The organism is Streptomyces sp. NPDC058864 (genome assembly GCF_042742985.1).
Classification (GTDB): Bacteria; Actinomycetota; Actinomycetes; order Streptomycetales; family Streptomycetaceae; genus Actinacidiphila.
This window is the reverse complement of the sequence record NZ_JBHYMQ010000067.1, coordinates 1-48,017: the sequence shown is the minus strand read 5'-3', so window position 1 is coordinate 48,017 and position 48,017 is coordinate 1. Positions and strand designations below refer to the sequence as shown.

45 protein-coding genes and 1 tRNA gene are annotated in these 48,017 nt (G+C 71.4%); 29 read left to right on the top strand and 17 right to left on the bottom strand.

The genetic code is table 11. The annotated features are described in order from the left end of the window. Positions 1-111 precede the first annotated feature (111 nt). Positions 112-2,475, bottom strand: coding sequence for a glycosyl hydrolase family 95 catalytic domain-containing protein (locus ACFW3D_RS34085; RefSeq protein WP_500511017.1), 2,364 nt, complete (start codon positions 2,473-2,475; stop codon positions 112-114). A gap of 195 nt (positions 2,476-2,670) precedes the next feature. Between ACFW3D_RS34085 and ACFW3D_RS34080 the strand changes: the two genes are divergently transcribed. From ACFW3D_RS34080 to ACFW3D_RS34065, 4 genes are all read left to right on the top strand, one after another. Further along, complete coding sequence (locus tag ACFW3D_RS34080; RefSeq protein ID WP_500511015.1) at positions 2,671-2,805, top strand: hypothetical protein; 135 nt, start codon at positions 2,671-2,673, stop codon at positions 2,803-2,805. Between the two features lie 60 nt (positions 2,806-2,865). After that, positions 2,866-3,954 (top strand): hypothetical protein, encoded by a 1,089-nt coding sequence (locus ACFW3D_RS34075; protein ID WP_500511012.1) that lies wholly within the window; start codon positions 2,866-2,868, stop codon positions 3,952-3,954. 374 nt (positions 3,955-4,328) lie between these two features. Beyond that, the gene (gene fabV / locus ACFW3D_RS34070) at positions 4,329-5,543 is read left to right on the top strand and encodes an enoyl-[acyl-carrier-protein] reductase FabV (RefSeq protein WP_500511010.1); all 1,215 of its coding nucleotides are present in this window, start codon (positions 4,329-4,331) and stop codon (positions 5,541-5,543) included. A gap of 79 nt (positions 5,544-5,622) precedes the next feature. Then, on the top strand, positions 5,623-6,723 hold the full coding sequence (locus ACFW3D_RS34065; protein ID WP_500511009.1) for a hypothetical protein: 1,101 nt from the start codon (positions 5,623-5,625) through the stop codon (positions 6,721-6,723). A 91-nt stretch (positions 6,724-6,814) separates the two neighbouring features. Here ACFW3D_RS34065 and ACFW3D_RS34060 read toward each other — a convergent pair whose 3' ends face one another. After that, a complete protein-coding gene (locus ACFW3D_RS34060; protein ID WP_500511007.1) occupies positions 6,815-7,249 on the bottom strand; it encodes a nuclear transport factor 2 family protein in 435 nt (144 codons plus the stop codon). A gap of 145 nt (positions 7,250-7,394) precedes the next feature. Here ACFW3D_RS34060 and ACFW3D_RS34055 point away from each other — a divergent pair, with 145 nt between their 5' ends. Together ACFW3D_RS34055 and ACFW3D_RS34050 are read left to right on the top strand one after the other, a co-directional pair. After that, the gene (locus tag ACFW3D_RS34055; protein WP_500511004.1) at positions 7,395-8,282 is read left to right on the top strand and encodes a helix-turn-helix transcriptional regulator; all 888 of its coding nucleotides are present in this window, start codon (positions 7,395-7,397) and stop codon (positions 8,280-8,282) included. 275 nt (positions 8,283-8,557) lie between these two features. Beyond that, positions 8,558-9,256, top strand: coding sequence for an SDR family NAD(P)-dependent oxidoreductase (locus tag ACFW3D_RS34050; protein ID WP_500511002.1), 699 nt, complete (start codon positions 8,558-8,560; stop codon positions 9,254-9,256). 103 nt (positions 9,257-9,359) lie between these two features. Here ACFW3D_RS34050 and ACFW3D_RS34045 read toward each other — a convergent pair whose 3' ends face one another. Then, a complete protein-coding gene (locus ACFW3D_RS34045) occupies positions 9,360-9,959 on the bottom strand; it encodes a hypothetical protein (protein WP_500510999.1) in 600 nt (199 codons plus the stop codon). A 507-nt stretch (positions 9,960-10,466) separates the two neighbouring features. Between ACFW3D_RS34045 and ACFW3D_RS34040 the strand changes: the two genes are divergently transcribed. The 3 genes from ACFW3D_RS34040 (at position 10,467) to ACFW3D_RS34030 (ending at position 12,391) form a co-directional block, all read left to right on the top strand. Next, a complete protein-coding gene (locus tag ACFW3D_RS34040) occupies positions 10,467-10,718 on the top strand; it encodes a hypothetical protein (protein ID WP_500510997.1) in 252 nt (83 codons plus the stop codon). Positions 10,719-10,721: 3 nt separating this feature from the next. Continuing rightward, complete coding sequence (locus ACFW3D_RS34035) at positions 10,722-11,099, top strand: toxin Doc (protein WP_500510995.1); 378 nt, start codon at positions 10,722-10,724, stop codon at positions 11,097-11,099. A gap of 260 nt (positions 11,100-11,359) precedes the next feature. Beyond that, on the top strand, positions 11,360-12,391 hold the full coding sequence (locus ACFW3D_RS34030) for a methyltransferase (RefSeq protein ID WP_500510994.1): 1,032 nt from the start codon (positions 11,360-11,362) through the stop codon (positions 12,389-12,391). A 54-nt stretch (positions 12,392-12,445) separates the two neighbouring features. Here the strand turns inward: ACFW3D_RS34030 and ACFW3D_RS34025 are convergent, their stop codons facing one another. Continuing rightward, positions 12,446-13,147: an isochorismatase family protein gene (locus ACFW3D_RS34025; protein WP_500510992.1), complete on the bottom strand. Its 702-nt coding sequence runs from the start codon at positions 13,145-13,147 to the stop codon at positions 12,446-12,448. Between the two features lie 241 nt (positions 13,148-13,388). On the opposite strand from ACFW3D_RS34025, the gene ACFW3D_RS34020 reads away from it, so the two are divergent. Continuing rightward, positions 13,389-13,847, top strand: coding sequence for a MarR family winged helix-turn-helix transcriptional regulator (locus tag ACFW3D_RS34020; RefSeq protein ID WP_500511019.1), 459 nt, complete (start codon positions 13,389-13,391; stop codon positions 13,845-13,847). A 30-nt stretch (positions 13,848-13,877) separates the two neighbouring features. On the opposite strand, the gene ACFW3D_RS34015 is transcribed toward ACFW3D_RS34020, so the two are convergent. Further along, entirely contained in the window at positions 13,878-14,492 is a 615-nt protein-coding gene (locus ACFW3D_RS34015) for a hypothetical protein (protein ID WP_500510989.1), read from the bottom strand. Positions 14,493-15,098: 606 nt separating this feature from the next. Between ACFW3D_RS34015 and ACFW3D_RS34010 the strand changes: the two genes are divergently transcribed. Continuing rightward, positions 15,099-19,199, top strand: coding sequence for a Kelch repeat-containing protein (locus tag ACFW3D_RS34010; protein WP_500510987.1), 4,101 nt, complete (start codon positions 15,099-15,101; stop codon positions 19,197-19,199). 316 nt (positions 19,200-19,515) lie between these two features. Here ACFW3D_RS34010 and ACFW3D_RS34005 read toward each other — a convergent pair whose 3' ends face one another. After that, a complete protein-coding gene (locus tag ACFW3D_RS34005; RefSeq protein ID WP_500510984.1) occupies positions 19,516-20,865 on the bottom strand; it encodes a tetratricopeptide repeat protein in 1,350 nt (449 codons plus the stop codon). Positions 20,866-21,091: 226 nt separating this feature from the next. Between ACFW3D_RS34005 and ACFW3D_RS34000 the strand changes: the two genes are divergently transcribed. Both ACFW3D_RS34000 and ACFW3D_RS33995 read left to right on the top strand, forming a co-directional pair. Continuing rightward, a complete protein-coding gene (locus tag ACFW3D_RS34000; RefSeq protein ID WP_500510981.1) occupies positions 21,092-22,738 on the top strand; it encodes an alkaline phosphatase D family protein in 1,647 nt (548 codons plus the stop codon). Between the two features lie 151 nt (positions 22,739-22,889). After that, complete coding sequence (locus ACFW3D_RS33995) at positions 22,890-23,600, top strand: class I SAM-dependent methyltransferase (protein ID WP_500510979.1); 711 nt, start codon at positions 22,890-22,892, stop codon at positions 23,598-23,600. A gap of 118 nt (positions 23,601-23,718) precedes the next feature. Here the strand turns inward: ACFW3D_RS33995 and ACFW3D_RS33990 are convergent. Together ACFW3D_RS33990 and ACFW3D_RS33985 are read right to left on the bottom strand one after the other, a co-directional pair. Next, positions 23,719-23,793 (bottom strand) — tRNA-Met (locus ACFW3D_RS33990). 130 nt (positions 23,794-23,923) lie between these two features. Next, positions 23,924-24,292 carry a DoxX family protein gene (locus tag ACFW3D_RS33985; protein WP_500510976.1) on the bottom strand — a complete coding sequence of 123 codons (369 nt, stop codon included), beginning with the start codon at positions 24,290-24,292 and terminating at the stop codon, positions 23,924-23,926. Between the two features lie 385 nt (positions 24,293-24,677). Between ACFW3D_RS33985 and ACFW3D_RS33980 the strand changes: the two genes are divergently transcribed. The 6 genes from ACFW3D_RS33980 to ACFW3D_RS33955 all read left to right on the top strand — a co-directional run bounded on the left by ACFW3D_RS33980 (position 24,678) and on the right by ACFW3D_RS33955 (position 30,525). After that, entirely contained in the window at positions 24,678-25,742 is a 1,065-nt protein-coding gene (locus tag ACFW3D_RS33980) for a hypothetical protein (protein WP_500510975.1), read from the top strand. Positions 25,743-25,903: 161 nt separating this feature from the next. Next, positions 25,904-26,323: a CoA-binding protein gene (locus ACFW3D_RS33975; RefSeq protein ID WP_500510973.1), complete on the top strand. Its 420-nt coding sequence runs from the start codon at positions 25,904-25,906 to the stop codon at positions 26,321-26,323. A gap of 317 nt (positions 26,324-26,640) precedes the next feature. Then, on the top strand, positions 26,641-27,945 hold the full coding sequence (locus ACFW3D_RS33970; protein WP_500510970.1) for a glycoside hydrolase family 47 protein: 1,305 nt from the start codon (positions 26,641-26,643) through the stop codon (positions 27,943-27,945). Between the two features lie 284 nt (positions 27,946-28,229). After that, the gene (locus ACFW3D_RS33965; protein ID WP_500510969.1) at positions 28,230-28,871 is read left to right on the top strand and encodes a DUF4142 domain-containing protein; all 642 of its coding nucleotides are present in this window, start codon (positions 28,230-28,232) and stop codon (positions 28,869-28,871) included. Beyond that, a complete protein-coding gene (locus ACFW3D_RS33960) occupies positions 28,868-29,506 on the top strand; it encodes a class F sortase (protein WP_500510967.1) in 639 nt (212 codons plus the stop codon). Before ACFW3D_RS33965 ends, ACFW3D_RS33960 begins: the two co-directional genes overlap by 4 nt. Before the next feature lie 224 nt (positions 29,507-29,730). Beyond that, positions 29,731-30,525, top strand: coding sequence for an SDR family NAD(P)-dependent oxidoreductase (locus ACFW3D_RS33955; protein ID WP_500510965.1), 795 nt, complete (start codon positions 29,731-29,733; stop codon positions 30,523-30,525). A gap of 292 nt (positions 30,526-30,817) precedes the next feature. Here the strand turns inward: ACFW3D_RS33955 and ACFW3D_RS33950 are convergent, their stop codons facing one another. After that, positions 30,818-31,018: a hypothetical protein gene (locus ACFW3D_RS33950; RefSeq protein ID WP_500510963.1), complete on the bottom strand. Its 201-nt coding sequence runs from the start codon at positions 31,016-31,018 to the stop codon at positions 30,818-30,820. Positions 31,019-31,451: 433 nt separating this feature from the next. Between ACFW3D_RS33950 and ACFW3D_RS33945 the strand changes: the two genes are divergently transcribed. Genes ACFW3D_RS33945 through ACFW3D_RS33935 form a run of 3 tightly spaced genes read left to right on the top strand, consistent with a single transcriptional unit; the run spans position 31,452 to position 34,889 of the window. Beyond that, positions 31,452-32,891 (top strand): family 2B encapsulin nanocompartment shell protein, encoded by a 1,440-nt coding sequence (locus ACFW3D_RS33945; RefSeq protein WP_500510960.1) that lies wholly within the window; start codon positions 31,452-31,454, stop codon positions 32,889-32,891. Positions 32,892-32,907: 16 nt separating this feature from the next. Then, entirely contained in the window at positions 32,908-33,957 is a 1,050-nt protein-coding gene (locus ACFW3D_RS33940) for a family 2 encapsulin nanocompartment cargo protein terpene cyclase (protein WP_500510958.1), read from the top strand. Between the two features lie 53 nt (positions 33,958-34,010). Then, positions 34,011-34,889, top strand: a complete 879-nt coding sequence (locus ACFW3D_RS33935; protein WP_500510956.1) for a geranyl diphosphate 2-C-methyltransferase — start codon at positions 34,011-34,013, stop codon at positions 34,887-34,889. Between the two features lie 100 nt (positions 34,890-34,989). On the opposite strand, the gene ACFW3D_RS33930 is transcribed toward ACFW3D_RS33935, so the two are convergent. The 4 genes from ACFW3D_RS33930 to ACFW3D_RS33915 all read right to left on the bottom strand — a co-directional run bounded on the left by ACFW3D_RS33930 (position 34,990) and on the right by ACFW3D_RS33915 (position 40,453). Beyond that, positions 34,990-35,778: a hypothetical protein gene (locus ACFW3D_RS33930; protein WP_500510953.1), complete on the bottom strand. Its 789-nt coding sequence runs from the start codon at positions 35,776-35,778 to the stop codon at positions 34,990-34,992. Positions 35,779-35,975: 197 nt separating this feature from the next. Then, entirely contained in the window at positions 35,976-38,057 is a 2,082-nt protein-coding gene (locus ACFW3D_RS33925; RefSeq protein WP_500510950.1) for an NPCBM/NEW2 domain-containing protein, read from the bottom strand. Between the two features lie 519 nt (positions 38,058-38,576). After that, positions 38,577-38,987 (bottom strand): HEAT repeat domain-containing protein, encoded by a 411-nt coding sequence (locus tag ACFW3D_RS33920; RefSeq protein ID WP_500510947.1) that lies wholly within the window; start codon positions 38,985-38,987, stop codon positions 38,577-38,579. Continuing rightward, on the bottom strand, positions 38,984-40,453 hold the full coding sequence (locus tag ACFW3D_RS33915) for a DEAD/DEAH box helicase (RefSeq protein ID WP_500510944.1): 1,470 nt from the start codon (positions 40,451-40,453) through the stop codon (positions 38,984-38,986). The genes ACFW3D_RS33920 and ACFW3D_RS33915 overlap by 4 nt, the downstream gene beginning before the upstream one ends. Positions 40,454-40,883: 430 nt before the next feature. Between ACFW3D_RS33915 and ACFW3D_RS33910 the strand changes: the two genes are divergently transcribed. After that, positions 40,884-41,063, top strand: coding sequence for a hypothetical protein (locus tag ACFW3D_RS33910; RefSeq protein WP_500510941.1), 180 nt, complete (start codon positions 40,884-40,886; stop codon positions 41,061-41,063). 185 nt (positions 41,064-41,248) lie between these two features. Here ACFW3D_RS33910 and ACFW3D_RS33905 read toward each other — a convergent pair whose 3' ends face one another. Next, positions 41,249-41,824 (bottom strand): hypothetical protein, encoded by a 576-nt coding sequence (locus ACFW3D_RS33905; protein WP_500510939.1) that lies wholly within the window; start codon positions 41,822-41,824, stop codon positions 41,249-41,251. Positions 41,825-42,135: 311 nt separating this feature from the next. On the opposite strand from ACFW3D_RS33905, the gene ACFW3D_RS33900 reads away from it, so the two are divergent. The 4 genes from ACFW3D_RS33900 (at position 42,136) to ACFW3D_RS33885 (ending at position 44,272) form a co-directional block, all read left to right on the top strand. Continuing rightward, the gene (locus tag ACFW3D_RS33900) at positions 42,136-42,588 is read left to right on the top strand and encodes a hypothetical protein (protein ID WP_500510936.1); all 453 of its coding nucleotides are present in this window, start codon (positions 42,136-42,138) and stop codon (positions 42,586-42,588) included. A 33-nt stretch (positions 42,589-42,621) separates the two neighbouring features. After that, on the top strand, positions 42,622-43,185 hold the full coding sequence (locus ACFW3D_RS33895; protein ID WP_500510933.1) for a hypothetical protein: 564 nt from the start codon (positions 42,622-42,624) through the stop codon (positions 43,183-43,185). A 251-nt stretch (positions 43,186-43,436) separates the two neighbouring features. Beyond that, positions 43,437-43,709, top strand: a complete 273-nt coding sequence (locus ACFW3D_RS33890) for a DUF3253 domain-containing protein (protein ID WP_500510931.1) — start codon at positions 43,437-43,439, stop codon at positions 43,707-43,709. A 92-nt stretch (positions 43,710-43,801) separates the two neighbouring features. Continuing rightward, complete coding sequence (locus ACFW3D_RS33885) at positions 43,802-44,272, top strand: hypothetical protein (RefSeq protein ID WP_500510929.1); 471 nt, start codon at positions 43,802-43,804, stop codon at positions 44,270-44,272. Positions 44,273-44,439: 167 nt separating this feature from the next. Here the strand turns inward: ACFW3D_RS33885 and ACFW3D_RS33880 are convergent, their stop codons facing one another. Next, on the bottom strand, positions 44,440-44,736 hold the full coding sequence (locus ACFW3D_RS33880; protein ID WP_500510926.1) for a hypothetical protein: 297 nt from the start codon (positions 44,734-44,736) through the stop codon (positions 44,440-44,442). 396 nt (positions 44,737-45,132) lie between these two features. Between ACFW3D_RS33880 and ACFW3D_RS33875 the strand changes: the two genes are divergently transcribed. After that, positions 45,133-46,140 carry a serine protein kinase RIO gene (locus tag ACFW3D_RS33875; protein ID WP_500510923.1) on the top strand — a complete coding sequence of 336 codons (1,008 nt, stop codon included), beginning with the start codon at positions 45,133-45,135 and terminating at the stop codon, positions 46,138-46,140. A gap of 238 nt (positions 46,141-46,378) precedes the next feature. Further along, on the top strand, positions 46,379-47,044 hold the full coding sequence (locus ACFW3D_RS33870; protein WP_500510921.1) for a nitroreductase: 666 nt from the start codon (positions 46,379-46,381) through the stop codon (positions 47,042-47,044). An 18-nt stretch (positions 47,045-47,062) separates the two neighbouring features. Here the strand turns inward: ACFW3D_RS33870 and ACFW3D_RS33865 are convergent, their stop codons facing one another. After that, on the bottom strand, positions 47,063-47,188 hold the full coding sequence (locus ACFW3D_RS33865) for a hypothetical protein (RefSeq protein WP_500510918.1): 126 nt from the start codon (positions 47,186-47,188) through the stop codon (positions 47,063-47,065). Between the two features lie 19 nt (positions 47,189-47,207). Further along, positions 47,208-47,747 carry a GNAT family N-acetyltransferase gene (locus tag ACFW3D_RS33860; RefSeq protein ID WP_500510915.1) on the bottom strand — a complete coding sequence of 180 codons (540 nt, stop codon included), beginning with the start codon at positions 47,745-47,747 and terminating at the stop codon, positions 47,208-47,210. Positions 47,748-48,017 lie beyond the last annotated feature (270 nt).

The window sequence follows — 48,017 nt, the reverse complement described above, 5'->3', positions numbered from 1 at the left end:
GTTCCACCCCCACCCAAACCCCCCCGGGGGCCGGGGTGGGGGGGTGCCACCCGGCCCCCGGAGCGCACCCCCTCGCGGGGGGACGTGCCAACCGATGGCGGCAGGGCCCGGCTAGGAGATCCGCACCGTCACGGACTTGCCCGGCTTGAGCGAGAGCTGCTTGCGGAAGCCGCCGGCGCGCAGCTCGGTCGTGGTCCCGCCGGTGCTGCGCACGGTCGCCTCGGTCACCTTGCCGTTGCGCCAGGACAGGTCCACCTCGAAGCCGCCGCGGGCTCCGAGGCCGGTCACCGATCCCTTGGCCGCCCAGGCCGCGGGGAGCGCGGGCAGGAGCTCGATGACGCCCGGCCGCGAGTAGAGGATCATCTCCAGCGCGGCGGTGGCACCGCCCAGGTTCGCGTCGATCTGGAAGATCGTGTAGCTGCCCTGGCTGTACATGTCGAACCAGTTGGCCGAGGTGCCGTTGCTGTTGGTGATGGACGGCCGCAGGACCGTCAGGTAGAGCTGGTAGGCCTTCTCCGCGTCCTTCAGCCGGGACCAGCACAGCGAGCGCCACGCGCACGCCCAGCCGTAACTGTCCATGCCGCGGGCGGTCAGCAGCGCGCGGACCCCTTCGAGCAGCTCGGGCGAGCTGGTGTCGGCGGCGATCCGGTCGCCCGGGTAGAAGCCGATCAGCGGGGACAGGTGCCGGTGGGTGACCTCGCCGAGGTTGTCGGGGGTCATCCACTCCTCGAGCCAGCCGGTCTTGGGGCTCACCCGGGGCAGGTAGAGCTCGGCCTGCATCGCGCTCAGCTCGGCGGCCAGCTCGGTGTCCCGGCGCAGCACGCGGGAGGCGGTCGTGAACTCCTCGAAGAGCTCCCACGCCAGTTCCTGCCCGTACGTGTTGCCCTTCCCGTCGGGGCCGTGCTCCGGCGACCAGGATGTGTCGTCGATCAGGACCTCGCGCGACGTCCCGTCCCCGTCGGCGACGGTGGTGCGGACCAGCCGCGCCTGCCAGAACTCCGCCGCGCCCTTGAGGACGGGGTAGATCAGCTCCAGGTACTCGCGGTCCTGGCTGTACTCGTAGTGCCGCCACAGCGAGTTGCACAGCCAGGCGTTGCCGGAGGGGTGCCAGGCCCAGCCGCTGCCGCCGTGGATGTTGGTGGAGAACGCGACCGCCCAGCCGGCGATCTTCCCGGAGCTGTTGCGGAACCGGTTGCGCTCGTTGTTGAACAGCCGCTTGGTGACGTCGGTCCAGACCGGCAGCTGGGACACGCAGTACCGGGCGAGGGCGTACGAGTTCTCGCCGAGGTTCGCCGGGTCGGCCAGCCAGTAGTTCATCTGGACGTTGATGTCGGTGTGGTAGTCGGCGTACCAGTCCGGGTTGTTGTTGTGCACCCAGATGCCCTGCAGGTTCATCGGCAGCCAGTCGCGGGAGCCGGTGATCGTCAGGTAGCGCCCGTACTGGACGTAGGCCGCCTCCAGTTCCGGGTCCGGCGTCGAGGCGTCGGTGTAGCGCACGGCTATGCGCGACCAGGAGTCCAGTGACCGCTGCAGTGCCGACGACTGACCGAGGTCGATGGTGAACCGGTCGTAGAGCCGGTGGTAGTCGGAGACGTGCGTCTTCAGCAGTTCGCCCCCGGGCACCTTCGCCGCGGCGGCGATCTTGGTGCGGGCCACGGCGAGGGGATCGGTGCCCGGCTCGCGGAAGTCCTTCGCGGCGTCGGGGGAGTAGTCGGTGCCCCCGCACACCACGATCAGCAGCTCACGGCATCCGGCGAAGGAGAGCTTGTCGCCGTCCACGCTGATGCGGCCCGTGGCACTGACCGCGGTCACCGCGGCCGCGTAGCGCAGGCCGTTCTTGAGCTTTCCGGCGAAGGAGAGCTGCCCGTTGCCGCCCGTGGTGGTCTCGCCGTGGGTGCCGGCCAGCGAGACCGTTCCGGTGTGCGGGCCGCCGGTGAGGCGGACCACCACCACGTCGTCCGGGTGGCTGGCGTAGACCTCGCGGCGGTGGTGGTTGCCCTCGTGCTGGTACGTCGCGGAGACCACGCCGTTGCTCAGGTCGAGTTGGCGGCGGTATGCGCTCACCGCCTTGGCGGAGTGGCCGGGCAGTGCGATGCGGAGCTTGGCCAGCAGGCCGAAGCTGCCGAAGTCGTCCGGACCGTAGGGGAGTTGCCCGTCGTCGGTCAGGGTGTCGTTGCTGCCGCCGGTCCAGAACGCGCCGTCGGTCAGGTAGAGGAAGTCGTCCGCCGGATCGCAGCCGACGAGTGCGCCCATGCGGCCGTTGCCGACGGGCAGGGCCTCCTGGATGATGCGCGCCTCACTGGCCGGAGTGCGGTACCAGATCGACGTGGCCTTGCCCTCCGGGACGATGTCCACGCTGGACGGGCGGTCGGGAGCGGCGTGTGCGGCGAACGGCGGGAGACCGCCCCACAGGGCGAGGCCTCCGCTGGTGGCACCGGCGATGCGGAGAAAGTCACGGCGGGAAGAAGCGGACACGGCAAGGGTTCCCTTCCGGGGTTGCAGGAGCCCACAAAAAGTATTCATAAATAATCAAGTTGTTTCGCCCATGTCAACGACTGTCGCCGAATTAACCCGACCTTTGCTTCCGTCGACGTGGAACTTATGCCCTTTTAGTTAGTGATTCCCCATCAAGGGTGAGAGGTTCGGGGGGTTGAGGCTCCAGTAGATCGGATGTCTGCGGAGCCGGTGCGCCGCATGTACGCCCAACTGCCGGGGCCGCACGACCTTCCGATCGAGCACCCGCCCGCCCGGTTCCAGTCCTTCCGGACGGGCGGCGCCGAACGTCCCCGCGGTGACGACGCCTGAGGTCCAGGGGCGGAGGCCAATGGGTTGCCCCAGGTGACCGCGGTCTGGATGATCTCCCGTGTGAAGAACCTTTTCGCCCCCATGCAGAAGGCCCGGCTCGCGCGATGGGTCCGTACGCAGTTCGACCCCGCCGAGTACGGGATGGTGCCCTTCGCGATGCTCGACGCCCGCCGGGCCGGGCCGCCCACGCCCGCTCACCGGACCGACGAGATGCAGACGGTCGCGGACGCCGCATGGGCGGGCGACTGGCGCACGGCGGCTTCGTACGTGGACCGCGCGGGGGAGGAGTGGGAGGAGCGCTGGCACCGGCTGGAACTGCTGCAGGAGATCGCCGGGCACGACGACGCCTGGCTGGGCGAGTGGCGCCGGAACGACCCGGACAACGCTGACGCCGCCACGCTCCACGCACAGCTGCTCGTGCACCGTGCCTGGGAGATCCGGGGACCCGGGTACGCCAACCAGGTCCCCTCCGAGCGCATGCGGCGCTTCCGGCAGATGCTGCCCGCCGCCATGGAGGCGGCGCAGCACGCCGCCGGGCTCGCGCCGCGCGATCCGGGCCCCTGGGTCGTCATGATCACCACCGCGCGCGCCCTCAAGTACCGCGGAATGCAGTTCGAACCCCTGTGGGAGGGACTCGTCGAACGCGCCCCGCACCACTACTCGGGCCACTGGCAGGCCCTGCAGTACTGGTGCGCCAAGTGGTGCGGCACCGACAAGCAGATGATGGACTTCGCCGAGCGCGCCGTGCGGAACGCACCGGAGGGCAGCCCCCTGGCCGGCATCTACCTGCACGCCCTGTCAGAACTCAGCGAACGCCACGGCGTCACGGCTCCCGTGGCCACGGCGAAGGTCAAGGGCATCCTGGCGGAGGTGACCCGGTCGCTCGGCCGGGTGCCCGAGGACGCCGGTGAACTGCCGCGCCTCCGGCACCTGCTCGCGCACTACCTCGGCGAGAACGGCGACTACGACGCCGCGCTCGAGCAGTTCCGGCTGATCGGCCCGTGGTGCGGCGCGGAACCGTGGACGGACAAGGGCGACCCGGCCGCCGCCTTCCACCTCGCCCGCGGCATCGCCGCCGCCAAGGCGGCGAACGGCATGCTGCCGGCGGACGGCGGCGGTGCCGCCCGCTGGGGCGCCGCCGCCGGCTGACGACCGGCCGGCCCGGCACGTTCCGGCACGTCACGGCACGGTGAAAGGAGCGATGAACGGCCCGGCCGTGTCGCGCCGGAGCGCACAACAACGGCGTTGCGCGGACCGGGCCTGGCACCCCGTACGGCGAGTACCGGGCGCTCGGCGTTCCCCGGCCGGTGGAGCGGCGGTTCCGACGGCGGGTGTGCCCCGACGGGGCCAGGCTCCTGCCGCTCCGCACCCCGGCCGGACGTGGTGGAAACGCTCCAAGACCGGCAGGTGATCTTTGTCCGCGGCAAAGCCGTCCACCGCGCACGTGCTGCCGCAGACTGGGCTGCACGCGGTGACCGAGCAGGACGCCGCGCTGCCGGCCGGCCGACCCGAGGACTGCCACCGTGAACGAGCGCGTTCTGACCCCCCGTAACCGTGGTTTCCTCTTCCTCGACTCCCACCCGGCGGGCTGCCGGCGGGCGGTGGCCGACATGTGGCAGGCCTGCCCCGACCCCGCCGGCACGCCGGAGGGCCCCGGGCCCGTGGCGCTGATCATCGGCGCCTCCGCCGGATACGGCCTCGCCGCCACCCTCGCCGGACTCAAGCGCGCCGGCATCCGCGGCATCGCCGTGTCCTTCGAGAAGGCCCCCACCGAACGACGCACCGCCACCGCCGGCTGGTACCGCACCGCCGCCACGGCCGACATCGCCCGAACCGCCGGGCGGGACCTTGTCTTCCTCAACGGCGACGCGTTCTCCGACACGATGAAGGACCAGGTCGCCGACCTCATCGAGCGCCGTTTCGGCGGCAGGCTGGACTACCTGGTCTACTCGGTCGCCGCGCCCCGCCGTACCGACCCGGACACCGGCACCACGTACGCCTCCGTCCTCAAGCCCATCGGCCGGGCGTACCGCACCAAGACCCTCGTCTTCGACGACCAGGGCGTCCCCGAGGTCCGCGAGGTCGAGACCGGACCGGCAGCGGGGGACGACGTCGAGCAGACCGTGGCCGTCATGGGCGGCGCGGACTGGGAACGCTGGATCGACCACCTCACCGACCGGGGCCTGCTCGCCGACGGGTTCACCACCACCGCACTGTCGTACATCGGATCACCGCTGACCGCGGCGATCTACCGGCAGGGCACCATCGGAGCCGCCAAGGCCCATCTGGAAGCCACCGCCCGCACGCTGAACGAGCGGCTCGGCAAGACGGTCGACGGACGCGCCGTGACCTGCGTCAACGGCGCCGCCGTCACCCAGTCCTCCACCGCCATTCCCGGCATCGCCCTCTACACCGGCCTGCTCCGCGGTGTCCTCGGCGAGAGCCTGCTCGCGCCGATCCACCAACTCGCCGCCCTGTGGGACCAGCTCACCGGCCGCACCCCGCTCGCACTGGACGGCGAGGACCGGATCCGCCTGGACACCTGGGAACTCACCGACGACGTCCAGGCAGCCGTCGCCGAACGCTGGAAGGCCGCCACCACCGCCACGATCCCCGACCTCGCCGACCTCGACTGGTTCCACGCCGAAGTCCGGCGCCTCTACGGATTCTCCGTGCCGGGCGTCGACTACACCGCCCCCGTCGCCACCGGCGTCCCCTGGCCCGGCGTCACCTCCTGACCCCAAGGGCGGCCCGGAACCCCTGTCGGTGGCGTGACGTAGGGTTCGCGGAACCCGACCCGCCTTCCAGGAGTACCCGATGCCCTTGCAGGCTCGCCTTGTCGCCGCTCTCGCCGTCCCTTTCCCGGCGGACCGCGCCGACGCCCTGGAGGTGCTCGGCCTGCCGGGCAGGCGCATGCTCCTGCAGCGTCACGACGGCGAGACCGTGGTCCACGCCCTGGAGGACGACCCCGTCCGGATCGGGAACGAGACGGCGCGCTTCCCCGCACCGTGGCCCCGCGGCTTCGGAACGTCGACGGTGGCACCGGACGGGCGCCTGGCCGTCTTCACGGGGGCGCACGCCCTGCGCGCCGTGGAGCCCGGCGGAGCCGTCCGGTGGGAGGTGCGCCACGGCTGCTGGTACGGCGCCTGCCTGCAGATGCACCGGTCCTTCGACGAGTACGCCGGCGACCGGGACCACCGTCACCCCGAGAAGGGTTCGGCGGGTTTCTCCGCGGACGGGAAGCTCCTCTGGGCCCACGTGCGCGGACCGGTCTTCCCAGCCGTGCGGGACGAGGACATCGTGGACGAGTGGCTGCTGCTGGACCCCCGGGACGGGACGGTGCTCGCCCGCGCCGACGCCCGGGCCGCGGCCGCCGGCAGCGTGCACGTGCCCCACCCCGACCCGCGGCAGATGGGACTGAGCATCGGCGAAGGACAGGACGGTGCGCCGCTGCGCTGGGGACGCTGGGACGGGCGGCAGCTGACGACGGACGACTTCGGCGGCCGGGACCTGGTGCTGACCGGCGTCAGCCCCTCGGGCGGCCGGCTGGTGACGGTCACCCACGACCAGGACCGCCTCGTGGTACTCGACGCCGGAGACGGCTCCGTCCTCGCAGGGATCGACGCCGAGTCGGCCGTCGCGCGCCATCCCGCCACCGAGCCCGACAACGACGAGGCCGAACCCTACTGGGACTACGCCGGCGGCTTCCTCGACGAGACCGACGTCATCGCCTCCTCCGTCGAGAGCGACGAGGAATGGGGAGAGGGCCGGCACTGGCTGATCGACACCTCGGGGGCACGCGCTCCCCGGCGCATCACGTACCCCTTGCCGGTCACCGGCCTCCCCACCGCGCTCGGCGACGGCACGTGGTACACCACCGCCGACGACGGGGCCACCCTGCACATATGGAGCCACTGACGGCACATCAGGTGCTCAACAGTCCGGACGGCCGGGGTTTGTGTCCCGCCGTGCCGCAGGTCCGTGCCGCGCGGCCGCCGAGGCGGCGTGGTCAGCGGGTGCCCGCCTCGGCGCGCGCGTAGAACGCCGCGAGCTCGTCGGGGTTCTTCGTGTAGACGTCGATCCTGCGGACCGTGCCGTCCTGGACCTGGTGGATCTCGACCATGGTGAGCGGGAACTCCTCACCGGTGGTGTGGGCCGTGAGCGTTCCGGTGAGGGTTCCGACGACACCGGCCGGGCCCTCGAACACCTCGGCGGCGCTGATGGCGACGACGGCGCGGCCGGTCATCGTACCGAGCACGGACCGCACGAACGCCTCGCGGCCGTGGTGCACACCGCCGTAGGGAAGCCGGCTCGGCTCGTCGACGATCACGTCGGGGGCGAGCCGGGCCAGGACGCCCGGCACATCGCCCTTGCCCAACGCTTCGTACAGCCCGCGCACGACGTCCGCGGGGCTCTGCGTCACCGCGTCGGTACTGGTGCTCATCTCGGGTGTCCCTTCAGTCGGTTCGACTCCCGGGGGTTCCGGGCACACACCATGCAACGGCAGCGCGCCGGGACGGGGGAGTCCCCGCCGTGAGGGGTACCGGCAGGGTCCCCCACGCCCGGCGCCGCCTGCCTACCCTGTCCCCATGGACAACCGGGACGCAGTCAGTGCCTTCCTCCGCTCCCGACGGGACAGGATGACCCCCGAGCAGGCCGGCCTGCCGACGTACGGGCAGCGGCGGGTGCCCGGACTGCGCAGGGGGGAGGTCGCCACGCTCGCCGGGGTGAGCGTCGAGTACTACACCCGCCTGGAGCGCGGCAACCTCAAGGGCGTCTCCGACAGCGTGCTGGACGCGCTCGCCCGGGCGCTGCGCCTCGACGACACCGAGCGCATGTACCTCCACGACCTGGCCCGCGCCGCGGGTCCCGCGCCCGGAGCGCCGCGACGCGGACCCCGGCCCACGCTGCGCCCGAGCGTGGCGCGGATCGTCGAGGGGATGCCGGGAATGGCGGCGTTCGTGATGAACGACCGCCTCGACACCCTGGCCGCCAACCCGCTGGGCCGGGCGCTGTACGCGCAGATGTACGCCGACCCGACCTGCCGTGCCAACGTCGCGCGGTTCGCCTTCCTCAATCCCGGGGCCGGGCGGTTCTACGCCGACTGGGAGCGCATGGCCCGCTTCGCCGTGGGCGCGCTGCGTGTCGAGGCGGGCAGACACCCCCACGACCGGGAGCTGACGAACCTGATCGGTGAACTCTCGACCCGCAGCGACTCCTTCCGCGTGCTGTGGGGCTCGCACGACGTCCACGTCTTCCGAGAGAGCACGAAGCGTCTGCACCACCCGCTCGTCGGCGACCTGGAACTCGACCAGGAGACCATGAGCCTGCCCGACGGCAGCGGCCTGAGCGTCGTCGTCTACAGCGCACCGCCGGCGACCGCCGCCGCGGACGCCCTGGAGCTGCTCGCCGGCTTGTCCGTCACGAGCGGGCCGGAGCAGCACACCGAACCCGCGGGCGATCCGTCGCCCCTGTGACCCTGACGGGTCCTCCGGCCGCCCGGCCGCTCACCGGGAACGTGATCTGGCCAAAGATCCACCTCAGCGGCCGATCACCTTGTTCCGGCGGCATCGCGCGTATTAGCGTCGCGCCAGTCCCGGGCGGGCCGTCGTCAGCCCGGGCGGTCACACCCGAGTCCCCCTGCTGCAACCGCATTTCGCACAGCGCGCGGAGCGCTGGACGACCGGCCCGGGGCGCGGGCCCGGTCGGCCGTGGAGCAAGCAGCACGTCGCACACCCCGAGGGAAGCAGAAATGAGCACGGTACTTGTCGTCGGAGCCACGCAGGGCACAGGACGGGCACTGGCCGCGGAGTACGCGCGGCGCGGCGCGGAGGTCCTGTTGACCGGACGCACCCAGGAACGCGCCACGACCGTGGCGGAGGAGATCGCGACGGAGACCGGCGGTACGGTCACGGGGCTGGCACTCGACCTGAGCCGTCCGGCCGGCATCGAAGCCGCCCTCGAGTCCGTCCGCCACGTCGACCGGGTGGCCCTGGTCGGCATGGTCCGCGACATGAACACGGCCCGTTCCTACGACGTGGCCACGGCCACGACCCTGGCCACGACGAAGATCGTCGGTTACACGGCCGTGGTCGCCGCGCTCCGCCCCCGGATGTCCGCGGACGCCTCGGTGCTGCTGTTCGGCGGCATGGCCAAGGACTTCCCGTACCCGGGATCGACCACGCTGACGGCGGTCAACGCCGCCGTGCAGGGCCTCGTGCGCACGCTGAGCGTCGAACTGGCTCCGGTGAGGGTGAACTCGCTGCACCCGTGGGCCATCGCGGACAGCCCCTTCGTCGTGAACAACGAGCAACTGCAGGACGCGGCACAGAAGATGACGCTCACCGGACGACTCGCGACCATGGCGGACATCGTCGACGGCTGCCTGTTCCTGCTCGAGAACCCGATGGCCAACGCCATCGACCTCGAACTGAACGGCGGTATCGCCTGACGCCGCAGGGGCCCGGCAGCCGGACCCGCGCCCCGGGGCGACGACGCCCCCTCCGTCCTGGAGGGGGCGTCGTGCCGAGGGGGACGCCGTGCGGGCCGCCGGCTCAGATCGTCGGTGTGTCGTCCACGTGCTCCTGGTGCAGTTCGAGGACGAACTTCCAGCCGGCGCTGGCCTCCATGAACCGCACGCGGGTGGGGTAGATGTCCAGGGCGCGCCGGTCGCGGTTCTGGCCGCCGGTACCCTTCCGTCCGCGGGTCGGCTCCTCGAACAGGTCGACCTTGACGTCCGGCACTTCGACGACTTCCTCGTCCCAGCGCTGGACGATGCCCGCGCCGAAGGCCTCCCTGGCGGCGGCGTAGAGCGCCTCCAGGGACTCCTTGTTCCCGTCGGGCACGAAGAGCGCGAGGTTGAGGAGGACACCGGCGCTCCGGAGGACCTCGATCTCCTCTCCTGCCTCGTCGGCGACCCATATCCCGGATTCCTCGGCGTTGTCCGGGAGGACGTGGGTCTCGTCGCCGAAGACCGTCCTCACGGCGAAGGATCCGCCCTCGAAATTCTTGCCCGACTTGGTGAGATACGCCCGTGCGTAGCAGTCGAGCCGAAGCTCTTCCATCTCCGCCCGGACGAAGATCTCGTCCTGGAGGCCCAGCTCCGAAACCTCCTCAGCCGTAAGACGTCGGGCTGCAACCTTCTCGGTGTTCACGCTCTTTCCCTTCTTCGTGTAACCACGGACAGTCCGGCGACCCGAACCTCGCGACGCGGCCACGGCCCGCCGGCGGCCGGTGTAGTGACTAGCCGTCACATCGACCGACCGGGGGGCGCGTTGACCTGGTCGCCGCGGGCAGGGTCCCGAGGTGTCCGGCTCCCTGCACCGGAACGTGCAACGGCAGCACGTTGGGCAGGAGGAGCCACGCGCGGTGAGTGTAGTGCGGAGGTCTGACAATGCGTCGGCGTGGGCGTCGGCCGACGTGAGTGCCACGTCTGCCGCCTGACCTGCTCGAGTCCGAACGTCATCCGCCGGCGTCGTCACGAGAGGGCGGCGCCGAGCCAGGCCGTCGCGCACGCCGCCGCCGGCCGGCGCGTGCACGGGCGTCCGTGCCGGGCCGGTGCCGGTGGCGGCCGAGTGGTCCGGATCACCGCAGGTACCTCAATGCATCCCACTTGACCTGCAACAATTGAGCTACAGGTACCTCAGGAGTACGGTGAACGCATGGCAGCACTCAACATTGACTTCACCGACGCGGAGCTCGAAGCCCTCCGCGAAGCGGCAGGCGAGCTGGGCATGCCCATGAAAGCCCTGGTCAAGGCCGCTACCGCCGACCACATCGCCCACCACAAGGCACTCCGCGAAGCCGCGTCCGTCTTCCAGCAGGTCTTCGCCGACCCGGCCCTCGCCGCCGCCATCGAAGCGGCCGGCATCGACGACGGCCCCGCACACACCACCACCGGGCGGGCCGCCTAGCCCATGCCGCCGGTCATCCACATCGACGTCCCCTGGCTCCTTCGCCGGCACGAGCAGGCACTGCCCGACCAGCACGTCATCAGTGACTTCTCCGCACTCGTCGCCGCGGTCGCCCGCCACCGCGTCGACCCGCCCCGCCTCGGCATCGACCCCGACGCCGGCTGGCGCGCCGCTGCTCTCCTGCAGACCCTCCTGCTCCTGCGCCCCCTCCCGACGCTCAACGTCCGCTACGCCTGCGCGGTGGTCATCGCGTACATGCACGCCAGCGGAGAAGGCCTCGACAGCCCGTACGGCGAACTCGTCGAACTCTGCAAGGACCTGATGGTGCACAAGGAGGACGTCTTCGGCGCCGCGGCCCGCATTCGCCGCTGGCGCGTCTGAGACCGCGAGGTCCGCCGCCCGATCCCGCCCCGCGACGGGATCGGGCGGCGCACGTGGCGACAAGGGCCGGCCGAACCGATTGAGGAGCCGAGCCGAGCCGTGCCGGACCCGGTGGGTGAATCGCCGTGAACATTTCGCCGACGCCTTGCCGAACGCTCCGGCGGAGCGGGCAATTGATGCAGGACTCACGCTTTCGGTGCCCTGGGCAGGGGGTACGGTTAGTTGACCGTTAAACCAGTTCCGATTGGTGCGCCCTGCCGATGTCCGAGAATCCTCAGAACTCATCCTCCGAGTCCGCGAACGCCGGTGCTCTGCTCCAGATGCTCAGCGGTTACTGGGTGACCCAGATCGTTCGGGCCGCAGTCGACCTCTCCATCCCCGACCACCTCGCCGATGGGCCCCTCGACGCCGACGAGATAGCGGCACGGGAGTCCAGCGACCCCGCGACCACCTACCGGCTCCTGCGCGCCTGCGCCTCGCTCGCCCTGGTGGCCCACCAGGGCGAGCGCCGGTTCTCCGGCACGCCCCTGAGCCGGCTGCTCCGTACCGGAGTGCCGAACACCCTGCGGGAGGTGGCCCTCACATGGGCGGGGCCTTCGCACTGGCGCGCCTGGGAGCGGTTCCCGGAGGCCGTCCGCAAGGGCGGCACCCAGATCGAAAGCGCGCTCGGCACCGACTTCTTCACCTACCTCGGCGACCACCCCGCCGAGGCGGAACTCTTCTCGGTGGCCATGTCCAGCATGTCGGAACAGCTGAATCGCGACCTCACCCGGGCGCTCGACACCACCGGCAGCACGGTCGCGGTCGACGTCGGCGGCGGGACCGGGGCACTGGTGCAGGGACTCCTCCTGGCGAACCCGAACCTTCGCGGGCAGAGCCTGGACCTGCCACACGCCACTGCCGCGGCGCAGGCGTCGGCGGTGAAGCAGGGGCTGACCGACCGGTTCGCCGCGGTCACCGGTGACTTCTTCGAGTCCGTCCCGCCGGCTGACCTGTACCTCCTCAAGATGGTCCTGCACGACTGGAGCGACGCCGACTGCATCAGGATTCTTCGGAACTGCCGCGCTTCCGCACGGCCCGGCGCACGGGTCGTGGTGGTGGAGAACGTGATCGGGGAGATCGGGGCGCCCGGCTTCGAGCCGCTCGCCGACATGCACATGCTCGCGATGCTGCCGGGTCAGGAGCGGGATCTGCCCGAGTTCGACGCGCTCTTCGCCGCATCCGGATGGCGGCGCACGGCCGTCACTCCGACCGGATTCCAGTTCAAGATCATCGAGCTCGAGGCGATCTGATCCCTGCGGGGGAGGGGCGCGGGCACAGCCGTCCCGAGTGCGGCGTGCGGCCGGTCATCGGGACGCGGCCCGAATGCGATCGATGGCCGAGTCGACCGACAGGACCTCGCCGAAGCCGAAGGCCATGACGGCCAGCACGACGCGCTGGAGTTCGTCGGCGTCGATCATGTCACCGCCGGTGTCCGGGAGTGGGAAGCAGGCGGTGCCGTCGGAGAGAAACAGCACCTTGAAGTCACGGGCGCACGCCTCCCGCGCCGTGGTGTCGCAGCAGGCGTGGGTGGCGACACCACCGATCAGCAGGGTGTCGATCCGCGCCGCGCGAAGGATGAGCTCCAGGTCAGTGCCGTGGAAGGCGCCGAAACGGGGCTTGCGGATCAGTATGTCCTCCGGGTGGACCTCGGTCAGGGGATGAAGCCGGGCAAGTGGGTTGTCCTCATTGATCAGCCCGTCCGCGACCGGGGGCAGTATGTCCCGCATGACGCCGGTGTTGCTGCCATCGGCGCGGACGACGTGCGCCGTGTGGATCACGGTGATCCGGTGGTCGCGGCAGATGCGCGCCAGCCGGCCGAGCCGTTCCACGACCGCGCGGCCGCCCCGAGCGGCCACCGGCGACTCCTCCACGAATGCCCTCTGCAGATCGATGAGCAACAGGGCGGTACGTGCCGGATCGACAGGGAAGTGAACCATGTCCGGATCCTTCCTGGTGTTGGGTGACCGCCTGGGGATTCGGTGGCCGGTCGAGACCGGGATCGCCACGGTGTGAGCACTTCACCGGGGCGAGCGGGCTGGGCGGTTGTGAGGACGGCTGGTCCTGAAAGCGGCGCCCGGATCCGACGGGCAGCCACCGGTTCCAGGTGCCGCGCCGGCAGGGGCACCGCGGATTCGGCCCGGACCGGGCCGCTTGCCGAGCTCGCCCGGTCTTCCGGGGAACCCATGTCAGGGTTCTGACATAGGCCAGGTTACGACGCCGTGATATCTATGTCAAAATACTGACATGATGGACGGCATGCCGACTGGGCTCCCCCCTCGCGCGACAGACGTCACCCAGCCTGTCGGATACCGGATCAAGCGTGCCCAGTCCGCCCTGCGCGCGGCCATGGACAGGGTCCTGCGCGAACACGGACTGACCGTGCCGCAGTACGCCACTCTCGACATCCTGGCCCTGCACCCGGGTATGTCCAACGCCGAACTCGCCCGCGCGACCTTCGTCACCCGGCAGTCCGGGAACGTCGTCCTGCGCAGCCTTCAGGACGCCGGACTGATCACCCGCCCCGCCACCGCTGACTACGGCCGCGCCCGGCCCGCCCATCTCACCGAAGAGGGCCGCAAGCGGCTGGGTGCGGTCCAGGCGTCCATCTCCGCCATAGAGGACCGCATGCTCAGGGGCATCCCGCCGCGCCGCATGGCAGAGCTCCTCACCGACCTCGACCGCATCGCGGCCGCCCTGGAGGAATGACCCGCCGGCCCGCCGTCGCGGACGAAACCCTCAGCCATGCACAGGGGCGTTCCGGCCCGGCCCGGCGGCCCCGTTCCTCACCCGGACCCGGTCGACGAGCCACGCACCCAGTCCGACCAGCAGGGCCGCACCGGCCCCGTAGACCGGCAGCCACAGCGTGGTGGTGGCGGACAGGCAGTTGGCGACGGCGTCATGGCTCTGGACCGCCTGTGCGTGGGCCAGTGAGGTGCCGGCGCGATCGGCCAGGTTCGCCAGCGCGGCCTCGGTGCGGACGCTTTCGTAGACGCCCAGCGCGGTGCATCGGCTGCGGGTGCCGGGCATCGGGAACAGCCACGCCCAGCGCTGCATCATGGGGGCCAGGGTGATCGCCACGCACAGGCCGACGACCAGCGAGTACGCCACCAGATTCCGCACGTACACGGATCGCAGGCCGGGCGTCCACGCCGGCAGCCGGTAGAAGGTGAAGATCACCGCGAGGAGCGTCGCCCCGATGTACACGGCGAACCACTGCCAGGATCCCTGCGCCAGGAACGCCGTCAACACGGCGGCGAGTGCGATGCCGATGACCCCCGCCTGCCCGGGAGCGTCGGGGGCCGCGCCGGGGGATGCCGCTTTCCGCGGCCCATGCGTGCTGTGATCGTCCACGTTCTCTCCTGTCTGATCCGGCACCCAGCATTCAGCCCCCGTGCGTCGCCGGCCCGGCGCCATGCCGGGCGATCATGAAAGCCTGCTCCGGTCGGAGGGGCGCACGGCCGGCGCGCCACGCAGGCGGGTGAGGGGTCGGCGGACGGGGCCCCTTGGGGCGAGCGGGGCTGCGGCGCCGCCGAGTTGGCGCCGGTTGGGCGAGCTGACCAGCGTAAATGGCCGTCCGGGCGCCTCGGTCGGCGTCCTGTGGGTGCTGGCGTCTTTGCGTCGCGTGTCGTATTCACGCCCCAAATACGCCCAGTGAACAGTCGCGGGCAACGGATGTCCGACGTTCACTCACCGAACACAAAGGAACGTGTATTCCACCCAGAACATCAAAAAACCGCAACGGAACGCACACGTTGAGCACTCGGCCTATGACGTTCGGTCACATCCGCCACTGGGGCCCCTTGTTGACATGAACAGAACCCAACTCGCTAATGGGCTGCGGTGAACGCTCGGACGTTCTCCGTCGCCAGGAGCCGTACAACGGCTCGATCCCTGCAAGCACGCATGGGAGTCACGTTGCGCAGACCAGCGAAATCCCCCCACCCCCTCCGCCTGACGGTGACCAGAGGCCTGGCGGTCCTCGGCGCCGCCGCCATGGCGGTGCTCGGCATACAGGCACCGGCAATGGCCTCGGGTGCCACCGGCGCGAAATCCGCCGCCGCGGCCACCGGCGTCCGCCGCTCGTTCGAACCCACCTGTGACACGGCCAAGCCCGGCCACTTCAGCTGCTTCGCCCTGCGCCGCACCGACATCAAGCCCGTCAAGGGGCTGGTGCCGGCGGCGGACACACCGGCCGGCTACGGCGCGGCCGATCTGCAGAGCGCCTACGACCTGCCGACCGACGGCGGCGCCGGACAGACCGTCGCCATCGTGGACGCCTTCGACGACCCCACCGCCGAGGCCGACCTCGCCGTCTACCGGGCGCAGTTCGGGCTGCCGGCCTGCACCACGGACAACGGATGCTTCCGCAAGGTCGACCAGCGCGGCGGCACCGACTACCCCGTGCCGGACCCGGGCTGGGCCGGTGAGATCTCGCTCGACCTCGACATGGTCTCGGCGATCGCGCCGAGCGCGCACATCCTGCTGGTCGAGGCCGACGACAACAGCTTCGAGAGCCTGTCCGCCGCCGTGGACCAGGCCGTCGCCATGGGCGCGAAGTACGTGTCGAACTCCTACGGCACCGACTACCGCGGCGGGAACGGCGAGGACCCGTCCGAGACCACGGAGCTGGACGCCCACTACAACCACCCCGGGGTCGCGATCACCGCGTCCACCGGCGACTACGGCTACGGCGTGAGCTACCCGGCGGCCTCGCAGTACGTGACCGCGGTCGGCGGCACCACGCTGACCCGCGACTCGTCCACCCCCCGCGGATGGACCGAGGCCGCCTGGAGCCTCGCCGGTTCCGGCTGCTCGCTGTACGAGCCCAAGCCCGCCTTCCAGCACGACACCGGCTGTGACAACCGGGCACTGGCCGACGTCTCGGCCGTCGCCGAGGACGTGGCGGTCTACCAGACCTACGGCCACAACGGCTGGGCGGTCTACGGCGGCACCAGCGTCTCGGCGCCCATCATCGCCTCGGTGTACGCGGCCGCCGGCACCCCCGTGGCCGGCTCGTACCCGAACGCGTACCCGTACGAGGCCGGAACCGGGCTCAACGACATCACCACCGGCAGCAACGGCAGTTGCTCCCCGTCGTACCTGTGCAACGGCGCCGAGGGCTTCGACGGCCCGACCGGCCTGGGCACGCCCGCCGGCCTGACCGCGTTCCGCACCGGGGCGCACGGCGTGATCTCCGGAACCGTGACCGACAGCGCCACCGGCAAGGCGGTCAGCGGTGCCACGGTCACGGCGGGCACCGGCATCGCCCACACCGACGCCTCCGGCGCCTACTCGCTGACCGTGCCCACCGGCACCTACGACGTCTCCGTCGAGGCGTTCGGCTACGCCGGGGGTTCGGCCGACGGGGTCGTGGTCGACGACGACGCGACGGTGACCAAGAACTTCACCCTCACCGCGGTGCCGAGCCAGACGATCGCGGGCAAGGTCACCGACGGCTCCGGCCACGGCTGGCCGCTCTACGCGAAGATCACCGCGGACGGCGTGCCCGGCGTGGTGTGGACGGACCCGGCGACCGGGGCGTACAGCCTGGACCTGCCCGAGGGGCACTCGTACACCCTGCACGTCGCCTCGGCGACCCCCGGATACAAGACCGTCAGCAAGAAGATCACCGTCGGCGACTCCGCGCAGACGGTGGGCATCGCGGTCCCGGCGGACTCCTGGACGGCGGACACGCCCGGCTACCGGGTCGACGTGACCGGCACCACCGAGCCGTTCGACGCCACCGACGCCCCGCCCGCCGGCTGGAAGGTGGACAACGCCGAGGGCACCACGGGCGGCTGGGAGTTCGACGACCCGGGCGACCGCGGCAACCACACCGGCGGTGACGGCGCGTTCGCCGTCGTCGACAGCGACCACTTCGGCGGTGGCGCCACCCAGGACACCTCACTGCTCAGCCCGGTCTACGACTTCACCGGGAAGAACGACCCCGAGGTGGCCTTCAGCACCGAGTACAAGCAGTACGGCGGCCAGTCCGCGGCCCTGGAGGCCACCTCGGACGGCGGCAAGAACTGGAGCCGGATCTGGTCCCCCGGCGCGGACGTCACCGGCGACCGCATCGAGGCGTCGCTGTCCGACTTCGCCGGACAGCCCGAGGTGCAGCTGCGCTTCCACTTCTCCGGCAGCTTCGGCTGGTGGTGGGCCGTCGACGACGTCTTCGTCGGCGACCGGCAGCTGACCGCCATCCCCGCCGGCCTGGTCGTGGGCACGGTGACCGACGCCAACACCGGCACGGGCATCGTCGGCGCCACCGTCACCAGCCAGGACAAGCCGGCCGAGAAGACCACCACTTCGGCCACCCCCGACGACCCGAACCTGCCCGACGGCTACTACTCGTTCGTCTCGACCGCCTTCGGCAGTCACCCCTTCACCGCGGCCAAGGCGAAGTACACCTCCCTGACCAAGAACGCCAAGGTCGGCGCCGACAGCGCGGTCCAGGCCAACTTCAAGCTCAAGGCCGGCAAGATCACCATCACTCCGGCCTCGGTCTCCGCCTCCGTCGCCTGGGGCGGCTCCAAGACGCAGAACCTGACCGTCAAGAACACCGGCGGTGCCGCCGCCACCGTCAAACTCGGCGAACAGTCCGGCGGCTTCACCCAACAGGCCAAGGGTGCGGCCCTGCAGACCGTCAAGGGTGAGTTCAACCCGCTGTCCAGCAAGGCCCACACCGCCGCCAAGGCCGGCCCGTCCGCGGCGGCCCCGGCCGACGACACGTGGCAGACGGCCCCGGACCTGCCGGGCGCCCTCATGGACAACGCCGTCGACACGCTGGACGGCAAGGTCTACTCGGCCTTCGGCTACAACGGATCGGCCGACGTCAAGGACCTGTACGTCCTCGACCCGGTCGCCGGCAGCTGGACGAAGCTGGCGAGCGCGTCCGACACCCGTGAGGACCCCGCGCACGGGTTCATCGACGGCAAGCTCTACGCCGTCGGCGGCTGGGGCCCGTCGGGTTCCCCGGACGCGAAGCTGGAGATCTACGACCCCGCCTCGGACAGCTGGACCACCGGCGCGTCCGCGCCCAAGCCCTACGCGGGCTCCGGCACCGCCGTCCTGGACGGCAAGCTGTACATGATCGGCGGCTGCGGCGGCGACTTCTGCGGCACGACCGACGCCAGCGTCTACGACGCGGGCACCGACAGCTGGTCCCAGATCGCCGCCTACCCCGAGCCCATCTCGTGGGAGGCGTGCGGCGCCATCGACGACCAGATCTACTGCGCCGGCGGTCTCGGCGCCAGCGAGAACGACGTCGTCCACTCCTACGTCTACGACCCGGGTGCCGACAGCTGGTCCCAGCTCGCGGACGTCCCCGCCCCGCAGTGGGGTACCTCCTACGCCGCGGCCAACGGCCGTCTGCTGATGGTCGGCGGCGTCGGCAACAACGCCCTCACCAACCGCGGCCAGGCCTTCGACCCGAAGTCCGGCACCTGGGGCACCCTCCCCAACGCCAACGTCGCCACCTACCGCGGCGGCGGCGCGCCGGGCTTCTACAAGGTCGGCGGCGGCAACGCCCCCGGCAGGCCGATCAGCAAGGTCGAGGTGCTGCCCGGCTACGACCAGGGTGGATCGAGCGACGTCGACTGGATGAGCGAGAGCGTCCAGGAGCTCACCCTGCAGCCCGGGGCCAGTGCGACCGTCGCGGTCTCGCTGGACGCCTCGGCCGCCTCGGTGACCCAGCCCGGTGACCTGACCGCCGGTCTCAGCGTGGGCACCGACACGCCGTACGCCGTGCCGCGCATCCCGGTCAGCCTGCACGTCGACCCGCCCAAGACCTGGGGCAAGATCAGCGGCCTGGTCCTGGGCAACAAGGCCACCGGCGGCACCGCACCGCTGGCCGGAGCCACCGTGCAGATCGACAGCTGGGCCGCGAGCTACACGCTCACCACGTCCGCCGACGGCACGTACGGACTGTGGCTCGACGTCCGGAACAACCCGCTCACCGTCATCGTCGCCAAGGACGGCTACCAGCCGACCGTCACGACGGTGAAGCTGAAGAAGGGAGCGACGGTCACGGCCAACTTCACCCTGAAGCGCAAGTAACGGGGTAAGCGCCGGGAACGGCGCCGACGGTCCGCGTACGCGTACGAGCCGTCGGCGCACCCCCGGACGCGAACTCGGGCACGACAACGGCCGGTCCCCCTCGGGGGGCCGGCCCTTTGTGGTGCGGTGTCGGGGACTGTCGGTGGCCGGGGCTGCGGTACGTCCTCGCCGCCGCCGTGCTCCGGCGGCCACGGTCCGCGGCCGCCCGAGCCGTCGGCCGGCGCCTGGCAGGACGAGCCCCCGTTCTGATGGCTCAGGGGCCGTCAGGAGGGCATCCGTTCCGTGTTCGCACCGCTGTCCCCGGCCCGCTCGCCCTCTATCCGTTCCTGAGAAGGCGCCGGTGCTCCTCACGCTGCGTGGCCACGTCCGGGATGACGGCGAGTGCCTCCTCACAGCGGCCCTGCGTGACGAGCAGGTGGGCGAGGTCGGTTGCGGCCGACCGGCCGGAGCACTGCCGGAGGAGGGCGATGGCCTCCTCCACCCGGTCGTCCCGGGCGAGCAGCCATGCGATGGTGACCTCGCGGTCGTCGACCTCGTCCGGCGGCAGCGCCTCGATCTCGGCGATGGCCTCCTGGCAGCGTCCTGCCTCGCCCATCAGCCACCACCGGTTGGACCGGAGCCAGTCCTCGTTCTCCTCCAGGAACGTGGCGCTGCGTCCTTCGGTGAGGGCCAGGGCCTTGCCGGGTTGCCCGCGTTCGGCCAGGTGGAGAAGGGTGGCCTGGAGGAGGTTCGAATCGTAGAGGTCGTCGAAGGTGTGCGCCACGGCCGCGACGGCTTCGTCCACCCGGCCCTGGCGGAGCAGGAACTCCAGCAGAGCGCTCTCGTACGTGGTCCGGTACACGTTCGCGTCGAGGGAGGTGCGCAGGTAGGTCTCCGCGTCCGCGGCCCTGCCCCGGTCCTCCAGGGCCGCGACGTACGCGCGGGCGGCGGTCGGCATGTGGGAGCCGGTGGCCAGTTCGCGCAGCTCCTCGGTCCGTCGGTGCCGGGCGAGCAGTTGGACGTGGAACTCGACGGTGTTCTGCGGCCCGTAGCGGTGTGCCGCCACGTCCGCGCCGAGCAGGCCGATCGCCTCGTCCACCCGGCCGGACCGTTCGAGGAGGGTCGCCTGCGCGGGCAGCACCTCCCACAGGTCGCGCAGACGGCACTGATGCGGGTCGCGGCGGAACTCGTCGGCGATCGGGGCGAGCAGCTGCAGCACCCGGTCGTCGCGGCCCTGGCCTTCGGTGACCCGCACCAGCGCCCGCAGCACCCGCCGCTCGCGCAGGTGCGGTACGAGGGCGTCGATGGCTTCGTCCACCCGTCCGGCCCTCACCAGTACCTCGGCGTAGTCGGGCCACGCGTCGGCCGGCTTGGCGCCCCGGCCCTGGGGGTGCGTCAGCTCCAGCGCCTGCTCGGCGCGGCCCCATCGCAGCAGGACGTCCGCGCCGACGCGGACCGCGGGCTGCCATCCGGTGGCCGTGAACGGCTCGATGACCGCCCAGGCCCGCGCGAACTTCCCCTCCGCGCACAGCCGGCGCGCCGCACCCTCCGCGCAGAACCAGTCGCCGCGCTCCTGCGCCGCCTCCACCACCGCTTCCAGGCCGCCGCTTTCGAGCATCTCCTCCACGAGCCGCGGCGGAACACCGCCGAGCCGGTCCCGCTGCCACTCGAGATCGTCAATGTTCACGCGGCGCACCCTAGGCCCCGCCACCGACACCGCCCCCAGCCGATCCGAGCAGCCCCCGCGGGCGGCGGGCCGTGGAACGAACCGCCCCTGGCGCATGACGGGATCGTGCGGGATTCGTGAAGGGCGGGCTTCGCGCCGGCGGCGGGGCCAACGGTCACCGTCCATACATGTACGCGCCAACCTTTCGGCGACTGCGCGCCGCCCCGGGCCACTGCAATGCACCCTCATGCAGCCTTCCGCATCACCTTCCTCGTCCGGACACTCCGCCGAACTGCGTGACGCCGTACGCCACATGGACCGGCGCCGCTTCCTGACCGTCACCGGGGCGGCGGCGACGCTGGCGTTCGCCGTGAACATCCCGCTCGGTGGGACCGCCGCGGCGGCCGAGGCGAGTGCCGTGCAGATCACCGAGAACCCCTTCACGCTGGGCGTGGCCTCCGGCGACCCCATGCCCGATTCGGTGCTGCTGTGGACCCGGCTCGCCCCCCGCCCGTACGAGAGCGGCAGCGGCCTGCCCCCCAAGCGCTTCAAGGTGCGCTGGGAGCTCGCCCACGACGAGCGTTTCACCCGTGTGACCAGGCGGGGCACCGTCGACGCGCACCCGGAGTACAACCACGCCGTGCACGTGGAGGTGGACGGCCTCGACTCCGACCGCGTCCTGTACTACCGGTTCCGCGTGGGCGAGTGGGTCAGCCCCGTGGGCCGTACCCGTACCGCCCCGTCGAAGGGCGCCCGCCTGACCGAGCTGCGTCTGGCCGCGGTGTCCTGCCAGGCCTACCACGACGGCTACTTCACCGCCTACCGTCACCTGGCCGACGAGGACCTCGACGCGGTCTTCCACCTCGGCGACTACCTCTACGAGTACGCGGTGACCGCGACCGGCGGGGCTCGCGCCTACACCGACCGCGTGCTGCCCTCGCACTTCAACCGCGAGACGCTCACGCTGGACGACTACCGCCTCCGCTACGCCCTGTACAAGTCCGATCCCGACCTGATGGCGGCCCACGCGGCGCACCCCTTCGTGGTCACCTGGGACGACCACGAGACCGAGAACAACTACGCGGACGACACCCCCGAGAACGACGTGCCCGCGGAGGAGTTCCTGCTGCGCCGGGCCTCCGCCTACCGCGCCTACTGGGAGAACCAGCCGCTGCGCCGCCGCCAGCTCCCGCACGGCCCGGACGCCCAGCTCTACCGGCGTCTGCAGTTCGGGCGGCTCGCCCAGTTCGACATCCTCGACACCCGCCAGTACCGCTCCGACCAGGCGTACGGCGACGGCTGGCAGGTCCCGGGACCGGAGTCCCAGGACCCCGCCCGCACGATGACGGGCGCCACGCAGGAGCGCTGGCTGATCGACGGCTGGCGCGGCTCGAAGGCGACCTGGAACGTCATTCCCCAGCAGGTCACCTTCGCCCAGCGCAAGGACCGCACGACGCCGGACTTCAAGGTCTCCATGGACTCCTGGGACGGCTACCCGGCGTCCCGGCAGCGTCTCCTGGACGGCTGGGAGTCCGCCGGCCGGGACAACCTGGTCGTGCTGACCGGTGACGTCCACGTCCACTACGGCTTCGACATCAAGAAGGACTTCGACGACCCGGCGTCGAGGACCCTCGGCACGGAGATCGTCACCAGCTCGATCAGCAGCGGCAAGGACGGTTCCGACAAGCCCTCCAACTGGGCGGCCTACATGCAGGCCAACCCGCACCTGAAGTTCTACAACGGCCGCCGCGGCTACGCCGTGGTGACCCTCGGCAAGGACGCGGCACGCGCCGACTTCAAGACGGTGTCCGCGGTGACCACGCCGGGCGCCCCGATCACCACGGCCGGCTCCTTCGTCACCGAGGCCGGCAACCCGGGACTCACTCCCGCCTGACCGGCTGAAAGGCCGCGGTACGCGGCGGGCCCCGGGGTTGCCTCCCGGGGTCCGCCGCGTGGTGGTGCGGCCCGGGGGCCGCGCTGCCGTACTGCCGCGCGTTCTGCAGCAGCCGCCTGTGGTCCCGGGCCAACGGCCTTACCCTGGAGGGGTGTTCTCACCCGAAGGGCCCTCGCTGCGCGAGCTGGCCGTCCAGGCCTTCTCCTCCGTCGAGCGCGGCTACGACCTGCTCGCCCCGAAGTTCGACCACACGCCGTACCGCACGTCGGACCGCATCCTCGACGCGACGTCCTCCGCCCTGCGCCCGTTCGGTCCTTTCGGTGACGGGCTGGACGTGTGCTGCGGCACGGGAGCGGGTCTGCGCGTCCTGCGACCGCTGTGCCGGGGCCGGGTCACGGGAGTGGACTTCAGCGCGGGCATGCTCGCCGAGGCGCGCCGTGCCCACCCGGACGCGGAATGGATACGCGCGGACGCACGGACCCCGCGCTTCGCGGCGGAGTTCGACCTGGCCGTCAGCTTCGGGGCCTTCGGCCACTTCCTGGCCACGGACCGGCCGGCCCTGTTCACCGGGGTGCACCGCGCCCTGCGGCCCGGCGGGGTCTTCGCCTTCCCCGTGTTCGCGCCGCCCCGCATCTCCTCCCGGGGCTACTGGGTGCCCGCCGGGTTCGACGCCGCGATGCGGATACGGAACGCGGTCTGGCGGCCGCCCTTCGTCATGTACTACCGCACCTTCCCGCTCCGCGCGGTGCGCGCCGAACTGACGGCTGCGGGCTTCACGGTGCGGACCACGGCGCTGTCCGACTTCGGTCGCCGCCCGGACGGTGCCCCGTACTCCCGTCTGGTCCTGGCCCGCAAGGAGTGACGGCGAGCCGGACGAAGTGCGGGCCGACGCCGGCCGCCCCACTGTGCGACCGGGCGGCCAGGCGTACACGATTTCGGCCCCTGCCCCCGACATTGGGGGGACAGGGGCCGAATCCTCGTAGCGGGGGCGGGATTTGAACCACGCGACCTCTGGGTTATGAGCCCAGCGAGCTACCGAGCTGCTCCACCCCGCGTCGGTGAATCCAGCATACGTTGTCCGGGGCAGCCGACGCAGGGATTTATTGCGCGGCGTTCTCCGGATGCTTCCGCCCGGTCCTGCAACCGCCCGCCCGCGGTCCGGCTCGGGACCCGGGCGGACCGTTCCTACAGTGACGCGGCCAGGGTGAGGGCGGTGGCCACGGCCACCGGGAGCAGCACGATGGGGGTCACGGCGGCGTTGCGGGTCGTGCTGTCGCGGTATTCGCCCTTCTTCACGTGGAAGCCGATCGCGCCGACGAGCACCACGACCGTGCCTGCCGCGGCCGCGATGCCCAGCGGCTGCCACCAGATGCCGATGCCCAGCCCGACGGCCGCGGCCACCTCCGCGATCCCCACGGACCGGACGAGGCCGGCGCTGAGCCCCTTCTGGACGAGCCCGTCGGGCACAGGGCCCTTGAGCTGCACCTTCGGTGCGCCGGCGGCGAGGAAGACGAGGGCGAGCAGGACGCTGAGGACGACAGCGGCTGTGTACACGGTGGTTCCTTGATGCGTGAGAAGAAGGGGGGGGCGGAATCGGCGCGCCGGACTGATCGCGCGGCGGGGACCCGGTGACCGGGCAGGCTGACGTGCGGCCTCCGACGGTCCGGTGCTCCCGAGGTCGGCCCGGTTGCCATGAGAACATTACTTGACGCGTCAAGCAATACCGCGGCCGATCGGCCCGCACCATCGTGACCCATGTCTCACCTGCGAAGAGGGTGCGCGTACGCCCGGAACGGAGGCCTCGCGGCCCCCCCCGCTCCAGCACCGTGCGGGTCGGCCGTGGGCGCCCCGGTCACTGCCGCGCCGGACCCTCTGCCGTAGGCTGCGGCGCGTCCTGTTTCCGCGTAGCGCGCCCTGCGTGCCGGAGGATGCGAGTCCCGTGACCGTCGCCGCTCGTCTCGTCGCCACCGCCCCCGCTCCGTTGGATCCCGTGTCGGCGGACGCCCCGCAGCTGCTGCACTGGCCGGGGCGCAGGCTGTTGGTGCAGCGCGGGGACTCCGAACTCGCCGTCCGTGACCTGGACGAGGATCGGGCGGGGGCGGGGGTGCGCTTTCCCGCGCCCTGGCCTCGTCGGTTCGGCTCGGTCACCGTCTCTCCCGCGGGCGACGTCGCCGTGTTCGCCGGGGTGCACGCGCTGCGGGCCGTCGAAGCATCCGGCGTCACGCTGTGGGAGCTTCGGCATGGGTGCTGGTCCGCTGCCGTGTGCACCGAGGTCCATGCCTCGTACTCGGAGTACGCCGATGATCATCACCATCGTCACGCGGACGGCGGTTCGGCGGCCTTCTCCTCCGACGGCGCGCTGCTCTGGGCCCACATCCGCTCGCTCGCGGGTGACGGCGTCGCGGAGGAGTGGCTGATCCTCGACCCGGTCGAGGGCGGAGTGCTGGCCCGGGCCGAGACGATGACGGTGGCGTCGGGCTCCCTTCACGTCCCCCATCCGGACCCGGCCTTCATGGGGCTGAGCGTGCTTGCGGGGGAGGAGGACTCGTCCGCGCTGTGGGGGCACTGGGACGGCGCGAAGCTCTCCTTCCGGCGGTTCGACGAGGAGGTCCTCTTCGCGGTGAGCCCGTCCGGTGAGCACGTCCTGACCACGGATACCGGACAGTGGTCCCTCTACCTCCACCAAGCGGAGGGCGGCGGCGAACTGTGGCGTCTGAAGGCCGACGAGGCCGTGCCCGCTCCCTCGGGCGAGCAGGGCGACCGCGTGTGCTGGGACTACGAAGCGGCGTTTCCGTACGACGGCACGGCAGTGGTCGGCACCGGGTACCACGAGGACGCGCCACGCCACTGGCTCGTCGACCCCCGCACGATGGCCGTGCGCGGCCCGATCGCCTACCCGTTCCCCGTGTCCGGGCCTCCCCGCTCGGCCGGGGAGGGCGGTTGGTACACGGTCGACAGCGACCGGACGTCCATCCGTCTTTGGTGCCTGAAAGACGAGGCCTGAGACGGGATCGGTGCCGAGGGGGCGATGGCCGCGCCCCGTCGCGCCCCGCACGACGGCACCGGCGGCCGCACTATTGCATACAGTATTCCTGCCGGATAGGGTCACTCCATGCGCCAGACGAAGCCCCAGGACCTGACCCTTCCCCAGCCGTGGTGCCGCGGATGACGACCTACGGCGACGACGCGACGATCAGGCAGATACTCACCGCCGCCGGAGACACGTGGGCCGTGGTGGGTCTGTCGGACAACCCCGAACGGGCCGCCTACCGCGTGGCCGAGAAGCTGCAGCGCATCGGCAAGAGGGTGGTGCCCGTGCACCCGAAGGCCGAGGTGGTCCACGGTGAGCAGGGCTACGCGTCCCTGGCGGAGATCCCTTTCGCCGTGGACGTCGTGAACGTGTTCGTCAACTCGACCCTCGCCGGAGACGTCGCCGACCGGGCCGTGGCGATCGGGGCCAAGGCGGTCTGGTTCCAGCTGGGCGTCATCGACGAGGCGGCCTACGCCAGGACGCTCGACGCCGGCCTGCTGATGGTGATGGACCGCTCCGCAGGACGGGAGATACCCCGGCTGGGGCTGGCCTGACTCCTTCCGGGGCGGATCGTGCGTTCACCGGCGGGGAGAGGTGACCCCGGCCGGCGGCACAGCGGGCTCCGGCCGGGGCTCGCGGCGCCCGTAAGGCCCGGAGTACGGGTGATCTTCCGTGCGGCGCGAAAGGATGACGGCGCTTTCGGGGGACGTCTCAGGGCATGAGGAAATGCGCGGGTCCCGGCGGTCTCTCACGGCGCGGGCTGCTCGGTGCCCTTGCGGCCCTCGCTCCCGTCGCCGCCGTCCCGGTCGTGTCCGCACCCGGTTCGGCCACTGCGGCACCGGAGCCGTTCGCGGGCCTGGGGGAGGAGGCCGTGGCCGCGTTTCGCCGTGCCTGGGACTCCTATCGGCGGCTGGCCTGGGGACGGGACGAGCTGCGGCCGCTCAGCGGCCGGGGCGCGGACTTCTTCTCGCCGGGTCACACCTTCGGCCTGACGATCGTCGAGGCGCTCGACACGCTGTATCTGATGGAGCTGGACGAGGAGCTGGCCGCGGCCGTCCAGTGGGTGAAGAACGAGCTCGCGCTCGACCAGGACGTCTTCGTCCAGGTCTTCGAGTCGATCATCCGGCTGGTCGGAGGGCTGCTGTCGGGGCACCTCGCGACCGGGGACCCCGCGTTGCTCGACCTCGCCCGCGAGCTCGCGGACCGGCTGATGCCCGCCTTCACCCGATCGCCCACGGGCGCCCCCTACCGGTACGTCAACGTCTCCACGGGCGCGGTGAGCGGCCGGGACAACTACGTCGCCGAGATCGGCAGTTGCATCACCGAGTTCGGTGAGCTCTCCCGGCTCACCGGCGACCGCTCCTACTACGAGGTGGCCAAGAGGGCGCTGCGCGCCGTCTGCGAACGCCGTTCACCGGTGAACCTGGTGGGCACCGCCCTCGATGTCGAGACCGGCGCGTGGACCGGGACCACCGCCACCCTCGATCCGCCGGTCGACTCCTTCTTCGAGTACCTGTGGCACGGCTGGAGACTGTACGGCGACGAGGAACTGCACCACTGGTACACCACGCTCACCGCCGCGGTCTTCCGGTACCTAGCCGACCGGGGGACGGGGCGGCTGTGGTTCCGGCAGGCGCAGATGGGCAACGGTCGCGCCACCGGTCGGGTCCAGTCCGAGCTGACCGCCTTCTACGGCGGACTGCTGGCCCGCAGCGGCCGTGTCGCCGACGGCGAGAGCTACCACGACAGCTGGACGGCAGTGCTCGAGACCTACCGCCTGCCGCCGGACCTCCTCGACTACCGCGGCATGCGCGCGACGGACCCGTCCTCCCCGCTGCGCCCGGAGTACGTCGACTCCTGCCTGTCGTTGTGGCTGGTCACCGGGAAGGAGCTGTACCGGGAACGCGCCCGCGAGATGTTCCACCGCCAGGAGCGCCACTGCAGGGTCGCCGGCGGCTACACGGTCGTCCGCGACGTGACGACGTCCCCGATGAAGCTGGGGGACCTCACTCCGGCGTACTGGTTCAGCGAGAACGCCAAGTACTACTACCTGCTCTTCGCCGAGGCGCGGCGCTTCGACTACGGCTCCGCCTATCTGACGACGGAGGGCAATGTGCTGCGAGGGCTGCTGCACCCCGCGGACGCGCCGGTCAACGAGGGCCCCGTCGGCAAGTGACGTCGGCCCGGATGCCCGCCCGGATGTCGGTGCGGATGCCGGTGCGGGCGGGCACGTGCCGGGGTGCGCCGTCGCGCCTTCGGCAGGATCGCGGCCCGGCAGGGCCAAGGCGGTGAAATCGCGGGCGCCCCCGTGCGGCCCGGGGTGTCCTGTGCGCTCAATGGATGGGCGAAGGCCGTACGGCCTTCGCTTTCCACGTGCCCTCAGCCGGTCCGTTCCGAGGGCGAAGGGAGTGCGCAGTGATACGTCTACGCATGGTGCCCACAGCCGCTCTCGCGGCGGCGATGAGCGCGGTGGCCGTTCCGACGGCCGTGGCCGCGCCGGTCGGCGACCAGGACACCGCCTTTGTGAGGACCGTCCACCAGGGCAACCTCGCGGAGATCGCAGCGGGGCAGGACGCGCAGGCGCACGCGACGACGGCCTGCGTGAAAGAAGTCGGCGACGTGCTCGTCCGCGACCACACCAAGCTCGACGCGGATCTGAAGGCCCTCGCGGGGAAACTCGGTGTCTCGCTGCCCGCCGGCCCCAGCGCCATGCAGAACCAGGAACTGGCCTCGATCCGGGAAAAGGCCGGCTCACCGGCGTATGACGCCTCGTGGCTGAAGGCGGCCGAGGCCGGCCATGCCGCGACGCTCGCGCTGATCAACCGGGAAGTGGAGTCCGGAGCCAATGCCGAGGTCGTGGCCGCGGCCCGAGCCGCCCGACCGGTCGTGGCGATGCACCTGCAGATGGTCGAGGGCGGCACCTGCCACGCAGGCATGGACGTCGGCACCATTCACGCCGGCAACGGCGGCCGGCTCGCCGCGGCGGGCGACGGCTCCCACGGCACCACCGCGCTCGTGACTCTCACCGGCGGTGCGCTCCTGGCCGGGCTCGGCACCGGATGGCTCCTGCGCATCCGGCGACGGAGCGCCACTGCCCGTTGACCCCACTGTCCGCATCCCGCGCTGCCACTGCCCTGGCCGCTCTCTGCGCGGGCGCGGGCGCGGTCGCCGCGGTGGTGGGATGGGCCCTGCTCGCGGGACCCGCGCCCGTCGGGGACGTCGGCAGCCTGAGGCAATCGCCGAGGGCCGCCGCACCCCGCGGCCCCGCCCCCTCGCCTCCCGTCGAGATCCGCGGTCCCGGGGGCTTCCACGCCCCCTTGGTGCCCGTGGCGGCAGCGCCGGACGGCGTGCTGGAACTTCCCGAGAGCGGGCGCGTGGGCGGCTGGTGGGCGTTGGGCGCGGCGACGGGTTCCGCCGAGGGAACGACACTGATCGCCGGGCATGTCGACACCCGGGAGGAGGGAATCGGAGCGTTCGCCGCTCTGCTCTCCCTCGAACCCGGAGCCGCGATCGACGTCGTCGCTGCCAGCGGCGACGTTCATCACTACATGGTCACGGCTCGCCGCACCTACTCCCAGCGAAGCCTTCCTGCCGCGCTGTTCACCCGCGACGGCCCGCCCCGCCTGGCCCTGGTCACCTGCACCGGGGCCTATGACAGCGCCAAGGGCGGATACGACAGCAATCTCGTGGTGTACGCCACCCCGGCCCCTGAGCACGTCCGTGCGGGTGCCGGGTAGCCCGACGCCGCCACGCCTCACCGCAAGGCACCCCGTACCGCGCCCCCGGCTCACAGATTGGACTTGCCGGTCCAATTCTTTCCGCGCACCCTGGGCTCGCCCGGCGGTCGCGCAGAGCGTGCCGCCGCGGCCCGACGATGTACGGAGCTGTGCCCACCGTCTCGTGCGTACGGCCGTTCTTCCGGCCCGCCCGCCCGGTGGATCGATGAGCCGAGGAGAAGAACATGAACCTGCACCTCAACGGCAAGCGGGCGCTGGTGACCGGGTCCAGCAGCGGACTCGGGGAGGAGATCGCCCGGGTCCTGGCGGCCGAGGGGGCGGCCGTCGTCGTCCACGGACGGGACGAGGCGCGGGCCACGGCGGTCGCCGAGTCCATCCGCGACAAGGGCGGGGAGGCGGACGTCGCGATCGGAGACCTGTCGACGGACGCCGGAGCCGACGCGGTCGCATCGGCCGCGGGAGGCGCACCCGTCGACATCCTCGTCAACAACCTCGGGACGTACGACCCGACGGCGAAGTGGCTCACCACGGCACCCGCCGAGTGGAGCGACATCTACAACACCAACGTCGTCTCCAGCGTGCGGACGATCCAGCGCTTCGTCCCGGGCATGCTCGAGCGCGGCTGGGGACGGGTGATCCAGGTCAGCAGCGTGCTCGCCCACCTTCCCGCGGCGAGCCAGCCGCACTACGCGGCGACCAACGCCGCCCGGAACAACCTCGCCACCTCCCTCGCGCGGGAGCTCAAGCACTCCGGTGTGACCTCGAACGCCCTTGCCGCGGGCGGGATCCTCACCCCCACCGCGCAGAGGCACCTGACCGGATTGGGACAGGAGAACGGCTGGGGCGAGACCTGGGAGGAGATCGAGCCCGCGCTCGTCGCCGCGCTGGCGCCCAATGACGTCGGCCGTATCGGTCGCCCGCAGGAGTACGCGGATCTCGTCGCGTTCCTGGCCAGCCCGCTCTCCGGGTACATCACCGGTGCCACGCTGCGGGTGGACGGCGGCTGGTACGACGCGTGACCCCGGTGCCGGGTGCGACACCGAAGCCGTCCGCACCCGGCATCCCGCGTCGCACTCTCAGGCGTGGCTGATCGTCAGGTCCCGACAGCGGAGACAGACGACGGTGGGCCACTGGAAGCCGCAGTGGGGAGGGGGTCGACGACGCGTCGAACGTGCGATCGGTTCTGGCATACCCAACCGGGCAAGTCGCGCTGGACGCGACATCCGGGGAGACGCTGCGGCGACCCGGACCAGGCGCGGTGTCCGAGGGACGGATCCAAGGCCGTCAACGCCACCGCCAACGACATCTCCGTCAGCTCTCCGACTCTGGGTCGAGCTCCGGCACGCGGCCCAGGTTCGCCTCGGGTGAGGCGACGGCCGAGTCCAGGACCAGGTGCGGCTCCTCCCACGGCTCCCACAACTCCTTCATGCGGTCGACGACCACCGAGTCGCTGCTTCCGGTCACCTCGCCCAGCACCTGCTCGGCGACCGGGTCCAAAGGAAGTTCGATCACTGTGTCCGTGCTCCTTCGCTCGTCGTCCGGCGGCGCCGGCTGCCGGCGACAGGCACGTGCCTGCGGCTCGTGGAGCGCCCGGTGAAGGCATCATCCCCTCGCGGTGGGCTCGTCGTGCGTGCCCACCTGGGCGGCGCCTTTTGCGAACCGGGGCTCCCCAGCGGTGTCCCCGATCGCGGTCTTGCGACCGCGAACCCCCTCCGCGGGCACGTCACACGGCTCACGGAAGCGGTCCGGCGGCGCAGGAGCACTCTGTCGATCACTCCTGCCCCCGACGGCAGGTTTACCACCCCCGGAGCGCTGATCCGCCCCGTTCACGCCGTACCTCGCGCCGGATCCGGCCTGCTTGAGTGGATCACAGGGTCACCGCCGTCACGTCGTCACCGGCCGCGGCGGTCGCCTCTGTTCGTTCACCAGCCCTGCTGGAGGGAATGTGTCCACACTGGACAGCGCCACCGGTCCCGCCGTCGAAGAGCCCGCCCCCGATCCCACGGCCGAGCAGCTCACCAGTCTGAGCACCCGCGCGGCACGCCAGCTCGCCACGACCACCAAGTCGCAGCCGCAGATGCAGGCCATCACCTCGCGGTGGCTGCTGAAGGCCCTGCCGTGGGTGGACGTCAAGGGCGGCACGTACCGGGTCAACCGGCGTCTGCAACTGCGCACCAACCGGGGCCGCGTGCACTTCGAGCACAACGGGAGCGACGACATCCGCGTCATCCCGCAGACGCTCACCGAGCTGCCGGCCCTGCGCGGCTATGCCGACACCGACGTCCTGCGGGAGATCGCCGGCCACTTCCGGCCCCAGGAGGTACGCGCCGGACAGGTCCTCTTCGAGGCCGGCCAGCCCGTGACGGAGGTGTACCTGGTCGTCCACGGCCGGTTCACCCGCTACGCGCCCGGCAAGTACGGCGACGAGGGGATCCTCGGGGTCGTCACGGACGGCGACCAGCTGGGCGACGAGGCCGTGGGCCAGTCCGACCCGCTGTGGTCGGCCTCGGTGCGGGCCGAGACGGCCGGGGTGGTCCTCGCGATGCCCTGGGCAGCCGTGGGGGATCTCACGCAGCGGGCGCCCTCCCTCGGCGCGCACCTGCAGTCCTACGTCGACCGGCAGCACCGCCCGATGAACCGCAAGGGCGAGGCCGAGGTGCCAGTGCAGGCCGGCCACGTGGGCGAGCCGACCCTGACGGGCGGCTTCGTGGACTACGACCTCGCCCCGCGCGAGTACCAGCTGTCCCTCACCCAGACCGTGCTGCGGCTCCACAGCCGCGTCGCCGACCTCTACAACGACCCGATGGACCAGACCGAGCAGCAACTGCGCCTGACGGTCGAGGAGATCCGCGAGCGCCAGGAGTGGGAGCTGGTCAACAACCGGGAGTTCGGGCTGCTGCACAACGTCGACTACGGCCAGCGGGTCAGCACCTTCGCCGGCCCGCCGGTCCCGGACGACATGGACGAGCTGCTGTCCATGCGCCGCAAGACCAAGGTCTTCCTCGCCCACCCCAAGGCGATCGCGGCCTTCTTCCGGCAGTGCAACCGGCGCGGCCTGATGCCCGGCACCGCGAACCTCGACGGCCACGAGGTGCCGGCGTGGCGCGGCGTCCCGATCCTGCCCTGCGGCAAGATCCCGATCAGCGACGACCAGACGACCAGCATCATCGCGCTGCGCACCGGCGAGGCCGACCAGGGCGTCGTCGGCCTCTACCAGACCGGCATCCCGGAGGAGCACCAGCCGGGTCTGAACGTCCGGTTCATGGGCATCGACTCCGCCGCGATCATCAGCTACCTCGTCACCGCCTACTACTCGCTGGCCATCCTCGTGCCCGACGCGGCAGGGATCCTGGAGAACGTCCAGGTCGGCCGGCTCCCCGAATGACGGCCTGGAGCACCCCGTGACCACACACCCCACCGCGTTCACCCTGCCCGGACCCCCCAGCCCCGCCCGCAGCGTCAGAGCGCGTCGCCACGGCCCGATCCCCGGGCTGCTGTACCGGCCCGCGGTCCCCGCCGACCCGGACAAGGTGCAGGAGGTCGACCTGCGCGTGGAGGCCTGGGCCCGCGCCAACGACCTGTTCCCGCCGGCCTGGCAGGGCGACTTCGCCGGCTTCCAGTTCGGCCGTGCCGTCGTGCTCCAGCACCCGGGCGCCGCCGACCTGGAGCGCCTGACCGCCGCCGGCAAGCTGCTGCTCGCCGAGAACATCGTCGACTCCTGCTACTGCGAGGAGGACGAGGGCCGCGGGGGAGCGCGCAAGGGACTGGGCGGCCGACTGGTCATCGCCCAGTCGGCACTCGACCCGTACCACGGCACCCCCGCACTGGAGGAGCAGTGGCGACGCGGCGTCCGGGCGGACGGCCCGCTGCGCTCGTACCACCTCGCGCTGCGGGACTTCGCCGTCCTGGCCACACCCAGCCAGACCGACCGGTTCGTGCACGACGTCGCCCGGCTGCACCTGGGCTACCTGGCCGAGGCCGCCTGGGCGGAGACCCGGTACGTGCCGAAGGTCTGGGAGTACCTGGTGATGCGGCAGTTCAACAACTTCCGCCCCTGCCTGTCGATCGTCGACGCCGTGGACGGCTACGAACTGCCCGAGCAGGCATACGCACGCCCCGAGCTCCAGCGGATCACGGCCCTGGCCTGCAACGCCACGACGATCGTCAACGACCTGTACTCCTTCACCAAGGAACTGGCCAGCGACCCGGCACACCTCAACCTCCCCCAGGTCGTGGCCGCCAACGAGGGGTGCGGCCTGAAAGCCGCCTACCTGCGATCCGTGGAGATCCACAACACGATCATGGCGGCCTTCGAAGAGGAATCGGCACTGCTCTCGGCGACCTCGCCCCTCGTGGAGCGCTACGCCCAGGGCCTCGCCGCCTGGGTGTCCGGCAACCACGAGTGGCACGCCACCAACAGCCACCGTTACCACCTGCCCGACTACTGGTAACCACCGCCTGTGACCCACCTGGCACACGGCAACCGCACCACGAGGAGCACCACTTGACCCACGCCCCTGCCGCCCGGCCCGCGGTTCTTCCGGTCCCGGCCCAGTCGACCTACCAGACCCGGATCGCGGACTACTGGAACGCCGAGGAGAACCCGGTCAACCTCGAACTCGGAAAGATCGACGACCTGTACCACCACCACTACGGCATCGGGGACGCCGACACCTCGGTGCTCGACGAACCCGATCCCGGCCGGCGGCGCAAGCGCATCACCGCCGAACTGCACCGCCTGGAGCACGCCCAGGCCGAGCTGCTCGCCTCCCACCTGGGCGACCTCTCCCCGGACGACCGTGTCTTCGACGCCGGCTGCGGACGCGGCGGCGGCAGCGTCGTGGCGCACCTGCGCTACGGCTGCCACGCCGACGGGGTCACCCTCTCCGCCAAACAGGCCGACTTCGCCAACGACCAGGCCCGCGCCCGCGGCATCGAGGACAAGGTCCGCTACCACCACCGCAACATGCTCGACACGGGCCTCGAGACCGGCGGCTACGCGGCGTCCTGGAACAACGAGTCCACCATGTACGTCGAGCTGGACCTGCTGTTCGCCGAGCACGCCCGCCTGCTGCGCCGCGGGGGACGGTACGTGACCGTCACCGGCTGCTACAACGACACCTACGGACAGGCCTCGCGCGAGGTGTCCCTGATCAACGCGCACTACATCTGCGACATCCACCCCCGCTCCGCGTACTTCCGGGCGATGGCGCGCAACCGTCTGGTACCGGTGCACGTCGAGGACCTGACCGAGGCCGCGATCCCCTACTGGGCGCTGCGCAAGCAGGCGGACCACCTGGTCACCGGCATCGAGGACACGTTCCTGACCGCCTACCGCAACGGCAGCTTCCAGTACCTGCTGATCGTGGCCGACCGGGTCTGACCCTCCGTGCGGCGGTCCGCGGCGCCCTCCGGGGACCGCCGCCCACGGGCAACCGCCCCTCCCGGGCGCGCGACGGCCGCGCCGGGGAGGGGACGGAGGGTCAACGTGCCTGGCGGGCCGGTGACCGTTCCAGCGCCCAGAGCCGGCGGGCCAGGCTTCCCAGAGGGGCGCGGTGCGCCTCGTCGAGCTGGGACGGGCTGATCACGCCCGCGTCCGCGAGGCGCTCGAGGGCGAGATCCAGGTCCGCGCGTACGGCCGAGCGGTCCTGCTCGTCCAGCTCGGAGACGAGAGCCATGACGTCCTCGAAGGCCGGTCGCAGCGACGTCGGGACGCCGCGTTCGGCGGCTCGCCTCGTCACGAGGATGCTCACCACGCACATGGCAGCCACGACCGCCTGAACGGCGCACAGCAGCCAGCGTCCCGGTGACGACATCACGGCGGCCGCGACCGCGAACAGGCCGGCGGACACCGTGGCGAAAACGGCCTCGAACGCGGCGAGCACCACCTCCTGCGATGACGGACGCGGCCCGCCGGTACGTGTCCGCCGCCACTCCCGGGCGCGCAGCGCGATGTGGCCGGCGGAGATCAGCCCGATGGCGACGTCCAGCGGGACCGCGGCGTCCTCGTGCCTGACGGCCAGGATCGCCAGCAGGGGCAGGGCCAGCGGCGCGAACAGGAACACGAGCCAGCACGCGGCCAGTGCGTGGTCGCGGCCGGTCCTGGTCCGGTCGAGATCGGCACCCGCCGCCGCGACCGCCTTGTGAAGCCCGGGCAGTCGCGCGAAGGCGCCGGACTCGAGATCGCGCCATCTGAAGGGGGCGGCTGCGCCGGTCACCACGTCGTCGGCGTAGGCGGCGGCGGAGGGGAAGGCTCCCGAGGGGTGGGCCATCTGCGGTTGCTCTCCTGGATCGGTCGTTCGTCGGGGCGAGGGCCTGCGCACGGTAGCAGCACCTGGCCGACCGCGCGGCCGCGCACGTCGGACCGCCGAGCACGACGCCGTGGCGCGCAACCGCGCCACGGCGTCTCACAACCTTGGCGAACCGGCCGCACGCAAGTGGGGAGTCACCTGCGTGCGGCCGACCCGGATCAGCAGGTGGCGTTCAGACCGGACCAGTTGGCGCGGTCGTTGTAACCGCCGTCGCCGGCGTCGCCGACCACGAGGTCGAGCACCCGGACGCCGGTCAGGTCGACGTCGGCCTGACGGATGTCGTCGCGGGACAGCACACCGCTGTCGAAGAGCACCTTGCCGTCACCGATGACCTGGAAGGTCGACGTGCCGCCTTCCGGGCCGACGTTGCGCACCGCGTCGTCGATGCCGACGGTCGCGGTCAGCCGGCTGCACTGGTCGCCGAGGTAGTAGCGGATCGTCGAGGGCGAGGCGACCCCGATACCGGTCGGGTAGACCTGGCCGAGCATGCTGATCGGCGACCAGCCGCCGACGCTCAGGTCGACCGTCGGGCTCATCCACCCGCTGGTGGCACTGATCCACTGGTGGTGCGACAGCGCGACGTCGCCGTGCGGCGCCGCCGGTGCCACGACCACCGACGTGGCCGTCTCCTGCTGCAGCCGCTTCTTGCCGGTCACCTCGTACGACGTGGTGGCGGTCAGCGTGGCGCTGCCCGGTGCGGCGGTGGCCGGCAGGGTCACCGCGAAGGCGAAGGTCACGGAGCGGTTGGAGTCCAGCAGCTTCGGCGCCTTGCCGATCGGACGGACCGTCCAGCCGGCGGGCACCTTCAGTTCGGCGCGCGGCGTGAAGACCGGCTGCGCACCGTCGTTGCGGACGGCGACCTCGACCCGCGCCTCGTCGCCGCCGGCGACCAGCGGGGCGGTTCCGGCCGGCACGGTGTCGCTGCCGACCTGCGTCACCTGCGGCAGGCCCGCGACGACGTGGGGGACACCGGGCTTGCCGGTGGCCCGGCCGACCCGTATCAGGGCCGCACCGTGGGCCGGGACGGCGGCACTGATGGTGCCGGCGCTCTCGGTGACCTGGTTGGTCCAGGCGTTCTTCAGGGTGAACCGGTCCCCGGTCAGCCCGACCGACGAGGCCTTCGTGGTCAGGGTCGCAGGGCTGTCGCCACGGTTCAGCAGCACCACGGCGCGGTCACCGTTGGCCAGCCGCTTCACCCAGGTCTCCGTCGTGCCCGCGGGGCCGACGCGGACGGCCTGGACGCCGGCCGGGTCCTGGTTGATCGCGATGACATCGGGGTCCGAGAGGATGCCCAGCGAGGTCTTGCTGAGCTTGCGGATGTCACTGCCGATCATCAGCGGCGCGGCCGCCGCCGACCAGAGCGTCATCTGCGTACGGAACTCCTCGTCGTTCATCCCGAGCTCGGGGCCGAGGTAGTCCGGGTCGTTGAAGTGCCCGGGACCTGCGGCTTCGGGGTGCCGCGCGTTCGCGTCGTAGTTCCGCAGGACGTCCTTGTACTTGATCTCGCCGACGAAGCCCACGTCCGTGTAAGTCCGCCAGGACTGCGCGATGGCCGGCGCGTAGGACCAGGAGTACGTCGACTGCTGCTCCTCCGGGTAGTTGCCCCAGTCCGGGGAGGTCACCGGGTTGCAGAGGTTGAAGATCATGGGGCGCTTGGCGGCGTTGTTCCGCAACGCCTGCGCGAACTCGGTGTAGACGGTCTTCGGGTCGAGGTCCGCGGCGATCCCGCAGAGGTAGTCCGCCTTGACCGCGTCGAACTCCCAGGCGGCGAACTGGTCCGCGTCACGCTGGTAGTAGCCGTGGCTGCCCAGGCCGCACTTGCCGGGGATGTACGGACCGGCGTCGGTGTAGATGCCGGCCTTGAGTCCCTTGGAGTGGATGTAGTCGACCAGCGGCTTCAGCCCGTCGGGGAACTGGTCGGGGTTGGGCGTCAGGTCCCCGGCCGCGCTGCGCGGCGTGGGCGCCGCCCAGTTGCCGTCGATCCAGACGTACTTGTAGCCGGCGTCGCGCAGGCCGCTGCTGACCAGGAAGTCGGCCGTCGACCTGATCTCCGCATCGGTCGGATCGCCACCGAGCGCGTAGTAGGTGTTCCAGCCCATGTACGGCGTCGGGCTCAGCACCTGCCCGGATGCCGAACCCGTGACGGCGGCGGTGGCGGCCGCCGGGCTCGCGTGGGCGGGCGCCGGCATGGCCAGCAAGCCGGTCACGAGGGCCAGGAGGGCGGTGAGATGTCGTTTCACATCGGATCCTTCGCTGTCCGATCGGCCAGGCGTGCCGACCCGTCCCGGTCGTGGGTCCGAGGTACCGCTCCCTGCTGGAGGGTGCGGCGGCCGGTCCTCGTACCAGTCCATGCCCGAGCGCCTGCGATCTTGTTTGCAGGGATCCTCCAGCGGTTACCGGCGCGCGTCAATAATAATTCCTAAATTAGGAGTTGCTGGTGGGCATCATCGAGCACCCCAACCGCCGTCTGTCAGCCGATGCGTAATTTCAGGTCAGGTGCGAGGCCTGGGGAGATCTGCCAGGTACGTCCCCCTCGGGGGCGTTCGCGGCCGCGATGTCCGGCCCTGGCCGCCGACGGGTGCACGTCGAGGGACTGCGAACGGGAGCCCCCGCCCCCGCCTTCGTGTCCGCGGCCTTCGTGTCCGCCGCCGCACTCGGCGGAATCCCGTCCTCACCCGCCGGTCGGCATCCGCACAGGCGAGACGGTCCGGAGCTTCACCCCTTCGAACCGGATGCCTTCCACGTGCGAGCGCTTCCGGTTACCTGCGGAACCACTCCGCGACCTCCGCGGCACCACGGCGGACGTCCCCGTCCGGATCGTCGGCAAGAACCGCGCACGCGGCCGAGACGCCACGACCCGCCTCACCGGGCTCCCGGGCGACATCGTGCGCGGCCGTCCGCAACCAATCGCCATGGTTGTCATCGGCGCGAGCGGCAGCACGGGCCACCAGCCGCACGGCAGCCACCGACCCCTGCCTCAGCAGGGCTTCCGCGGCGGTTCTGGTCACCAGCGTGTCTTCCGGATCGAGCAGCAGGCGTTCCAGGACGGCCGTGGCGGAGACAAGTCCCGCGTACGGGGCGAGTCGTCGGCCGGCGGCCGCGCGCACGGACCACGAAGGCGACAGACCGTCCTCGATCGCCTCCGTCAGATCGGCGCGGCGTGGGGTCACTTGCCCCGGCGGATGCGGGCGGCCTCGCGGGCGGCGGCCATCTGGCGTGCTTCCGCGGCCTTGCGTGACTCGCGGCCCGGGCGCGTGCCCAGGCCGCGGAACGGGGCACCACCGCGGGCCGGCGCCTTCGCGGCCGGTGCGCCGGCGACAGGAACGCCGGACGGCGCCTGGGCCCCCGTGATCCGGCTCAGCGCCGCCTCGCCGGAACGGACCTGGGTGATCGTGGGCCGGATCCCCGCGTCGGACATGAGCCTGGTCACGTCGCGGCGCTGGTGAGTGGTCACGAGGGTCACCACCCGGCCGGAACGGCCGGCGCGCGCGGTCCGCCCGCCGCGGTGGAGGTAGTCCTTGGAGTCGGCGGGGGGATCGACGTTGACCACGAGGTCCAGGTCGTCGATGTGGATTCCGCGGGCGGCGACGTTGGTGGCCACCAGCGTCGTCACCTCGCCCGCCTTGAACCGGGCGAGGGCCCGGGTGCGCTGCGGCTGGGACTTCCCGCTGTGCAGGCCCGCCGCCGGAATCCCGGAGCCCTCGAGGTGCCTGGTGAACTGGTCGACCGCGTGCTTGGTGTCCAGGAACATGATCACCCGGCCGTCGCGGGCGGCGATCTCGGTGGCGGCGGCGTACTTGTCGGCGGCGTGGACGTACAGCACGTGGTGTTCCATGGCGGTGACGGTCGCGGCCGAGGGGTCGACCGAGTGGACCACCGGATCGGTCAGATAGCGACGGACCAGGAGGTCGATGTTGTTGTCGAGGGTGGCGGAGAACAGCATCCGCTGGCCGCCGGCCCGCACCTGGTCCAGCAGCTCGGTGACCTGCGGCATGAACCCCATGTCGGCCATCTGGTCCGCCTCGTCCAGGACCGTGATCCGCACCTGGTCCAGGTGGCAGTCACGGCGCGCGACGAGGTCGCTCAGACGTCCGGGCGTGGCGACGACGACCTCGGCCCCCGCCCGGATCGCTCCGATCTGCCGTCCGACGGAGAGGCCGCCGACGACGGTGGCGAGCCTGAGGCCCAACGCTGCGGCATAGGGGGTGAGTGCCTCCGTGACCTGCTGAGCCAGTTCACGGGTGGGCACCAGGACCAGCGCCCGCGGCCGCTTGGGTTCGGCACGCTGTCCGGCCGTGCGGGCCAGCAGCGGCAGGCCGAAGGCCAGGGTCTTGCCCGAGCCGGTGCGCCCGCGGCCGAGCACGTCGCGGCCGGCCAGCGCGTCCGGCAGCGTGGCGGACTGGATGGGGAACGGTTCGTCCACGCCGAGGTCGGCCAGGGTCTTCAGCAGGGCCGGCGGAAGCCGGAGCTCCGTGAACGCGGTCATCGGCGGCAGGGCAGGCGTGCTCGTCACGGGTGCCGAGAAGTCGCCCTGCGGGGCGGGGCGGCGTTCCTTGCCGGTGGAGCGGCCGGCCCCCTGCGGACGGGAACGACCATCCGGGCCGGAGCGGTGGTCGTTCCGGGGCGTACGGTTCATGGGCGAACCTTCCTCGACGGGGCACGCATCGAGGGATTTCCCGGCGGGACGCGGCCGGGGAGTCGCCAGAACGAGCCGAAGACAAGACGGTGACCGACAGCGGGTGGTCCCGACCGTACGGCGTGGGGTCCAGCTGCGTCGTGCGGGCGGACGCCGGTAGCGACGTCCGCGGGATCGCACATCCCCGCGAGTTTACCGGTCCGGCGCGTCTCCCCGGGCGGATCCGTGGTCCCGCACGGGGCGGCGCCCGTCCGCCGGGCGCGGCGAGGCCCCTGTGGACCGGCTGGGAGGACGGTGCGCCGGTGATCCACATCAAGCGCACCGGCTGGTCTCTGAAGAAGTCCGGGCCGTCGATCGGGCCCTTGGCGGGCGTGCTTACCCGGCCGGCGCCCACGTGTGTCGTCGTGCGCTGCCGACCTCGGAAGACCGGATGGATGACATGGTCGGCGCGATGGCGCGCGTCGTCTTCCGCGGTATTGCGTCGCTGGTCATGGACCTGATCGGTGACGCATTGCTGGAAGCGCCGGCCAAGCCCGTCAAGCGGATGTTCAGAGCGTTCCGGCGCCGCCGGGTGGTGTCGGCGCCCGAGGTGTCCCTGGAGAAGCGGTAGCGGACGGCTCCTCCCGTTCCTGAGCCGATGGTGCTGAGCGGGGAGCATCAGGAGAACAGCCCCGACGGTGCCCGTCCTCGACGCGGCAGTGGCCGTACCACCGGAGTGATCTCGCTGAGCAGGCACTCCGCACGCAAAGGGCCCGGCACGTCGACATGACGACGGCCGGGCCTTTCGCGCGTGGGTCAGCTCGCCGGGGTGGGCTCCGTCGGAGCCGGGGCGGGAGCGGCGGCCTCCGCCGGGGCGACGGGAGCGGCCTCGACGGGAGCGGCGGGAACAACGGCCTCGACCGGGGCCACGGGGGCCTGCGCCGGAACCGCAGGGGCCGCGACGGGAGCGACGGGCGCCGCGACGGGAGCGACAGGCGCCGGCAGAGGCGCGGCGGGAGCAGCGGCGGCGGCCGCGGCAGCAGCGGCCGCGGCGGCGGCCACGGCCTCCTCGGCGGCCTTGGCCTGGGCGGCCTCCTCCGCCTCGATCTCCGCGGTGTGCTTGGCCACGAACGCCTCGCCCAGGACCTCGCGGGCCTCCTTGAGGTGGTCGAGTTCGACCTCGCCGTTCTCGGCGACGTGGCCCTCCAGGGCCTCGAACATCCTCTCCACCGGCTCGTGCGAGCCGCCGAGGCGCTGCTCGGCGTAGACCGCGACGCCCAGCTTCAGGAAGAGCTCGGCCGTGCGGCGGTTGACGGTGAAGTCGTGGATGGCGTCACCGCCCGCGTCAAAGCCCTTCTCGATGACTTCGAATGCCTTCTTGATGAGACTCACGCTGTGCTCCCCTGCACGTGCCCGTCGGACGACTGCCTGACTGCGACCTGATCTGACCTGAACTGAACTGCCCTGTACCGCAACTGACCGAGCGAGCCGATCAAGGCCGAACCTTATGACAGTTTCCCCGCCGATGCGCAGTCACCCCGCCCTCAATCCCTTCACGACGGCGAGGGCTTGCGGAGTCGCCACGTGCTGCACGCCAGGTCCTCCCGGCAACACCTGCCGTTCGCGGCTGCGGAACCGTTTCACCGGGCCTCGTGTCTTCCTTCACATGTGGTTCCACGCCGCGGAGTTGCATGCGAAGGGGGATGGCCGTGGGGCAGGTGCGCGAGGGGGCACGGTTAGGGGCTTGGGCCGTCGCCGGCGTCATCGGGCTGGCGGTGTTGTACGTGATCGGGGTGTTCGCCTTCGGAGGCGCGGGGTGGATAACGGCCCCGTTCCGCGGTGAGGCGGGCGAGCGCGAGAACACCGTCGCCTCGGGCGAGTTCCGTCAGACCACGTACGAGGAGTTCTTCGGTCTGTGCGAGGCCGTGCAGAACGCCGAAGGGACGATCCAGGTGCTCCGGGAGGAGCGCAAGTCCGCTTCGGAGACGCGCATGACGCAGATCGACCAGTCGATCACCGCGCTGAAGGCCACGCGGATCGAGTCGGTCAACGAGTACAACTCGAAGGCGGCGCAGGAGCACCGTGCGCCCTTCCGTGACAAGGATCTGCCGTACCGGCTGGATGCCGGCGCCGAGCGCACGACGTGCGCCAACTGATCCCATCTCATCCCGGGAAGAGGGCAGCACCGCATGAAGAAGTCCGCACGCATGGTTTTGGCCGCCGTCGTCGCGCTCGTGATGGGCCTCGTCCTGACGTCCTGCACCGAGTCCAGCCAGGACAAGGAGAACAAGGCCAAGCAGGACAACTACGACCGCCTCGTGGCCCAGCAGCCGGCGGGCCGCATGGAGTACTCGCCGACCCGTGAGGCGATCAACGAATGGGTCAGGACGTGGGGGAAGAGGGGCAAGCTCTCGTACGTCTACATCCAGAACGCCAACGGCGAGTACGGGTACTTCATCATGAAGGGCCTGCCGGTGCCGCGCTGCAAGATGCTCACTCCGACGGAGCGGGTGGAGTCCACGTCCAACGGCGTCGCGGTCCTGGCACAGCCCGGCATGGACGGCACGTACACGTCCGGTTCCACCTGCAATGCGTACTACGGCTTCGACGCGACGACGGGCGCGTACATGGAGTTCACGGTCGGCACGAACCAGTCGTTCTTCCTGTTCGACCAGCCCATGACGATGCCGGAGTACGCCACCGCCAAGCAGTTGGGGCCGAGCTCGGTGAAGGACGTCGCGAAGCGACTATGAGCGGCCGGTGCGGCCGGCGGGTTTCCGGCCCCGGAGTCACCAGGGAGGCGACAGGCGGGCGTACCGGGCGGCGCCGGCGCCCTCACCCGCTCCCGCACGGACGGAGTCCGGGTACCCGGTGATCCCCGGCCGCCCGGTCAGGCGGGGCCCCTGGCGACGACGGTGCGCCTGCGTCCCCGCGGCCGGCAGGGGAGCCCGGTGGCTTCCTCCCGGCCGATGCGACCGCTCGTCGTCCTTGCGACACTGGTTGAGTGCCGCACAGCGAACGGCAGAATGACCAGCGACTGGAGCGAGCCATCCTGGAGCTCCTGGACCGGCGCGCGCCGACCGCGTCGATCTGCCCTTCGGACGCCGCACGGGCGGTGTACGAAGGGCATGACGACGGCTGGCGCGCGCTGATGGAACCGGCCCGGCGCGCGGCCGCGAGGCTGGCCGCGGCCGGCGAGGTGGAGATCACCCAGGCCGGCCGTCCCATCGAGCCGGCCACGGCCCGCGGCCCCATCCGAATCCGCCGCAGCCGCTGACACGCGCCGCACGGGGCCGCGCGGTCCGCAGGTGGCGGAGAGCCCGGGGGGAGGGAGCGTTGACAGGGCGTTCGCGGGGCAGATTCCTCCGCGTGGAGTGGACGACTCTCGTAGGGACAGCCCTCGGCGCGGTGCTCGGTGTCGGGGCGACGCTGGCCGGCGAACACGTGCGCTGGCGGCGGACCGTCAGGGACAACAGGCTGCAGGATCGCCGAACCATGTACGCGGACTGCCTCGTCGCTCTGCGCCGGGCGCACGAGGCGATGCGGCTGGCCGCCGATGAGGACTCCACGGACCCGCGGGTGAGGGCGGCCAAGATCCGGCAGGCATTCCAGGCTTCGGGATGTGACGAGGCACGAGAACGGCTGGTCCTCACGGCAGCCGCCGATGTGACGGAAGCCCTGGACGCTTCGTACCACTCACTGCGTGAGGTTCGTGAAACCCTCGCGTCCGGTTGCACAGTGGCGTCCGAGGAGTACCAGGCCGCCAGACAGGCCCACGGAGACGCGACCCGAGCCGCCCGGACGGTCCTCCGCCAGGACCTGGCTGCCCTGGAGCTCTGAGCGGTCGCCGCCCCGGGCGACACCTTGGCGTCGATCATGGTGACCGGCGGTTTCCGAGCCGGTTGCACGGCAGCGCCGCGGAGTGCCCGGTGGTGGTGCCGGTAGCGATCTCAGGGACTGGAGTTGGCGGCAGCCGGCAACGCGATTCGGTCTGCCCCGGGTCGGCTTCAGCCCATGGGGTGGCGAGCGGCATCCCGCGCCGCGGTGAGGCGAGTCTGCACATCCATGACGACACCATGGAGCCGTCCCGGCTGTACGGATTCGCGCGCCATCCACTCGTCGAGGCGAGGACGCAGGTACCCGACCGCCCAAGGCCCGTGGCGCCGCAGGGCGGAGCGGCTGACCGAGATCTCCTCCTGGATCTCCCGACGCAGTTCGTCGGTCCAACCCTGCTCACGGTCGGCACGTTCCAGCGGAGCCTTGAGGATGCCCACGGCGTTGTCGAGAGACTCGGACAGATCCATGGTCCACCAATCCTGAGCAGCCCACGCGATGGCCATCGTGCGTGCCCGCGCCGGCTGCGGCGACGTCGAGGTACAGCGGTGCAGTACGCCAACCGTAGCGACCGTCGGCGGCTGGTCCTGCACCTCCCCGGTACTGCCCGGTCGCTGGGCGCCCGAAGAAGAAATGCGGTTGCGCGGTGGGGAGGGGTCGTTAGGATCGTGGCTGATCCTGGAGTGCCGGGCGTGAACGACGGCCCGGCCGTAGCGAGAGAGGAGGTGCGTCTTCGTGGACGCCGCCCTGACGCGGCGCGCTCTGATGTGCGCGCCAGACGCCTCTTCTCGTTACCTTCCCACCGGCTGACGACGCGCGTTCGCTGACGCGCCTTCCGGTGGGACCTTCCACAGGAGATCACCACAGTGCGCGAGCGCTTTGCCGACGGCGAGTCCTTCGCCCGTATCCGCCCCAAGGGAAACAACCGACGCAATCGCCGCGGCGATGACGAGGCGTTCGAGGACGCCTTCCCCGAGTACGCGGCCCGCCGGCCGCAGGCGGCCACCGATACCCACGGCACCCGGGCCGAGGACGCCGATGACACCGACGGGGACGGCCCCACCACGCCGGACCGGGCACCCGACGGACCTCCGCAGGGCGACCGCTGGTCGACCTGGGACCGGTCCACCCCGACCGAGAAGGGGCCGCAGCCGCGCCCCGCATGGGTGGTGACGGACCTGGCCGCCGTCGACACCGAGCTCGGCATCGTCAAAACGGGCAAGGAGGCCGACGTCTTCCTCGTCGAACGGGCCGTGCCCGGAACCGACCGCCGTACCCTGATGGCCGCCAAGCGCTACCGCGACGGGCAGCACCGCATGTTCCACCGGGACTCCGGATACCTGGAAGGACGTGTCCACAAGGAGTCCCGGGTCAGCAGGGCCATGGCCAAGCGCACCGCCTTCGGCAAGGAGGCTATCGCCGGGCAGTGGGCGGGCGCCGAGTTCGCGGCGCTGTCCCGGCTGTGGTCGGCGGGGGTGGCCGTGCCCTACCCCGTGCAGATCCTCGGGACCGAGATCCTGATGGAATTCATCGGCGACCGGTCGGGGACGGCCGCGCCGCGCCTGGCCCAGCTGCGTGCGCAGGAGGCCGATCTGGATGACCTGTGGGAACAGCTCGGCCGCAGCCTGTCGCTGCTCGCACGCGACGGCTACGCGCACGGCGACCTGTCCGCCTACAACATCCTTGTCCACGAGGGCCGTCTCGTCGTCATCGACGTGCCCCAGATCGTCGATGTCATCGCCAATCCGCGGGGCCGCTCCTTCCTGGAGCGCGATGTCCGCAACGTCGGTGCCTGGTTCGTCTCCCGGGGCCTGGCCGAACGGCGTGTCGACGAACTGGCCCAGGCATTGGCCTTCGACGCGCGGCTCGGCTGAACGCCTTCTCCCCACCCGTGCGTCCCGGCCCGCCGCGGGCGCCGGCGGGGGACCGGGGCCCGGGAGTCCTCCCCGGGCCCGGACGGGCGTGCCTTCCTGCCGGAGTGGCGCCGCCGCCCGCAAAAGCCATGCCGGCAGCCGGTCTTGGCAGCACTGGGGCTTCGCCCTGTGAGCTCCGCCGGTGCGACGATCATTCCGTGTCTTCGCCGCCTGTCATGGAGTGAGAGGACGAACCGACGTGGATGTGTATGAAGCCGTTGACAGCCGCAGGGCCGTGCGTGCCTTCAGCGACGAGCCGGTCCCCAAAGAGGTGCTCGAACGAGTACTGACAGCGGCGACGCGTGCTCCGTCGAGCGGGAACCTCCAGCCGTGGCATCTGTACGTCGTGACGGGCGAGCCCCTGGCCGAGCTGAAGAAGCGTGCGACGGCCAGGGCGCTCGCGGGAGACCCGGGGGACGAGCGGGACTATCCGATGTACCCGGCCGAACTGACCTCGCCGTATCGGGACCGCTTTTCCGCCGCGGCCGCCCAGCGGTACGAAGCGCTGGGGATCGAGCGCGACGACCCCGACAGGCCCATGAAGATCGCCGCTTTGAATTCGGAGGCGTTCGGGGCGCCGGTCGTACTGTTCTGCTACCTCGACCGGGCTATGGGGCCCGGGCAGTGGGGGGACGCGGGGATGCACCTGCAGACGGTCATGCTGTTGCTGAGGGCGGAAGGGTTGCACACCTGCCCCCAGGTGATGTGGACGATGTACCGCACCACCGTCAGCCGGACCGTCGGAGCCGGCGACGGGCTCGTGCTGTTCTGCGGTGTTGCGGTGGGATTCGAAAAGGAAGGCGTGCCGCGGCTGCGCACCGGGCGGGCCGACCTGACGGAAACCGTGAGCTTCATCGGAGGGTGACCTGCCGGGCGGAGGTCCTCACAGCAGGCGGGTCGTCTCGCGGTGCCGCTCCGCGTCGGAGGCGAGGGCGTCGCTCAAGCAGCCGTGTGCGCCGCGGTCGGGGTCGGTCGTGCCCGCACCGGAGCGCCCCGACGGCGCGGTCACCTGGGGACGGGCCGGCCGGTCAGGGCCTGCTCAATCCCGGCAGTACGACCTCGGAGCGCAGGACGGAGTACACGACCATGTCGCGCCACTGTCCGGCACGGAAACAAGCTCCGCGCTGCACGCCCTCGCGCGTGAACCCGGCCGACTGCAAGGCCCGCTGCTCCGCGACGTTGGCGATGTCAGTGCTCGCCTCGACCCGGTTGACCTTGGTGTGCGAGAAGAGGTACTCGACGAGCTGACGCTGGGCCTGCTTGCCGTATCCCTTGCCGCGCTCCGCGGAGAGAAGCGCGATGCCGATGTTCCAGCAGGGCGACGCCGGTCCGAGCATGACCTGGTGCCACTGCACCTCACCCACAAAGCGGTCGTCCTCCCCGGCGATGGCCAGCCGACCGCGTTCCTCGGCGATGAAGCCCGTCTGCGCCCACTGCCGGCGAAGGGCTCCCGGGTTGCGGTGGCCGAAGTAGGCAAACTGCGCCGCCTCGTCGGGGGCCTCGAAGAGACGCTCGAGCAGATCGAGGTCGCGCTCGGCTATGGGTCGCAGACGCACGGGATTCGACATGGCGGCCACAGTAGCGTTCACGGCCGTACGCCCGGGCCGACGAAGAGGTGGCCCAGCCGGACAGGTGAAGGCCGCGCCGACAACCGGGGGGTGGAATGGTTGCGGCGCGGCCGTACCCCATCGCCTGCCCCGCCTCACCTCAGCCATGCATCTTCCGGCTCCCGCTCCGCACAGCGGCGCCTGCGGCTGCCACACCGCCAGGCGCGACGCGCTCCGCCGGCCACTGCCGCCGGGGCGAGCAGTGGCCGCACACGACTCCGGCCCCTGCCC

Bases quoted from the DNA above. Each gene is read 5' to 3' on its own strand.
- ACFW3D_RS34080 (WP_500511015.1), top strand. From the start codon at position 2,671: ATGTCTGCGGAGCCGGTGCGCCGCATGTACGCCCAACTGCCGGGGCCG.
- ACFW3D_RS34065 (WP_500511009.1), top strand. From the start codon at position 5,623: ATGCCCTTGCAGGCTCGCCTTGTCGCCGCTCTCGCCGTCCCTTTCCCG.
- ACFW3D_RS34060 (WP_500511007.1), bottom strand. From the start codon at position 7,249: ATGAGCACCAGTACCGACGCGGTGACGCAGAGCCCCGCGGACGTCGTG.
- ACFW3D_RS34055 (WP_500511004.1), top strand. From the start codon at position 7,395: ATGGACAACCGGGACGCAGTCAGTGCCTTCCTCCGCTCCCGACGGGAC.
- ACFW3D_RS34050 (WP_500511002.1), top strand. From the start codon at position 8,558: ATGAGCACGGTACTTGTCGTCGGAGCCACGCAGGGCACAGGACGGGCA.
- ACFW3D_RS34040 (WP_500510997.1), top strand. From the start codon at position 10,467: ATGGCAGCACTCAACATTGACTTCACCGACGCGGAGCTCGAAGCCCTC.
- ACFW3D_RS34035 (WP_500510995.1), top strand. From the start codon at position 10,722: ATGCCGCCGGTCATCCACATCGACGTCCCCTGGCTCCTTCGCCGGCAC.
- ACFW3D_RS34030 (WP_500510994.1), top strand. From the start codon at position 11,360: ATGTCCGAGAATCCTCAGAACTCATCCTCCGAGTCCGCGAACGCCGGT.
- ACFW3D_RS34020 (WP_500511019.1), top strand. From the start codon at position 13,389: ATGGACGGCATGCCGACTGGGCTCCCCCCTCGCGCGACAGACGTCACC.
- ACFW3D_RS34000 (WP_500510981.1), top strand. From the start codon at position 21,092: ATGCAGCCTTCCGCATCACCTTCCTCGTCCGGACACTCCGCCGAACTG.
- ACFW3D_RS33975 (WP_500510973.1), top strand. From the start codon at position 25,904: ATGACGACCTACGGCGACGACGCGACGATCAGGCAGATACTCACCGCC.
- ACFW3D_RS33965 (WP_500510969.1), top strand. From the start codon at position 28,230: ATGAGCGCGGTGGCCGTTCCGACGGCCGTGGCCGCGCCGGTCGGCGAC.
- ACFW3D_RS33955 (WP_500510965.1), top strand. From the start codon at position 29,731: ATGAACCTGCACCTCAACGGCAAGCGGGCGCTGGTGACCGGGTCCAGC.
- ACFW3D_RS33930 (WP_500510953.1), bottom strand. From the start codon at position 35,778: ATGGCCCACCCCTCGGGAGCCTTCCCCTCCGCCGCCGCCTACGCCGAC.
- ACFW3D_RS33915 (WP_500510944.1), bottom strand. From the start codon at position 40,453: ATGAACCGTACGCCCCGGAACGACCACCGCTCCGGCCCGGATGGTCGT.
- ACFW3D_RS33910 (WP_500510941.1), top strand. From the start codon at position 40,884: ATGGATGACATGGTCGGCGCGATGGCGCGCGTCGTCTTCCGCGGTATT.
- ACFW3D_RS33900 (WP_500510936.1), top strand. From the start codon at position 42,136: ATGGCCGTGGGGCAGGTGCGCGAGGGGGCACGGTTAGGGGCTTGGGCC.
- ACFW3D_RS33895 (WP_500510933.1), top strand. From the start codon at position 42,622: ATGAAGAAGTCCGCACGCATGGTTTTGGCCGCCGTCGTCGCGCTCGTG.
- ACFW3D_RS33880 (WP_500510926.1), bottom strand. From the start codon at position 44,736: ATGGATCTGTCCGAGTCTCTCGACAACGCCGTGGGCATCCTCAAGGCT.
- ACFW3D_RS33860 (WP_500510915.1), bottom strand. From the start codon at position 47,747: ATGTCGAATCCCGTGCGTCTGCGACCCATAGCCGAGCGCGACCTCGAT.